At 71.9% G+C, this 54,810-nt stretch carries 59 protein-coding genes and 1 pseudogene (2 of these 60 only partly in view); 24 read left to right on the top strand and 36 right to left on the bottom strand.

Annotated elements, in window-relative coordinates; translation table 11 throughout:
* From F603_RS35470 to F603_RS0128935, 3 genes are all read left to right on the top strand, one after another.
* Positions 1-86, top strand: partial view of an MFS transporter small subunit gene (locus F603_RS35470; RefSeq protein WP_019549425.1) — the 3' portion only. Its footprint begins 58 nt before the window's first position; only the last 86 of its 144 coding nucleotides appear in the window; the start codon falls outside the window, past its left edge; it ends in the stop codon at positions 84-86.
* A 268-nt stretch (positions 87-354) separates the two neighbouring features.
* Positions 355-1,506, top strand: a complete 1,152-nt coding sequence (locus tag F603_RS0128940; RefSeq protein WP_019549424.1) for a Cmx/CmrA family chloramphenicol efflux MFS transporter — start codon at positions 355-357, stop codon at positions 1,504-1,506.
* An 85-nt stretch (positions 1,507-1,591) separates the two neighbouring features.
* Positions 1,592-2,386: an SDR family NAD(P)-dependent oxidoreductase gene (locus F603_RS0128935; protein WP_019549423.1), complete on the top strand. Its 795-nt coding sequence runs from the start codon at positions 1,592-1,594 to the stop codon at positions 2,384-2,386.
* Between the two features lie 268 nt (positions 2,387-2,654).
* Here F603_RS0128935 and F603_RS0128930 read toward each other — a convergent pair whose 3' ends face one another.
* The 6 genes from F603_RS0128930 to F603_RS0128905 all read right to left on the bottom strand — a co-directional run bounded on the left by F603_RS0128930 (position 2,655) and on the right by F603_RS0128905 (position 7,853).
* Complete coding sequence (locus F603_RS0128930) at positions 2,655-3,035, bottom strand: AQJ64_40280 family protein (RefSeq protein ID WP_019549422.1); 381 nt, start codon at positions 3,033-3,035, stop codon at positions 2,655-2,657.
* Between the two features lie 347 nt (positions 3,036-3,382).
* The gene (locus F603_RS0128925) at positions 3,383-4,678 is read right to left on the bottom strand and encodes a cytochrome P450 family protein (RefSeq protein WP_019549421.1); all 1,296 of its coding nucleotides are present in this window, start codon (positions 4,676-4,678) and stop codon (positions 3,383-3,385) included.
* The gene (locus tag F603_RS0128920) at positions 4,675-5,220 is read right to left on the bottom strand and encodes a GTP-binding protein (RefSeq protein WP_019549420.1); all 546 of its coding nucleotides are present in this window, start codon (positions 5,218-5,220) and stop codon (positions 4,675-4,677) included. Before F603_RS0128920 ends, F603_RS0128925 begins: the two co-directional genes overlap by 4 nt.
* 70 nt (positions 5,221-5,290) lie before the next feature.
* Positions 5,291-5,674 carry a DUF742 domain-containing protein gene (locus F603_RS0128915; protein ID WP_019549419.1) on the bottom strand — a complete coding sequence of 128 codons (384 nt, stop codon included), beginning with the start codon at positions 5,672-5,674 and terminating at the stop codon, positions 5,291-5,293.
* Positions 5,671-6,069 carry a roadblock/LC7 domain-containing protein gene (locus F603_RS0128910; protein ID WP_026328808.1) on the bottom strand — a complete coding sequence of 133 codons (399 nt, stop codon included), beginning with the start codon at positions 6,067-6,069 and terminating at the stop codon, positions 5,671-5,673. Before F603_RS0128910 ends, F603_RS0128915 begins: the two co-directional genes overlap by 4 nt.
* An 8-nt stretch (positions 6,070-6,077) precedes the next feature.
* Positions 6,078-7,853 carry a sensor histidine kinase gene (locus F603_RS0128905; RefSeq protein ID WP_019549417.1) on the bottom strand — a complete coding sequence of 592 codons (1,776 nt, stop codon included), beginning with the start codon at positions 7,851-7,853 and terminating at the stop codon, positions 6,078-6,080.
* A 315-nt stretch (positions 7,854-8,168) separates the two neighbouring features.
* Here F603_RS0128905 and F603_RS33170 point away from each other — a divergent pair, with 315 nt between their 5' ends.
* Positions 8,169-8,618, top strand: coding sequence for a GNAT family N-acetyltransferase (locus F603_RS33170; protein ID WP_019549416.1), 450 nt, complete (start codon positions 8,169-8,171; stop codon positions 8,616-8,618).
* Positions 8,619-8,661: 43 nt separating this feature from the next.
* On the opposite strand, the gene F603_RS0128895 is transcribed toward F603_RS33170, so the two are convergent.
* Positions 8,662-9,000, bottom strand: coding sequence for a hypothetical protein (locus F603_RS0128895; RefSeq protein WP_019549415.1), 339 nt, complete (start codon positions 8,998-9,000; stop codon positions 8,662-8,664).
* A 353-nt stretch (positions 9,001-9,353) separates the two neighbouring features.
* On the opposite strand from F603_RS0128895, the pseudogene F603_RS33165 reads away from it, so the two are divergent.
* Positions 9,354-9,575, top strand: a pseudogene (locus F603_RS33165) (PaaI family thioesterase); the annotation flags it as partial.
* A gap of 137 nt (positions 9,576-9,712) precedes the next feature.
* On the opposite strand, the gene fahA reads toward F603_RS33165, so the two are convergent.
* From fahA to F603_RS0128875, 3 genes are read right to left on the bottom strand one after another with little or no spacing between them, the layout of a single operon-like run.
* The gene (gene fahA / locus F603_RS0128885) at positions 9,713-10,894 is read right to left on the bottom strand and encodes a fumarylacetoacetase (RefSeq protein WP_019549413.1); all 1,182 of its coding nucleotides are present in this window, start codon (positions 10,892-10,894) and stop codon (positions 9,713-9,715) included.
* Positions 10,891-11,787 (bottom strand): hypothetical protein, encoded by an 897-nt coding sequence (locus F603_RS0128880; protein WP_019549412.1) that lies wholly within the window; start codon positions 11,785-11,787, stop codon positions 10,891-10,893. Before F603_RS0128880 ends, fahA begins: the two co-directional genes overlap by 4 nt.
* Entirely contained in the window at positions 11,784-12,995 is a 1,212-nt protein-coding gene (locus tag F603_RS0128875) for a homogentisate 1,2-dioxygenase (RefSeq protein WP_019549411.1), read from the bottom strand. The genes F603_RS0128880 and F603_RS0128875 overlap by 4 nt, the downstream gene beginning before the upstream one ends.
* Before the next feature lie 370 nt (positions 12,996-13,365).
* Here F603_RS0128875 and F603_RS0128865 point away from each other — a divergent pair, with 370 nt between their 5' ends.
* The 6 genes from F603_RS0128865 to F603_RS0128840 all read left to right on the top strand — a co-directional run bounded on the left by F603_RS0128865 (position 13,366) and on the right by F603_RS0128840 (position 21,097).
* Positions 13,366-14,118 (top strand): IclR family transcriptional regulator, encoded by a 753-nt coding sequence (locus tag F603_RS0128865; RefSeq protein WP_019549409.1) that lies wholly within the window; start codon positions 13,366-13,368, stop codon positions 14,116-14,118.
* Between the two features lie 105 nt (positions 14,119-14,223).
* Positions 14,224-15,273, top strand: a complete 1,050-nt coding sequence (locus tag F603_RS0128860; RefSeq protein ID WP_019549408.1) for a phosphatidylinositol-specific phospholipase C domain-containing protein — start codon at positions 14,224-14,226, stop codon at positions 15,271-15,273.
* 238 nt (positions 15,274-15,511) lie between these two features.
* Entirely contained in the window at positions 15,512-15,946 is a 435-nt protein-coding gene (locus tag F603_RS0128855; RefSeq protein ID WP_019549407.1) for a DUF5980 family protein, read from the top strand.
* 622 nt (positions 15,947-16,568) lie between these two features.
* The gene (locus F603_RS0128850) at positions 16,569-18,242 is read left to right on the top strand and encodes a class I adenylate-forming enzyme family protein (protein ID WP_211231134.1); all 1,674 of its coding nucleotides are present in this window, start codon (positions 16,569-16,571) and stop codon (positions 18,240-18,242) included.
* A gap of 1,015 nt (positions 18,243-19,257) precedes the next feature.
* Positions 19,258-20,181, top strand: a complete 924-nt coding sequence (locus F603_RS0128845; RefSeq protein ID WP_016909036.1) for a D-alanyl-D-alanine carboxypeptidase family protein — start codon at positions 19,258-19,260, stop codon at positions 20,179-20,181.
* A gap of 190 nt (positions 20,182-20,371) precedes the next feature.
* Positions 20,372-21,097, top strand: a complete 726-nt coding sequence (locus F603_RS0128840; RefSeq protein ID WP_019549405.1) for a dienelactone hydrolase family protein — start codon at positions 20,372-20,374, stop codon at positions 21,095-21,097.
* 127 nt (positions 21,098-21,224) lie between these two features.
* Here the strand turns inward: F603_RS0128840 and F603_RS0128835 are convergent, their stop codons facing one another.
* A complete protein-coding gene (locus tag F603_RS0128835) occupies positions 21,225-21,446 on the bottom strand; it encodes a hypothetical protein (protein WP_019549404.1) in 222 nt (73 codons plus the stop codon).
* Between the two features lie 136 nt (positions 21,447-21,582).
* Positions 21,583-21,711 carry a hypothetical protein gene (locus F603_RS36340; protein ID WP_019549403.1) on the bottom strand — a complete coding sequence of 43 codons (129 nt, stop codon included), beginning with the start codon at positions 21,709-21,711 and terminating at the stop codon, positions 21,583-21,585.
* A 450-nt stretch (positions 21,712-22,161) separates the two neighbouring features.
* Here F603_RS36340 and F603_RS0128825 point away from each other — a divergent pair, with 450 nt between their 5' ends.
* Entirely contained in the window at positions 22,162-22,902 is a 741-nt protein-coding gene (locus tag F603_RS0128825) for a helix-turn-helix domain-containing protein (protein WP_026328805.1), read from the top strand.
* Positions 22,860-23,396: an NUDIX domain-containing protein gene (locus F603_RS0128820; RefSeq protein WP_019549401.1), complete on the top strand. Its 537-nt coding sequence runs from the start codon at positions 22,860-22,862 to the stop codon at positions 23,394-23,396. The genes F603_RS0128825 and F603_RS0128820 overlap by 43 nt, the downstream gene beginning before the upstream one ends.
* Before the next feature lie 60 nt (positions 23,397-23,456).
* Here F603_RS0128820 and F603_RS0128815 read toward each other — a convergent pair whose 3' ends face one another.
* The 3 genes from F603_RS0128815 to F603_RS0128805 are packed head-to-tail and all read right to left on the bottom strand — an operon-like array spanning position 23,457 to position 25,186.
* Positions 23,457-23,834: a hypothetical protein gene (locus tag F603_RS0128815; protein WP_019549400.1), complete on the bottom strand. Its 378-nt coding sequence runs from the start codon at positions 23,832-23,834 to the stop codon at positions 23,457-23,459.
* A gap of 18 nt (positions 23,835-23,852) precedes the next feature.
* A complete protein-coding gene (locus tag F603_RS0128810) occupies positions 23,853-24,605 on the bottom strand; it encodes an anti-sigma factor (protein WP_019549399.1) in 753 nt (250 codons plus the stop codon).
* On the bottom strand, positions 24,602-25,186 hold the full coding sequence (locus F603_RS0128805; protein WP_019549398.1) for a sigma-70 family RNA polymerase sigma factor: 585 nt from the start codon (positions 25,184-25,186) through the stop codon (positions 24,602-24,604). The genes F603_RS0128810 and F603_RS0128805 overlap by 4 nt, the downstream gene beginning before the upstream one ends.
* Before the next feature lie 211 nt (positions 25,187-25,397).
* On the opposite strand from F603_RS0128805, the gene F603_RS0128800 reads away from it, so the two are divergent.
* Positions 25,398-25,766: a DUF2255 family protein gene (locus F603_RS0128800; RefSeq protein ID WP_019549397.1), complete on the top strand. Its 369-nt coding sequence runs from the start codon at positions 25,398-25,400 to the stop codon at positions 25,764-25,766.
* 66 nt (positions 25,767-25,832) lie between these two features.
* Here the strand turns inward: F603_RS0128800 and F603_RS0128795 are convergent, their stop codons facing one another.
* The 4 genes from F603_RS0128795 to F603_RS0128780 all read right to left on the bottom strand — a co-directional run bounded on the left by F603_RS0128795 (position 25,833) and on the right by F603_RS0128780 (position 29,823).
* Positions 25,833-27,392: a SulP family inorganic anion transporter gene (locus F603_RS0128795; RefSeq protein WP_019549396.1), complete on the bottom strand. Its 1,560-nt coding sequence runs from the start codon at positions 27,390-27,392 to the stop codon at positions 25,833-25,835.
* 54 nt (positions 27,393-27,446) lie between these two features.
* On the bottom strand, positions 27,447-28,067 hold the full coding sequence (locus F603_RS0128790; RefSeq protein ID WP_019549395.1) for a carbonic anhydrase: 621 nt from the start codon (positions 28,065-28,067) through the stop codon (positions 27,447-27,449).
* 245 nt (positions 28,068-28,312) lie between these two features.
* Positions 28,313-28,672 carry a hypothetical protein gene (locus F603_RS0128785; protein WP_019549394.1) on the bottom strand — a complete coding sequence of 120 codons (360 nt, stop codon included), beginning with the start codon at positions 28,670-28,672 and terminating at the stop codon, positions 28,313-28,315.
* Between the two features lie 410 nt (positions 28,673-29,082).
* Positions 29,083-29,823, bottom strand: coding sequence for a class I SAM-dependent DNA methyltransferase (locus F603_RS0128780; RefSeq protein WP_026328803.1), 741 nt, complete (start codon positions 29,821-29,823; stop codon positions 29,083-29,085).
* 143 nt (positions 29,824-29,966) lie between these two features.
* On the opposite strand from F603_RS0128780, the gene F603_RS0128775 reads away from it, so the two are divergent.
* From F603_RS0128775 to F603_RS0128765, 3 genes are all read left to right on the top strand, one after another.
* Entirely contained in the window at positions 29,967-31,187 is a 1,221-nt protein-coding gene (locus F603_RS0128775; RefSeq protein ID WP_019549392.1) for an FUSC family protein, read from the top strand.
* A gap of 325 nt (positions 31,188-31,512) precedes the next feature.
* Complete coding sequence (locus F603_RS0128770) at positions 31,513-33,534, top strand: oxidoreductase (RefSeq protein ID WP_019549391.1); 2,022 nt, start codon at positions 31,513-31,515, stop codon at positions 33,532-33,534.
* Positions 33,535-33,599: 65 nt separating this feature from the next.
* A complete protein-coding gene (locus F603_RS0128765; protein ID WP_019549390.1) occupies positions 33,600-34,142 on the top strand; it encodes a PadR family transcriptional regulator in 543 nt (180 codons plus the stop codon).
* Positions 34,143-34,155: 13 nt separating this feature from the next.
* Here the strand turns inward: F603_RS0128765 and F603_RS0128760 are convergent, their stop codons facing one another.
* Genes F603_RS0128760 through F603_RS0128750 form a run of 3 tightly spaced genes read right to left on the bottom strand, consistent with a single transcriptional unit; the run spans position 34,156 to position 36,799 of the window.
* A complete protein-coding gene (locus F603_RS0128760) occupies positions 34,156-34,815 on the bottom strand; it encodes a response regulator (protein ID WP_019549389.1) in 660 nt (219 codons plus the stop codon).
* Positions 34,812-35,966, bottom strand: coding sequence for a sensor histidine kinase (locus tag F603_RS0128755; protein WP_019549388.1), 1,155 nt, complete (start codon positions 35,964-35,966; stop codon positions 34,812-34,814). The genes F603_RS0128760 and F603_RS0128755 overlap by 4 nt, the downstream gene beginning before the upstream one ends.
* Positions 35,963-36,799, bottom strand: coding sequence for a CPBP family intramembrane glutamic endopeptidase (locus F603_RS0128750; RefSeq protein WP_026328802.1), 837 nt, complete (start codon positions 36,797-36,799; stop codon positions 35,963-35,965). The genes F603_RS0128755 and F603_RS0128750 overlap by 4 nt, the downstream gene beginning before the upstream one ends.
* Positions 36,800-37,029: 230 nt before the next feature.
* Between F603_RS0128750 and F603_RS0128745 the strand changes: the two genes are divergently transcribed.
* Both F603_RS0128745 and thiI read left to right on the top strand, forming a co-directional pair.
* Positions 37,030-38,436 carry an FAD-dependent oxidoreductase gene (locus tag F603_RS0128745; protein WP_026328801.1) on the top strand — a complete coding sequence of 469 codons (1,407 nt, stop codon included), beginning with the start codon at positions 37,030-37,032 and terminating at the stop codon, positions 38,434-38,436.
* 84 nt (positions 38,437-38,520) lie between these two features.
* The gene (gene thiI / locus F603_RS0128740) at positions 38,521-39,861 is read left to right on the top strand and encodes a tRNA uracil 4-sulfurtransferase ThiI (protein ID WP_019549385.1); all 1,341 of its coding nucleotides are present in this window, start codon (positions 38,521-38,523) and stop codon (positions 39,859-39,861) included.
* A 116-nt stretch (positions 39,862-39,977) separates the two neighbouring features.
* On the opposite strand, the gene F603_RS0128735 is transcribed toward thiI, so the two are convergent.
* Both F603_RS0128735 and F603_RS0128730 read right to left on the bottom strand, forming a co-directional pair.
* Positions 39,978-40,451: a DUF6233 domain-containing protein gene (locus tag F603_RS0128735; protein WP_019549384.1), complete on the bottom strand. Its 474-nt coding sequence runs from the start codon at positions 40,449-40,451 to the stop codon at positions 39,978-39,980.
* Positions 40,452-40,719: 268 nt separating this feature from the next.
* Positions 40,720-41,970: an MFS transporter gene (locus tag F603_RS0128730; protein ID WP_019549383.1), complete on the bottom strand. Its 1,251-nt coding sequence runs from the start codon at positions 41,968-41,970 to the stop codon at positions 40,720-40,722.
* Between the two features lie 140 nt (positions 41,971-42,110).
* On the opposite strand from F603_RS0128730, the gene F603_RS0128725 reads away from it, so the two are divergent.
* Positions 42,111-42,644 carry a sugar O-acetyltransferase gene (locus F603_RS0128725; protein ID WP_019549382.1) on the top strand — a complete coding sequence of 178 codons (534 nt, stop codon included), beginning with the start codon at positions 42,111-42,113 and terminating at the stop codon, positions 42,642-42,644.
* 8 nt (positions 42,645-42,652) lie between these two features.
* On the top strand, positions 42,653-43,192 hold the full coding sequence (locus F603_RS0128720) for a TetR/AcrR family transcriptional regulator (protein WP_019549381.1): 540 nt from the start codon (positions 42,653-42,655) through the stop codon (positions 43,190-43,192).
* A 148-nt stretch (positions 43,193-43,340) separates the two neighbouring features.
* Here the strand turns inward: F603_RS0128720 and F603_RS0128715 are convergent, their stop codons facing one another.
* From F603_RS0128715 to F603_RS0128685, 6 genes are all read right to left on the bottom strand, one after another.
* Positions 43,341-44,474 carry an NAD-dependent formate dehydrogenase gene (locus F603_RS0128715; RefSeq protein WP_019549380.1) on the bottom strand — a complete coding sequence of 378 codons (1,134 nt, stop codon included), beginning with the start codon at positions 44,472-44,474 and terminating at the stop codon, positions 43,341-43,343.
* Between the two features lie 197 nt (positions 44,475-44,671).
* Entirely contained in the window at positions 44,672-45,790 is a 1,119-nt protein-coding gene (locus F603_RS0128710; RefSeq protein ID WP_019549379.1) for a methyltransferase domain-containing protein, read from the bottom strand.
* Positions 45,787-46,752 carry an ATP-grasp ribosomal peptide maturase gene (tgmB, locus tag F603_RS0128705; RefSeq protein WP_019549378.1) on the bottom strand — a complete coding sequence of 322 codons (966 nt, stop codon included), beginning with the start codon at positions 46,750-46,752 and terminating at the stop codon, positions 45,787-45,789. Before tgmB ends, F603_RS0128710 begins: the two co-directional genes overlap by 4 nt.
* A 30-nt stretch (positions 46,753-46,782) precedes the next feature.
* On the bottom strand, positions 46,783-47,046 hold the full coding sequence (gene tgmA / locus F603_RS0128700; RefSeq protein ID WP_019549377.1) for a putative ATP-grasp-modified RiPP: 264 nt from the start codon (positions 47,044-47,046) through the stop codon (positions 46,783-46,785).
* Positions 47,047-47,153: 107 nt separating this feature from the next.
* Positions 47,154-47,375, bottom strand: a complete 222-nt coding sequence (locus tag F603_RS0128695; protein ID WP_019549376.1) for a hypothetical protein — start codon at positions 47,373-47,375, stop codon at positions 47,154-47,156.
* 253 nt (positions 47,376-47,628) lie between these two features.
* Complete coding sequence (locus F603_RS0128685; protein ID WP_019549374.1) at positions 47,629-47,868, bottom strand: DUF7848 domain-containing protein; 240 nt, start codon at positions 47,866-47,868, stop codon at positions 47,629-47,631.
* 244 nt (positions 47,869-48,112) lie between these two features.
* Between F603_RS0128685 and F603_RS0128680 the strand changes: the two genes are divergently transcribed.
* Both F603_RS0128680 and F603_RS0128675 read left to right on the top strand, forming a co-directional pair.
* On the top strand, positions 48,113-48,976 hold the full coding sequence (locus F603_RS0128680; protein WP_245600928.1) for a helix-turn-helix domain-containing protein: 864 nt from the start codon (positions 48,113-48,115) through the stop codon (positions 48,974-48,976).
* Positions 48,977-49,198, top strand: coding sequence for a DUF397 domain-containing protein (locus tag F603_RS0128675; protein ID WP_019549372.1), 222 nt, complete (start codon positions 48,977-48,979; stop codon positions 49,196-49,198).
* Between the two features lie 336 nt (positions 49,199-49,534).
* On the opposite strand, the gene F603_RS0128670 is transcribed toward F603_RS0128675, so the two are convergent.
* Both F603_RS0128670 and F603_RS0128665 read right to left on the bottom strand, forming a co-directional pair.
* Positions 49,535-49,735, bottom strand: coding sequence for a ferredoxin (locus F603_RS0128670; protein ID WP_019549371.1), 201 nt, complete (start codon positions 49,733-49,735; stop codon positions 49,535-49,537).
* 31 nt (positions 49,736-49,766) lie between these two features.
* Positions 49,767-50,981 carry a cytochrome P450 gene (locus F603_RS0128665; protein WP_019549370.1) on the bottom strand — a complete coding sequence of 405 codons (1,215 nt, stop codon included), beginning with the start codon at positions 50,979-50,981 and terminating at the stop codon, positions 49,767-49,769.
* A 320-nt stretch (positions 50,982-51,301) separates the two neighbouring features.
* Here F603_RS0128665 and F603_RS0128655 point away from each other — a divergent pair, with 320 nt between their 5' ends.
* Positions 51,302-51,760, top strand: a complete 459-nt coding sequence (locus F603_RS0128655; protein WP_019549369.1) for a MarR family winged helix-turn-helix transcriptional regulator — start codon at positions 51,302-51,304, stop codon at positions 51,758-51,760.
* Between the two features lie 46 nt (positions 51,761-51,806).
* Here the strand turns inward: F603_RS0128655 and F603_RS0128650 are convergent, their stop codons facing one another.
* The 4 genes in view from F603_RS0128650 to F603_RS33160 are tightly spaced (at most 50 nt apart) and all read right to left on the bottom strand, a layout consistent with a single transcriptional unit that may run on beyond the window.
* Positions 51,807-53,033, bottom strand: coding sequence for a cytochrome P450 (locus F603_RS0128650; protein WP_019549368.1), 1,227 nt, complete (start codon positions 53,031-53,033; stop codon positions 51,807-51,809).
* Positions 53,034-53,083: 50 nt separating this feature from the next.
* Positions 53,084-54,259 (bottom strand): NAD(P)/FAD-dependent oxidoreductase, encoded by a 1,176-nt coding sequence (locus tag F603_RS0128645; RefSeq protein ID WP_019549367.1) that lies wholly within the window; start codon positions 54,257-54,259, stop codon positions 53,084-53,086.
* Positions 54,256-54,456, bottom strand: a complete 201-nt coding sequence (locus F603_RS0128640; protein ID WP_019549366.1) for a ferredoxin — start codon at positions 54,454-54,456, stop codon at positions 54,256-54,258. The genes F603_RS0128645 and F603_RS0128640 overlap by 4 nt, the downstream gene beginning before the upstream one ends.
* Positions 54,440-54,810, bottom strand: the 3' portion of a protein-coding gene (locus tag F603_RS33160) for a TetR/AcrR family transcriptional regulator (RefSeq protein ID WP_019549365.1). The gene runs 319 nt beyond the window's last position; only the last 371 of its 690 coding nucleotides appear in the window; its start codon lies beyond the right edge, outside the window; it ends in the stop codon at positions 54,440-54,442. Before F603_RS33160 ends, F603_RS0128640 begins: the two co-directional genes overlap by 17 nt.

Genomic DNA, 54,810 nt, shown 5'->3' with positions numbered 1-54,810 from the left:
TCCTCGTCTGGCTGTGGGTGGGCCTCCCGTTTGCATACGGCATCTACGAACTGGCGCTGAAGGTCGCCCAGTTGTTCACCGACTGACAGCTCCCGGGCGGCGGCGGTGTGGGGGTCGCCGCCCGGGTCCGGGGGGGGGCACGGCGCCGGATTGCCCCTCTTTTGCAGGCGGCCGACGACCGGATAGCGTGCGGAGCATGTCGAGTCCCAAGGCGTCCAAGCCGGGGCTGCCGGTCACGCCGTCAGCCCCCTGAACCATCGAGCCGACCGCACCCCTGCGGCCCGGCGAGCGCGCCCTCAGGGCTGACCGCGGTGACGACGCGTAACCGTTCCTGCGTCACCCGGAGCCGACTCGATGCCTCTCCCGCTCTATCTGCTCGCCCTGGCGGTCTTCGCCATGGGCACCTCCGAATTCATGCTCGCCGGCCTCCTGCCGGACCTCGCCTCGCAACTCGACGTGACAGTCGGGGCCGCGGGGACGCTCACCTCGGCCTTCGCGGTCGGAATGATCGTCGGCGCCCCGCTGATGGCGGCACTCGCCCGCAACTGGCCCCGCAGGGCCAGTCTTCCGACGTTCGTCCTCGTCTTCGCAGCCGCCCACGTCGCTGGGGCCTGCACGGAGAGTTTCCCGGTCCTTTTCGTCACGCGGGTCGTCGCTGCGCTCGCCAACGCCGGGTTCCTCGCCGTGGCGTTGACGACCGCCGCCGCACTGGTCCCCTCCGACAGGAAGGGACGCGCGCTGGCCGTCCTCCTCTCGGGCACGACGGTGGCCACGGTCGCCGGGGTGCCGGGAGGAGCGGTGCTCGGCACCCTCCTCGGGTGGCGGGCGACCTTCTGGGCCATCGCCGTGCTCTGCCTGCCCGCTGCTCTCGGCATCCTCCGGGGCATTCCCCGCGAGGGCGCAGAGGGGTCCGCGACACCGGATCTGCGCGCAGAGCTCGCTCAGTTGAGGAGGCCGCGGCTGCTGCTCGTCGTGACGCTCGGTGCGCTGGTGAACGGGGCGACCTTCGCAAGCTTCACCTTCCTTGCGCCCGTCGTGACCGACGTCGCGGGGCTGGGCGAGCTGTGGGTCTCCGTCGCGCTCGTGCTCTTCGGCGCCGGTTCGTTCGCCGGGGTCACCGTCGCCGGGCGCTTCTCCGACCGGCGGCCCGGCCTGGTGGCGGCGGTCTGCTGGCCGTTGCTGCTCGTCGGGTGGCCCCTGCTCGCCGTGCTCGCCGACGAGCCGGTCGCGCTGTTGGTCCTCGCGTGCGTCCAGGGCGCACTGTCATTCGCGCTGGGCAGCACACTGATCACGCGAGTGCTCTACGAGGCGGCGGGAGCCCCGACGCTGGCGGGCTCGTACGCGACCGCGGCGCTCAACGTCGGTGCCGCCGCCGGGCCGTTGGCCGCGGCGGCCACCCTCGGCACGACCGCCGGGCGGCTCGGACCTGTGTGGGCCAGCGGCGCCCTCGTCCTGATCGCGCTGCTCGTCGCGCTCCCCTTCCGGCGCGTACTGACGACCGGCTGATCATCCTGCGGCGCGAGCCGGCTGCCCGGTGCTTCCCGTACGGGCCGGGCCACCTGCCGAGGGGCCAACGCCTAGACTCAGTCCGGTGATCGACACCGGACTGAGCACGAGCACAGTTCTGGTGACGGGCGCGGACGCAGGGATCGGCCGTGCGATCGCCGAGGCTTTCGCCGCCGAGGGCGCGGCGGTCGGCGTCCACCACCATGCCACCGCGCGCCCTCTCCCGGACGGCGTGAAGCGGGAGCACCACATGGCAACCGAAGGTGCACCGACGTCAGTTGTACGCAGCCTGCGTGCGCTGGGGGCGCGGGACGCCGCCGCTCTGGAGGCGGACCTCGCCGAGGACGGCGCCCCCGCGCACCTGCTGGCACGGACGGCCGAGCGGCTCGGCCCCGTCGACGTGCTCGTCAACAACGCCGCACACTGCGAATCCCCCGACGATCCGCTGACCGCAGGCGCGGGAGGGCTTCGACGCCACCACGAGGTCAACGTGTTCGCGCCCGCGTCCCTCACTGCGGAACTGGTACGCACCCGTACCGACGACCGCCCCCTCAGCGTCGTCAACATCTCGACGGACGCCGCCCGCGCCTTCCCGGGCCAGACGGCCTACGGCACCTCGAAGGCCGCGCTGGAGGCGTACACCAGGAGCGCGGCGCTCGACCTGGGCCCCCTCGGCGTCTGCCTCAACGCCGTGGCACCCGGCCCTGTGCAGACGGGGTGGATGCCCGCCGCGCTGGTGGCCGAGGTGGAGCTAGCCATCCCGCTCCGCCGCGTGGGCACCCCGTCCGACATCGCGGACGCCACCGTCTTCCTCGCCTCCCAGCAGGCGCGGTGGATCACGGGCCAGGTGCTCCAGGTTGCGGGCGGGCATGCGTTGTGACGAGCCGACTCCTCCGACAGCGCGGTCTGCCGGGCCGATGCCTGGTGCGGCACGGGCCCCGAGGCGGACGGTGGGTCGGAGAGCCGTTGCCGAGTCGCAGGGCGCCGCACGGCGCTTCCGTCACGCGTCCAGCGCCGCCGAACGAGCGGGGTGGGGTCGCCGAACGCGGGGCACGCGCCAACACCACGTCGTCCGAACTTTCGCAGCCTGCGCGCAAGTTGGCCCGTCCGGCTCCGTACGCACCCGCATAGCCCGTAGCCGGCTGCGGTCATGCCGTGGGACGGGTGCCCCACGCGTTCCGGAGAGCTGCCTGCACGTCCTCCCCGAGCACCAAGTGCGTCGTCGAGCCCGGCAGGGTGGGCAGCTCCGCCCAGTGCGTCACGGTCTCCTCGCTGCCGAGGCCGTAGGGCAGACGGACGATGCCGTCGGAGTCGACGAAGCAGTCCCTGTGCTCCGTCCCGTCCCCGCTCCGGTGCTCAGCCGTGAAGACCATCGGCCTCACGAGCCAGAACTCCTCCTCCACCGCGTCGGGGTCGGTGAGCGTGTCAGCCGGATACCACCCCGTGATCGCCGCTGCCACCGGCGCACCGCTCCAGGGCAATGCGTCGCGTGCGTCGACCCACGTCACCACGGCGTCCCGCTCCCTCATCCGCACCCCTCGCTCACGCACTCGCCAAGCCGACCTCGGCACCGGGCAAGACGGCTCGGCGTTCGCGAAGGTTGCTCGGGACGGTATGACGGGCCGCGTCACCGTGTCGGCAGTCGAGGGGCGAACGGCGTCGGCAGGGCGGTAGCGACGGCGGCGGCGAACCCGCCCGCCGGGGCGGTGCGTTCGGCCGACGGCGCAGGCCGTCGCCTGGCTGAGCCGATCGCCACGGACAGCGCGGCGAACGGGACGCCAGGGCGGCGCCCCGTGGCCGGTGCTCGGGCAGAGGGCCGCACGGAAGCTGCACATCCGCCCTGCAAGGGAGTCGGCCCCCTGGCGCGGCCAACCGCTCATCCCGTCTTCGCGTCCGCCATCGGCTCCTCGTCTCCTTCCTCGTCCTCCGACTTCGGGGTGCGCACCATCGGCACCGTGAAGGTGACGGGCAGGTTGCTGGGACGGCGCGTCCACGGGGAGGGGTTGAAGGTGACCTCGTCGCGGCTGATGGAGAGGCGTACGGCGGCGAGGCGGTGGAGCGCCGTGGTGACCGCGGTGTGCGTGATGGTCCAGGCGGGGTCCTGTGCCGGGCACATGTGCGCGCCCGCGGAGTAGGCGAAGTGGCCCCGGTTTCCCGCCGGTCGGGGGTCCGGCGGCAGCGTCGGGTCCGTCGCGTGCGTGGCGTGGAAGCCGAGGATCAGCGCGTCACCCCGGCGGATGCGGTGGCCGCCGAGGTCGGTGTCGCGGAGTGCGTACCTGGCCGGCATGTTGGTCATCGGCGGCTCGGCCCAGAGCACCTGGTCGAGCGCCTCGTTGACGCCGAGGTCGCCCCCGCGCAGCCGCGCGCCGAACGACGGGTCGGTGATGACGCGGAGCAGCGTGTGCGCGATCCAGCAGGTGACCGGCTCGTTGCCGCCGGCGATCATCATCACCATCGCCTGGAGCTGCTCGTCCTCGCTGTGCAGTCCGGGGTGGGCGAGGAAGGCGGATGTCAGGTCGTCCGGGCGGTCCGTCCTCGGCACCTTCTCGCGGTCCCTGAGGTGTTCGCGGAGGATCTGCTCGAAGTCCCGGTTTCCCGCCTGCGAGTCGGGCTGGCTGCCGAAGAGGGCGAGAAGGGCGCTGTTGAGCTCGTGCCCCTGCGCGACGTCGAGGCCGAAGAGGACGGAGAACGCCTGCATCGGCGCGTGCACGGCGTACTCCGTCACGAGGTCGGCGCTGCCGCGCCCCGAGAAGGCGTCGATGAGGAGATCGCACCGCTCGCGGACCTGCCGCCGGAGCAGTCGGGGCGCGATCCCGCGGACCGCGTCGTCCAACGGCCGCCGCAGCCGCTGGTGTTCGGCGAGGTCCTTGCCGACGACGGTGTCCCGGTACCCCATCATCGGCAGCAGCCCCGAATCCGGGGGGACGGTGCCGGCGGTGAGGTCGCGCCAGTTGCGGGCGTCCCGCGAGAAGAGCTTCTGCCGCTCGGTGACGGAGCGCAGCTCCTGGACGCCCATGACGAGCCAGGCGTTGATGCCGGGCTCCAGCACCACGGGGGCGACCGAGCCGTACTCGCTGCGGAGGCTGCGGTAGAGGGGCTCCGGATCGGGTGTCTGGGTGAGCTCGGTGAGCGACACCGTGGCGTCCGCTGTGCGGACGAACGAGCGGGTCATTTCAGCGCCTCCTCTTCCCTGCACGCCAACGCGTGCGCGGCGAGGGTGCGCAGCGCCTCCCCCGACTGCAACGGGTCGGTCGCGTCGCACTGCACCACGGGGGTGCTGAACGGGATGTCGAGCGCCTCCCTGATCTCGTCGTCGTCGAATTCCTCGCTGCCGGGGAAGCGGTTGACCGCGACGATGAACGGCAGACGGTGCGCCTCCCACTGGTCGAGCACGTCGAAGCAGTCCTCCAGACGGCGCGTGTCGACGAGCACCAACAAGCCGACCGCGCCGACGACCAGTCCTTGCCACAGGTCCCAGAAGCGCCGCTGCCCCGGGGCTCCGAAGAGGTAGAGGACGAGCGCGGGGTTGAGCGTGATCCGGCCGAAGTCCATCGCGACCGTCGTCTCCGTCTTCGACTCCAGCCCGCGGAGGTCGTCGACGCCCACGCTCGCCTCGGTCATCCGCTCCTCGGTCCGCAGCGGTTCGATCTCGCTGACGGACGCGGTGAGCGTCGTCTTGCCGACGCCGAACGGGCCGACTACGAGGATCTTCACCGACTGAGTCACCGTCTCCGGCAGATACCGCCCTGCCCGTCCCTTGCGAACGGGCAGCGGTGGCCGCCCTTCAGGCGAACTCGTGGTTTCTGAGGCCATCCAACACTTCCTGGAGCAACTCGCGGCTTGGGGCGCTGTCGTGCGCACGGGTCGGGTGGTGCGGAGTCGGGACCGCCAAGTGCCCGGAGGCGACGAGCTCCTCTGCGAGGACGCGCACGACGCTCACGGGCTGCCTCAGGTGTGCAGCCGCCTCGACGACGGATGTGAGCCCTGCGCAGTCGCTGAGGAGGCGGCGGTGGCTACGGCTGCTGAGCGGCCCGTTGAGCGGCAGGGCGCTGCTGGTCACTCGGAGCAGCGTCTCCAGGCTCCAGCCGATCTCCGCCTCGATGTCGGTGCGCCCCGTGGTGTGGACGTACCCGGGGACCTGGGGGCGCCCTGGCTCCCCGGCGGTCATGGCACCCGCTGCCGACTCGGCGTCCCTTGGTGGTCACCGAACCGGTCGATCTGAAGCTTCATCTGGGTGCCGATCTGACCCGCGTCGATCTTCTGCCTGGTGACGACGGCGAGGCAGGAGCCGTCGCCGGCGATCCGCACGAAGAGGAAGCCGCCCTCGAACTCCTGCATGGACTGCCGGAAGACGTGCCGTCCCGTGCCGAACTTGCGGGCACTGCCCTTGCCGAGCGAAGCGAGTCCGGATGCGGCGGCCGCGATCCACTCCGCGGTCTCACGGTCGGTGTCGGCGCCCTTGGCGGTCGGCAGTCCGTCGGCGCTGAGCACCACCACGTGGCGCACGCCGGAGACGTCCACCACCTCCTGCACCATCCAGGAGTTGTCGATCTCTTGTGCCATGGGCTTGGTCATCCTCGTGAGGTGCGTCGGTCGGTCTCCGTGCACGCGGGTGCGTCCGCGGATTCGGGTGCAGGTGCGTCCGCTGCTGCCGGCGGCCCGGTGGGCCCCCGGCCCGGCGGTGACTGGTCGGGGAGCGCCGACTCCCGCTGTCGGCGCGGGTGTTCGGCGGGTGCCTCGCCTTCGACCGCCGGCTCCTCGTAGGGCGCGCGGCCCGCCTCGACGAAGGCGCCGAGCCAGGCGCCCGTCTCCTGCGCCGACGGCTCGGGCTCCGACTCCGCAGGCGCCGCGTGCTGGTCGTCGGCGGGCGACAGGATCGGGAGCCCGATGTGGTCCCTGACGACACCGCTGCGGCGCTTCGGCAGGCGCCCCGAGGCCGTGCGCTCGCCCGTCCACTCGGGGCCTCCTTCGCCCGGTGGTCGCGGCACCCCGCTGTCCGGTTTCCTCGTCCGGGCCGGGGGAAGCTGCGCCTTCTGCTGCGAACTCGGTACGGCTGCCGGCTCGTTGATGCGCTTGGGCGGTCCGCTCTTCGCCGTCCCGGTCTGGGTGCGCGCAGCACCGGGGTGCGCCGCGGCGACGGCGATCGGGGCGTCGAGCGCGGGCACGCCGTCCTCGGGCCAGTTGCCGGGCCCGTAGAGGTGCTCGTGGAACGGCTCGACGAAGTCGCCCGGTACGTAGACCATCGCGCGCAGCCCCTTGAAGCGCGAGCGGTCGAGGTGGACGTCTAGGTCGAAGCGGCGGGCGATGTTGCCGACGACGGCGAGGCCGATCTGCGGCCCGTGGAGCGTGCGCACCGTCATGGGGCGCTCGCCCGAGGCGATGGGGCGCATGTCCTCCAGGCGGCCCTCCGTCATGCCGAGCCCCTGGTCGTCGACCTGGATCACGAGGCCGTCCTGGTCCTCCTCGACCCACGCGTGGACGGTGCATCCCGGCGGCGAGTAGATGGTGGCGTTCTGGAGCAGCTCGGCGACGCAGTGGATGATGTACTCGGCAGCGTGCGGCACGACGGCGATGTCCGGGTCGCCGTGCACACGCACCCGCTTGTAGTCGACGATGCGGCCCGAGGCCGCCTGCACGATCTCGGAGGCCACGATCGGGTCGGGCCACTGCTGCCCGGCCCACTCCCCCGACAACACCCTGACGCCCGCGGTGATGTGGACGAGCTGGTTGGCCTCGTGGGTGATCTCCATGCCGATCTGGCGCACGGCGTTGTCCCGGTGGTCGCAGAGGCCGAGGCGGGCCTTCGCCTCCATGCGCAGGGCGACCGACTGCATGCGGGTGCCGAGCGTCACGAGGATGTGCTCGTACGCGTCCTGGTGGTCGTCCTCGATCTCGCCTGCGAGGTCGAGGAGGGAGCGGAGCTCCTCGCGCAGCCACCCGGGGGCCTCCGCGGGGACCTCGCCCTGGGCGCCCTCGGCCATCACGGCGCGGAGTTCGGGTGCGAACGCGCGGAGGCAGGAGCGGAGGGAGTCGTCGTAGCTGCGCGCCCACTCGCGCCACCTGCGGTCCTGCTCGGCGCTGTTGGCGGTGTGCTCCTCCTGGAGGCGCACCGACTCGGCCCGTTGGGCCGCGAGTTGGGCGTTCAGCCTGCGGTGGCAGCTCCAAAGGAGGAGCACGCAGGCGAGGAGCGCGGAGCTGACGACGAGGCCGGCGGCGGTCGCCTCGGGCGGCCAACTCGTCCACGCCGCCCCCTGCAATGCCCCGCCGCACGCCACCAGCAGCAGCGTCAGCGGCCACAGCCACTGGCGTACGGCCTGTGCGCTCTCGGTGGAAGACGGCGTACTCATCTGCCGGCCCGCTTTCACGCTCGGAAGGTGGGTTCTCGATCCGACGGCACCGGTGCCCCTGGGGCGCAACCGGCCGCACGTCAGGCGTTGTTGACGTTGCACACCGCGGCGGACACGCTGGGCGTGCGGCACGCGCCGCGGTACGTGCACACCCTGCCCCTCCGTACGCGCTCAGCGCCTCCTCACCGCGGAAGTTCGCACGATCGCGGGACGATCCGCACACATCTACGCGCCGTTGCCCCCGTATCCGAACGGGGTGCCGTGTGACGAGGGCGACCGGCGGGCGCCGTCCGCGCAGGGATACCGTGTGCTGCCATGGTTGCCGTCCACGTGGAGCCCCTGACCGCGGCGACGTTCGACGCCGCCGTCGGGCTCGAAGTCACCACCGAGCAGCGGAGGTTCGTCGCCTCCAACACGCTCTCGATAGCGCAGGCGTGGGCCCGGCCCAGCGCCCGTCCGCTCCTGCTGCGGGCGGCGGGCGAGCCGGTCGGTTTCGCGCTCGTCGACAGCGACCCGAAGACGCCGCGGACGGCGCACCTCGTCCGCTTCATGGTCGACCGCAGGCACCAGGGCCGCGGCCACGGCGCCGGCGGCCTCGCCGCCCTCCTCACCCACCTCAGGTCCCAGGGGCACACGGAGGTCAGACTCAGCTACGTACCGGGCAACACCGCGGCCCAACGCCTCTACGCCCGGCACGGCTTCGTCGAGACGGGAGAGGTGGACGACGGGGAGAAGGTGATGGTGCTGGAGTACGGGGCCGGGTGAACGGGGACGGAGAGCGCCCTCTCCAACCGCTGCACGTGGCCGGCTATTTGCGCTCAGGTACGTCGCAATCCCGCTGCGGGCGCCCTTGAGGCCACGCGGCCCCGACGAGCCGGACGTCGCCGTCGGTCGGGTCGAGGGTGACGACGGAGACGGCCTTGTTGTGCGGGTTGCCGTGGTTGTCGAGACAGAGCCATCCGGTCGTGCCGGGCACGCCGTCCCCGGGGAAGACGCGCTTCCAGCGGTCCGCTACGGCCCCCATCGCCGGCACGGGCGACGCGGAGCGTCCACGCGGCTTGCGCCGCGCCAACCCGCTTCCGGCACCTATGAGTTCGGCGAACGCTTCGGCGATCGCCTTCGCACCGCCCGACCATTCCGTGCCCATGCCGCCCCCTCTCCTCGCGGAGAACGTGCGCAGCACACCGTGCGAGCAGAATAGTGCGAGCCCTGGAGGCGCGGGAGGCATCAACAAAAGTATTGTTGAGACCTGCGAGGTCAACGCACCCCGAATGCCGAGGAGTTGAGCTTCCGGGTGCGGTGGCTCGTCGTCCGGAGCCCGGGCGCGTGCCTCGATGAGACCGGCTGACGCCCCGAAACCGCCACGGAACCGGACTGGGCGTCCACGGAGGAGCGTGCCCGGCTTTCCTCCTTTCGGGGCCGAGCCGCGTAGATCATGCTGAGAGACGGATCGACGAGTCGGCCGGCCGCCGCCTCTGGCGCACCCACGAAGGAGGGCCCGTGGAAGACCAGGCACAGCAACCTCCGGAGCAGGCAAGCCCCCAGGTGCGCAAGCGGATCGAGGACAGCTTCGGTCGCCAGGGACTGATGAGGCACCTCGGCGCGCACCTCACCCGTATCAGCCCCGGCCGTGTCCACCTCACGCTCCCCTCCCGTCCCGAGGTGAGCCAGCAGCACGGCTACGTACACGCCGGAGCCACCAGCGCCGTCGCCGACAGCGCATAGCGGTTCTGCGAGAAGCAGCACCCGGCCCGCACCTGCTCCGGACCGAGCGAGCGGCAGGCGCTGCCGGCACGCTCCGGGCGCCCGCGGCACACGGCCCCGCACGCCGACCGTGCGGGGCCGTACCGCCGGCACCGTCAGGCCGTCGGTCGCGCGGGCAGTACCCTGCCGCGCACCTCGCCGAAGCCGATGCGGGCACCGTCCGTTCCGGGGGCGGTGGCCGTGAGGACCACCTCGTCGCCGTCCTCGAGGAACGTGCGCTGTGCGCCGCCGACTTCGAGCGGCTCCTGTCCGTTCCAGCTCATCTCGATGAAGGCGCCCCTGCGGTCCCGCTCGGGCCCGGAGACGGTCCCCGAGGCGTAGAGGTCACCGGTCCGCGAGGAGGCGCCGCCGACGGTCATGTGGGCGAGCATCTGCGCGGGTGACCAGTACATCTCGCGGTAGGGCGGCCGGGAGACGGTGTGCCCGTTCCACTCGACGGCGAACTCGATGTCGAGGCCCCAGTCCTCCGTCTCGCGGAGGTACGGCAGCACCTCGGGGTCCTGCTTCGGCATCGGGACCCGCGCCGCCTCGAGCGCGAGGAGCGGGACCACCCAGGCGGAGACGGAGGTGGCGAAGGACTTCCCCAGGTAAGGCCCGAGCGGCTGCGCCTCCCATCCCTGGATGTCCCTCGCCGACCAGTCGTTGACGAGGACGGCGCCGAAGACCCGTTCGGGGAAGTCGGAGGTGCGCACCGGCTCACCGAGCGGGGAGCCCGTGCCGACGACGAAGCCGAGTTCGGCCTCGATGTCGAGGCGCCGGCTGGGCCCGAAGGTCGGGGCCGCGTCGGCGGGGGCCTTGCGCTGGCCGTTGGGGCGCACGATGTCGCTGCCGGAGACGAGGACCGTGCCGGCGCGGCCGTGGTAACCGACGGGCAGGTGCTTCCAGTTGGGCATCAGCGCCGCAGCGTCGGGTCGGAAGATCCGGCCCAGGTTGGTGGCGTGGTGCTCGGAGGCGTAGTAGTCGACGTAGTCGGCGACCTCGATCGGGAGATGCATCCGCACGCCGTCCACCGGGTGGAGCACCTCGGCGGGCACGTCGCCCATGACGAGCTCCGTGACCCGCTCCCGCACCACGACCCAGCGCGAACGGCCCTGCCGCATGAAGGCGTTGAGCGACGGCTCGGCGAACACCTCGTCCCCCAGCGCCGCGGCGAGATCGACGACCGTGTCGCCGACGCGGACCCCGACCCGGGGGTCGCCGTCGGGCGGCGAGAAGACGCCGTACGGAAGGTTGGCGAGGCCGAAGAGCGAGTCGTCGGGGATCTCGATGAACGTCATGGGGTGGCCCCCCTTTCTGTGCTGCCGCCTGCCGGGCGGGCGAACTCGGTCGGTACCAGGCCGAGTTCGACCAGCTCGGCGAGGGGTTCGGTGATGCTGCAAGTGCCGAAGGAGAGGAACCACGCCCGGGCGGCCCGGGTGCGCTCCGGATCGGCTGCGAGGACTGCCACCTGCGCGGCGACGGCTTCCGCCGCGCGCTCGGCGAGCACCCCCGCCAGCTCCTCTCGGTCGGCCCCGGCGGCTGCGCGCTCGGCGGCGAGGAGCAGGTTGAGGAAGCCGTGCTGCGCGAACCCCGTCACCGGGTCGGTGTTGCGCACGGCGTGGTGGAGTCCTGCCGTCGCCTTGAAGGGGACGCCCGCTGCCGTGGCCGCTGCGACGGAGGAGGCGAGTTCGTCCACGTCCGGGTAGAGCGCGGCCTCCACGCCGCCGGTGCGGAACTTCGCCCGGTGTCCGGCCGCCGCGCACCCGGCGAGGACCTCGTCCCTGCGCCAATCGCGCGGCACCTCGACGTAGACGGACGAGGCCGGGAGCCCGGACGTCACCCGCGCCAGATCCGCGAAGTACGCGGGCACGTCGGCGTCCCCGCCCACCGCCACCTCGACGCCCGCGACGGTGACGGGCAGTCCGTCGGCGACGCGCAGCGCCCCGGCCAACTGCCCGGGCCCCTGCGGCGCGGTGATGACGAGCGCGAGCGGCTCCCCTCCGTCGAGGAGCGGCCGGAGCTTCTCCAGCGAGGGCGCCGCGAGGACGAGCGGGCCCACCAACCCGGCGTAAACGGCGTCGCAATGGCGCCGATGCGCGGGGACGGCCGCCTCCAGCGGAAGCGAGCCGGGCGGGAAGACCGCGGCGTCGTCGCAGAGCCGGTCGGCGAACCGGGGCAGTCGGGGCGTCACGCGCTCTCACCCCGCAAGCCGCGCGCCCAGCTCCACGCGTACTCGGGGTCCTCGGCGTCCCGGCCGCCCTCGCCGATCTCCAGGGGCCTGAACGTGTCGACCATGACGGCGAGTTCGTCGAAGAACTCGGCTCCGATCGACCGCTCGTACGCGCCCGGCTGCGGCCCGTGGGCGTGCCCGCCGGGGTGGAGCGAGACGGAGCCCTGCCCGATGCCGGAGCCCTTCCGTGCGGCGTAGTCGCCGCCGCAGTAGAACATCACCTCGTCGCTGTCGACGTTGGAGTGGTAGTAGGGCACGGGGATCGACAGCGGGTGGTAGTCCACCTTGCGGGGGACGAAGTTGCAGATGACGAAGTTGTCGCCCTCGAACACCTGGTGCGCGGGCGGCGGTTGGTGGATGCGGCCGGTGAGCGGCTCGAAGTCCTCGACGTTGAAGGTGTACGGGTAGAGGCACCCGTCCCAGCCGACGACGTCGAAGGGGTGGGTGGGGTGCACGAACCGCGTGCCGACGACCTCGCCCCCGGAGCCGCGGTGCTTCACCAGTACCTCGACGTCCGTCCCCTCGACGAGGAGCGGCCCGCTCGGACCCGTCAAGTCACGTTCGCAGTAGGGCGCGTGCTCCAGGAGCTGCCCGAACTTCGAGAGGTAGCGGCGTGCCGGGGTGATGTGGCTGTTGCCTTCGATCGCGTAGGCGCGCAGCGGCTCCGGGCCCTTGGGCACCCAGCGGTGCGTGGTGGCGCGGGGCAGCAGGACGTAGTCGCCGCTGCGTGCGTTCAGGACGCCGAAGACCGTCTCGACGTCCGCCTCACCCGACTCGACGTAGACGCACTCGTCCCCGAGCCCGTTCCGGTAGAGCGGCGAGGGCGCGCCTGCGGCGACGTAGGAGATGCGCACGTCACCGTTGCCGAGGACGAGGCGACGCCCGGTGACGGCGTCGACGGAACGCCAGCCGTCGTCGGCGGCGGTGAGGTCGTGGAGCGTGAAGTGGCGCGGAGCGAGCGGGTGGTTGGGCACCGTCCGCTGGTCGGGCAGCTCCCAGACCTCGGACGCGGTGATCGCCGAGGGGATCGCCCGGTGGTAGAGGAGCGAGGAGTCGGAGGAGAAGCCCTCTTCGCCCATCAACTCCTCGTAGTACAGGCCGCCTTCGGGTCGGCGGTGCTGGGTGTGCCGCTTCGGCGGCACCTCCCCGATGCTCCGATAGTGGGCCATGGGGCCTCTCCTTTCTCACAGGGGTGGCAGGGCTTCGTGCTCCGCGTCCGGAGCGCACCGTGCCTGGATTCTCCGGCCTCTCCGCGCCGATCCCGCGTAAGCCGCAGGGGCCCCGTCGCTGCGGGGCGGCCGCGTCGACGGGAGGTGCCGTGTCGGCGGACGGCGAGGCCGACCGGTCCTGCGCCGACAACGACGACGGTCTCCGTGCCTCCGCCGGGACGAGAGCGGAAGCCGTGACGACGCGGTGAGAAGTACACCTGGCCTCCCGGCGCATGTTGCAATAATCGAAACACCGTGTTACAAAGATTGCATCACTATCGAGTCGCCCGCGCCGGCTGTCAACACCTCGCCGGTCGGACGGAGGTGCCCCATGGCCGCTCGCACCCCGGGAACGGGCTCCGCAGCGAAAGCGGAGTCGGCGGAGTCCGGCCGCAAGGCCGACGGCTCCCAGACGCTCCAACGCGGCCTGCGCGTCCTCCAGATGCTCGCCGAAACCCCGCAGGGCCTCACCGCCTCCGAGATCGCCGCCCGCCTCGACGTCCACAGGTCGATCGCCTACCGGCTGCTGACGACGCTCAGCCGGAGCCACTTCGCCTCCCGCGACGGCAACCGATACCGCATCGGCGTCTCCTTCTTCACCCTCGCCGAGCACTCCCGCCCACCCCTGCTCGACGTCGCCCAGCCGGTGTTGCGCGCCCTCACCCACCAACTCGGCGCCACGGCCTGCCTCGTCGTCCCCGAGGACGACTGCGCCGTGGCCGTCGCCGTCGTGGAGCCCCCCGGACCAGGGCCGCGGTTCTCCTACGGTGTCGGGAGCCGCGACCCGCTCCAACGCGGCGCCGCGGGGCTCGCGTTGATGATGGGCGGGGCGCGGCCCGAGTCGATTCCGCGGGCCGTCGCGGCGCGTGTCGCTCGGGCCGTCGAGGCGGGGTACGTCTCCAGTCACGACGAGGTCGTCGCCGGTACGTACGCCGTCGCCGCGCCCATCCCCGTGCCGGCAGGGGAGCGGCCGACGGCCGTCAACGTCATCACCCACCGCCAGGAGCTCGCCGACGGTGCGGTGCCCCACCTCGTCGAGGCCGTCCGGCGCATCGGCGAACTCCTGCGCCTGCCGGGGAGCTGAACCCCGGCGGGGACGTTCACCCCTCGCACGTCGGCAGCCGTACCGCTGCGGTGGCAACTCCTCTAGTCTGCCGGGGAGTTGCCCCCCACCTGCGAGGTCAGACCCGTGACGTCCGAATCCCACAGACCAAGGCACCTCACCCTGGGGCGCGGCCTTCTCGCGCTGGCCCTGGCGGTGCTCACCGGCTTCCTCGCCGCGCCCGCGGGCGCGGCCCCGCCTGAGGCGGCGGAGTCGCTCGCCGATACGACGGCGGTGGGCGTGCACAACGCCTACGAACAGGACAAGTACCCCTACTTCACCGACGCGTTGGAGTCCGGGGCCTCCGTGCTGGAGCTCGACGTGTGGACCAACGCGCTCGGGAAGGGCTGGCGCGTCTCGCACAGCAATCCGCTCGGCAACGCCAACAACTGCGCGGGCGGGGAGAGTTCGGGGACGCGCAACCGCGACCTCGCCGGCTGCGTCGCGGACATGGCCGCCTGGCACGCGGCCCACCCCGACCACCCGCCCGTCCTCGTCAAGGTCGAGATGAAGGACGGCTTCTACGCCAAGGCCGGCCGCGGCCCCGCCGAACTCGACGCCCTGCTCGAGGACGGCCTCGGCGACGCCGTCCTCTCACCGGGCGACGTCGCCGACGGGCACGAGGACCTCGACACCGCCGTCCGCGCCGGTGCCTGGCCCCAACGCGCCGACTCGGCAGGGAAGTTCCTCTTCGAGTTGATCCCCGGAACCGTCGAGGAGAGCAACCCCGCCGACGACCTGTGGACCGACGAGGAGTACGCCGCACACCTCCGCGACCTCGCAGCAGCCGGCGACCTCGACTCGGCTGCCGCCTTCCCCGCCGTGCACGGCGCCGAGGCCGGCGACCCGAGGGCGGCACGCTACGCGGCCGACCTGCGCGGCTGGTTCGTCGTCTTCGACGGCGACGCCTCCGCCTACGCGGACGGGACGATCGACACCGCCTGGTACCGCGAGAACGGATACCTCCTCGTTATGACCGACGCACACCTCGTCGCACCGGAGATCGACGCCGTCTCCCCCGAGCCTCGGGAAGCGCTCGACCGCGTCGCCGAACTCGCCTCGCACCACGCCAGTTTCGTCACCTCGGACTGGTATCCGCTCCCCGACGTGCTCTCCACGGTGGTGCCTCGCGGCTAGCGTCCGGGGCGGGCGGGTGAGGGGGCTCGGTCGGCTCCGCGTCCAAGTCCGGCTCAGGGACAGGGCAGGCGGCGCACGGCACCGGCCCCGAGGCCGCACGGCCAAGTCATTGAAAACGCAACTACCCTCTTGTGCCGGGCGAGTTGACTGCGTGAGACTCAGGACGGCTCCCGGTCCGCGAGCACGCCCGGGAGGCCCTTTCTCTCTGCTCTGTGCGCGCTCACATCAGGAGGTACGCATGGCAAGAAGGCGCCGTGTAACCGGATTACTCTTCGGCCTGCTCTCGACTCTCACTCTGACACTGCTCGGTACCGCCCCGGCCTCCGCCTCGACGGCGACATGGACACTGGAGGCCGAGAACCAGCGGATATGCGTCAGGGCGACGCACGGGTGGCCCAACACCTACGCCTACGCCCCGGTGAGCGGCCGCTGGTCGACCGAGATCAAGACCGGCGTACGGAACCTGCCTCCCGGCTCGTCCAGCACGGGCGGCATGACCCTCCAGCCCGGTGAGAACCACCGCCGTCCCGACGGCGGCCTCGTCCTCAACGCCACCGTCTCGCTGTCGCTCGCGCCTGCTCCGGTCGGCGAGTACACCGCCGAGATCTGGGCCACCGACGGAACCGAGACGCAGACCGACGAGTTGCTGCTCTCGTACCGCGACAAGTGCTGAGCCCTCCGCAACGCACCTGAGCCACGGCGCCGGACGAGGGCGCCCGCCCTCGTCCGGCGCCGCCGCTCGACGATCCCGAGCCCCTCGACGAACCCGGGTCGAGCAGCACGACAGCGGCCGCGCCTGATCCACGGATCAGGTGCCCGTCCGAGAGCCTGTGCACGTCGCGCGCGTGCGGCAATGTGCCGAAGTCGACGTAGCACGCCGCCCGTCGCCGACCCCGACGCCTGCGGACCCGCGGTCTTCGAAGGCGGCTCGGGGCTCGAAGCCCCTCATGGCGCACGCCGGCCCGCACTGCCGTCCGCCCCGCCCGGTTCCGCCGGAGACCACCCCGCCTGTCCCTGGACGGCAGTCCAACGTGTAACGTACACGCGTACTATTCGTCCGCTAGATCCCGTGCACCCCGTGCACCACAGCCAGATCCCCAGTCACATTCCCAGTCAGATCCCCAGGCCGCGTCCCCGGACGACGCCGAGGGAGAGAGCCACCACGCCCGCTCGCGACACCGCTGCGGAACGCAGCGCACACCTCAGCCGCAGAGCCCGCGCGCGTGACCGCCGTCGCGCCCCGGCCGACGGAGAACCCCCGCGCTCCGCCGACGCGCTCCCCCGAGGTGAGAACCGTGAGCCAGCGCACCGACGCCTACGACCCGACAGCCTTCCGCGAGGTGTTCGAGCGGAACTTCACCTACCTCGCCGGCTTCACCCGCAACACCCACCGCTACGCCACCAGTCCCGCCCTGAGCGATCCGGCGACCGGGAGGAGTTGGACCTACGCCGAACTCGGCGCCGACGTCGACCGGCTCGCCGCCGGGCTCGCCGCACACGGCGTGCGCCCCGGCGACCTCGTCGTGCATCAGCTCCTCAACGGCCCCGAGTTCGCACTCCTCTACCTCGCCACCCAGCGGCTCGGCGCGATCGGCTCCCCGGTCAACTTCCGCCTGGCGCCCGGCGAGACGGCCCACGTGCTGAGCACGGGCCGGCCCGCCGCGTACGTCTACGACGCCACCCTCGCAGGCGAGGCGGCGCAGGCGCTCCACCTCTCCGGGCACGCCCCGCCGCTCGTCGTCCAGGTCGACGCGCCGGGGGCACCGGGCCCCGAACCGGCCCCGGGCGCCGTCCCGTTCGCCGAGGTGCACGCGGCAGGCGCCGGGCGTCAGGCGCCGCCGCGGCCGGAGACCGGCCTCTACGGCGAGACGACCCGTCTCTACACGTCGGGCACCACGGGACTCCCCAAGGGAGTTCCGCTCAACAACGCCACCGAGGTGCTCTCTGCGCACGACGTGATCATGCACTTCCCGCTCACCCCCGAGGACCGCACGCTCAACATGAGCCCGTGGTTCCACCGCGGCGGCCTCTACTCCGGCGGCCCCAACCCCGTCTTCTACGTCGGCGCCGAGGCCGTCCCGCTCCGCCACTTCGACGCGGAGCGCGTCCTCGACCTCGTCGAGGAGCGCGGCCTCACCTTCCTCATCGGGGCGCCGACCAACCTGGAGCGCCTTGCCGACGCGCAGGAGGCGCGCCCGCGCGACCTCTCCACGCTGCGCGGCATCGTCACCATGGGCGCCCCGCTGGAGCGGCAGGCGTGCCTCCGCTACCAACGCGTCCTCACCGAACGGATCTTCAACGGGTACGGCACGACAGAGGCGTTCTGGAACACCTTCCTCCGCCCCTCGGACCTCCCCGACCACGCCGGCACCGCCGGACGCGCCTGCACCGACGACGACGTCGCCGTGGTCCGGGTCTACGAGGACAGGCGCGCCGCGCCCGACGACCTCGCGGCGAAGGACGGCACCGAGATCGGCGAAGTGATCGTCCGCTCCCCCAAGTCGGCCTACTCCTACGCGGGACTCCCCGAGGAGGCGGCCGAGAACTTCCGCGACGGCTGGCTCTACATCGGGGACCTCGCCACCTGGGACGAACACGAGTACGTCACTCTCGTCGGCCGCCGGGACGACATGATCCTCAGCGGTGGCGAGAACGTCCACCCGGTGCAGGTCGAGGAAGTGCTCAACGAGCACCCCGGCATCACCGACTCCGTCGTGGTCGGTGTCCCCGACCCGGAGTGGGGGCAGTTGGTGACGGCGTACGTGGTCCGCTCCGACGCCTCTCTCACCGCCTCGGAGTGCGACAAGCACTGCCGCAGCCACCCGATGCTCGCCCCCTACAAGCGGCCGCGCGCCTACCGCTTCGTCGAGGAGCTGCCCGTCACGGCGACGGGCAAGAAGATCCACTACCGGATGCGGGAGCTCGCCGCACGGGAGGCGACCGAGGGCACTACCGAACGAGTGCGGTGAACCCACCCGGGGTCGGCGGCCGTGCACGCCGTGCGGTGTACACGGCCGCCAAGTACGGATGCCAGTCGCCGAAACCTCGTGGGAGGCCGCACTCTGGGCAGTCGCGGGGCGGCGTCGAACGAACCAGCTTTCGGAAACGACCGGTTGGTGCGCGGCGAGTCGCTCCACCCGGACGAGCGCTGTCCGACTCGCCCTGACCGGCTGCCGGTCGGGCCGCCGAGAGGTCTCGTCTGCAAGTGACCGACTGCACGAAAGAAGCCTCGGGCTCCGGCGTCTGCCTACCGGGCCGTGTCCGCTTGTCATTGGCCGCCGCGATCCGGATTCCCCGAAGAGGCGTCGAAGTCTGCGGTGAAGACTCTCGTGGTTTGCGAAAGTCGCAGCCGACATGGTTGATTGGCAGTGCTCGAACAACTTTCGCATGTGTACCACTATTTGAGACCGCCGAGGGCCTTCGGCCGCTCAGCAGCGGCGGCGGCTACGCACACGCATCAGCGCGTTGTCCGTGTAACCGCAAGACAGGAAAAGGATGTGCCAACTTGAGACGCGGCGCATACAGGGTGAGAGCCGGCGCCTCAGCCATACGGCACCAAGTGCACGCTTTCATGCCTGAATTGCAGGACTCGAACCGGTACCCGGCCATCTGTCCGTCACCTGTGGATCGACAGGACTTCGTGCACCCGGCCTCCCTGGAATTTTGGCACCTCCGAGTGTTCACCGAATCTCCACAGAACACATACCGGCGTCACTGGAATCGCACATCTCCGTACGTGCTGATTCAGCGTCTCGAAGCGTGGACTGATCTCCCTTCTCCCCTACGGCAGTTCAAGGGTGGGCGGCGGTGGAACATGCACACCGATGCACCACGTACGAAGGCGGCAACCCTGCCGCGCACGTACTCACCGCTGCGGCAAAGAAGTTGAGAACGAGCATCACCCATCGGGGCACGGCCTTCGACACGCCGTCGGAAATCGCCACCCCGAATGCACCCCTCACTCAGTAGATGCGGAGTGGCTCCATGGCTACCAGAACCCTGTCCAAGCGCAAGATCATCGTCGCCGCCTCCGCCGGTGTCGTACTCGCCACCAGCGTCCCCGTCATCGCCATCGCCGGGTCCGAGACGCCTCCGCCGGAGATCGCCGCCAAGGGCGCCTCGCTGTTCGACGAGAACGGCGAGCAGGTCTTCGGCAAGAAGGTGAACGACGACCGGGCGATGGCCAGCACGGTGAAGATCATGCTCGCCTCCACGGTCCTCGACGACGAGAACGCCGACCTCGACCGGAAGGTGACCGTCAAGAAGGCGTACCGCGACTACACCCTCGAAAACGGGACAAGCACCGCGGACCTGCAGACCGGCGACGAGCTGACGGTCGACCAGTTGCTGTACGCCGCCCTGCTGCCCTCCGGCGCCGACGCGGCCTACGCTCTCGCCGACACCTTCGGTGAAGGGGCCACCCTGGAGCAGCGCACCCAGTCGTTCGTCGTGAAGATGAACGCCAGGGGCAAGGAAATCGGCCTGACGAAGACCAAGTTCGATTCCTTCGACGGCACCAGCAGCGATTCCACCACGCCCGCGGACCTGGCGAAGCTGGCCCAGCATGCCATGCAGAACGACACGTTCCGCAAGGTCGTCAAAACCAAGAACTACGAGACAGAGGCCCCGGCTGCCAACGGCCGCACTCGCTACTACGAGTGGGACAACACCAACCAGCTCCTCGGCTCGTACAAGGGCATCACCGGTATCAAGACCGGTACGACCACGGCGGCAGGCCCCTGCCTCGTCTTCGCGGCCACGCGTGACGGCAAGACCCTCACCGGCACGGTACTCAACAGCAAGGATCGCTACGAGGACGCGGCGAAGCTGCTCGACTACGGCTTCGACTCGGACGACGCGGACGACATGAAGATCCGCAAGCTCCCCTCCGACGCGCAGCGCGACTGACGCACACGACACACACAGCGGGCCCGGTCACCGAGTGACCGGGCCCGCCGTGCGATTGCCTCAACCCGTGAGCCGCCACCTCCAGGGTCAGCTCGCGCGGGTGCGGTTTCTCTTCACCGGGCACCCGCGCTGTTCTGCCGGCGGTGAACCTCAGCCCGGCCGTGTCCGACGAGCACTACCGTCCGGTCTCATGACGACGAGTACCACGCGCACGGTCGAGTACCCGGCCGACGGCCTGACGATGATCGGGCACCTTGCGCTTCCGGCAGGTACCGACCGCAGGCCCGCAGTGCTGCTCGGACCGGAGGGCACGGGGCTCAGCGATGTCGAGCGCCGCCGGGCCGACGCCCTGGCCGAACTGGGGTACGTCGCGCTGGCCTTCGACCTCCACGGCGGGCGCTATTTCGGCGACCCCGAGGAGATGCTGGCCCGTTGCCTGCCGCTGCTCGACGACCCCGACCGGATGCGGGACATCGGCCACGCGGCGCTCGAGGTGCTGCGCGCCGAACCGCGGACCGACCCCGACAGGATCGCCGCCGTCGGCTACGGCACCGGCGGCGCGATCGGGCTGGAACTCGGGCGCGACGGCGTCGACCTGCGCGCGATCGCGACCGTCAACGGACTGACCACGGGCCGGCCGGGCGAGGCGGCGCGCATCCCCTGCCCGGTGTGGGCCGGGGTCGGTTCGGAAGACCCGATCATGGCGCCGGCGCAACGCGACGCGTTCACGGCCGAGATGCAGGCCGCGGGCGTCGACTGGCGCTTCGTGGTCTACGGCGGCGCCTTGCACGCCTTCCACCACCCGCCGGTCGACCACCCCGCACCCCCCGGCGTCGGATACCACCCACGGCATGCGCGGCGAGCCTGGCACGACGTCGTCGAACTGCTCGCCGAGTGCGTGCCCGTGACGGAGTGATCCGGTGACTCCACACCCGGGCACCCACTGACCAGCGCTTGCCGGTCAGCGCGGCAGGTTTCCGGCGATGCGGTCGGCGGTGTCCGCTCGGGCCCGGGACGAGGAAACACCGGGCCCGAGCGGGGTCTCAATCGCGGGGTGTGCGGCGGTAGGTGGGGACGCGTTCGAGGGGCCTGAGGAGCTGGAGGCGGCCGTTGTCGAGGTGGAGGACGCGGCCTCGGCCTGAGCTGCCGGGGGAGTAGAGGTCGACGACGGTGGTCCAGCGTCCGCCGTGCAGGACGCGGTCGCCGCGGCGGAGGTCGAACGGGCCGGAGCCGCCGGGGAGTTCGTACCAGCCGGTGCGGATCATGGTGGGTTCCTAGAGGTAGATCTTGGCGTGGCAGTCGGCGCAGCGTTTGCCGTCGGGGGTGAGGGCGCGGTGTCGGCAGGGCTGCTCTTGGGGTTTCGGTGCGGGCTGCGGTGGCGATTGGCGTTCGTCGAGCACGTCATGCTCCCGAGTGAGTGAGCCAGGCGGCGTAGAGGACGAAGCCGATACCGGCGGTGAGCGAGAAGAGGGGGAGCTGATTTGCCCAGGCTCCGAGTTGGCGCCGGGCGACGTACGCGGGGCGGGTCACAGCCAGCCTCGGAGGATCGCACGGTATGGCCGGGTGACGTGCTCGCGGTGCCGCATCAGCGTCGTCGCTGGGAGAGCCGTCTCGGAACAGGTGGCGCACGGCACGGCGAACGAGCGCGGCTCGGCATCGGGTTCCTCGCCTCGGGCGATATCGCATTCGGCAAAGCGGCAGGTGACACTGGGTTGATTGATGAGACAGCCCCCGACGGGCTCGTGCTCGGACCCTTGCGAACTCGGTTTGCCTCGTGTCCAACCGCCGTAAGGTGGAGGGAAATTCATGGATTCGACGCTCCTACGAAGCGTTGGGGGCGGCCTCCTCGGTTCCGTCGCTGCCGGCCCGGGAGTTTGATTACTCCATGTTCTTCCGCTACCACAGACAGCACACCGACATGGTGAGACGTCTTCAGACATCCACCTGCCGCCAGATGTCGTCAGGTGCCATGCTTGCCGGATGGTGAATGAACGCCTGCGCCGAGCCATGCATCGTGCCGGACTTGATCTCAGCACCCTCGCCGCTGCCGCTGAGGTGTCGACGAAGAGCGTCGAGCGATGGATCGGCGGCGGATCAATTCCCTACCCGCGCACCCGTTACCGCGTCGCAGCCGTCCTCCAGGAAGAGGAGTCGTATCTGTGGCCGGAGAGCACCAACACGGCATCGCTCGTCGGAGCCGAACTTGTCGCCACCTACCCCCGGCGCAGCGACGTGCCCCGCCACCTGTGGACTGAGCTGTTGCGCAACTCAAGCCGCGACATCGACCTGCTCGCCTTCGCCGGACTGTTCCTCACCGAGGAACACCCCGACTGGCTGCCCACGTTGGCGCAGAAGGCGAGGAACGGCGCCCGTGTCAGGCTTCTCCTCGGTGACCAGGAAGGCACACAACTCGCCGCTCGAGACGGCGAATACCGCTTCGGAGGCGGCGTGGCGGGCCGTGTCTCGGCAGTACTCTCCTACTATCGGGAGCGGATGCCCCGTCAAGTCGATGTCCGGCTGCACGACACCCCGCTGTACAACAGCATCTACCGGTTCGACGACGAGATGCTCGTGAATGTACATGCCTACGGCGTGCTGGCCGCCTACACACCTACATTGCATCTGCGTCGCATCAACGGCGCCTACTTCAACACCTACGTCGAGTCCTACGAGCGGGTATGGGCCGCGGCCCGATCCGCCACCACAGCACCGGAGGCGTAGTGAGCAAAAGCACCCGCAGGGTCGACCACTGGCAAGATCCCGACGCCCCGCGTCCCACGAGCCGCAAGACCTCAGCGAGTGTCTTCGTGCGCGACGAGGCCGGGCGGCTGCTTCTGCTCAAACGTGTGGACAACGACCTGTGGACCATCCCGACCGGAGGGGTGAAGAAGGGGGAGACGGTCGGAGAGGCCGGGGCTCGGGAGTGCAAGGAAGAGACCGGGCTGGAGGTCGAGATCACCGGCCTCGTGGGCGTGTTCTCCAGTCCGGACCACGTGATCGTCTACTTGCACGGTGACCGCGTCGACGAAGTCCGGCAGCCGATCAACATCTGCCTGCGCGCCCGGGTGACCGGCGGGAACATCGAACCGCAACCCGACGAGGCCGCAGAAGTGCGCTGGGTGGAACCGTCTCGACTCGGCGAACACCCCATGCATCCCGCGCTGATGGAACGCGTCCGTCACGGGCTGACCTCCCAGGAGCCGTTTGTCAGCTAGCGACACCCTCGCCTCTCGCCACCCTGCCCACCGCGCAGGGCCGCCGACCGACGCACCCCCTCAACACCCCCTGCACAACGTCCAGTTGCTCACCCCCACCAAAGAAAGCACCCCCCACACCACCGACACCCCGACCGCCTTCCCCCGCGCCCCCCGCGGCAGGGTGCACCCGAGGAGCGCCGCGTCGCCGAAGTCGGCGGCGAGGCGCAGGAAGGCGGCGGTGCGCAGGGCGGGGCCCTCGGGGGCGCAGAGCAGCGCTGCGCCGCTCGCCGCGTCCCGCAGGCCGACGGGGCGCAGTGCGGTGCGGGTGTGGGCCTGCGTCCGGCCTGCGGCGTCGACGAGCCGTGAGGGGGTTGCGAGCAGCCCGGGCCACAGGGTGACGGCGGTGCCGTAGGCGGCTGTGGCCGCGCCGACCGTGCGTAGCAGGCGTACGTGCATGCGGGCCTCCGTGTCTCGTCAGGCGGGGAACTCCAGCAGCAGCACCGGGTCGCTCGTCGGCTGCGGGGAGCCTCCGTCCGGCTCGACGGTGATCCCCATGCCCGAAGCCCCGTCGGCGCGGCCGTCGAGCAGGACGGCGCCGGTGCCCGGTTCTGCGAATCCGGCCGGCCGCATCGTGTCGCCGTCGGCGAACCAGAGTTGGTAGACCTTGCCGTCCGGTGGTTCGGCCATCCCGGAGGCGAGGAGGGCCGCCCGGTCGCGGTCCTGCGACACCACAGCGGTGGCGGAACCGCCTCCCGGGAGTGCACCTCCGCTGACCGTCCGCGCGTCCGGCGAGGCGAGCAACTCCGCGAGCTGCGTGGCCTGTTGGCGGGCCTGCTGCGCGTGCCGGCGGGCCTCGTCCGCCTGCTGGTGCTGCCAGACGGCCGTACCGCCGAGCGCCGCGGCGACGGCGAGGCATGCGGCGAGCGCGTACGTGCGCCACTTCGCGGCGCGGCCCGGGCGCCGCTCGTCGGCCCGGTGGCTGCTCCCCGACGGCGGGGGCTCCTGGCGGACCTCTCCGATCCGGCGCAGTACACGGTCGCGCAACGCGGGCGGAGGGGTCTCGGCGACGCCGAGCCCGAGGCGCGCGGCGGTCGCGCGGAGCTCGGCGGACTCGGCGGTGCAGGCCGTGCACTCGGTGAGGTGCGCCTCGAAGCGGTGCCGCTCGTCTTCGGGGAGCGCGTCGACGGCGAACGCGCCCGTCAGCGTGTGGAGTTCGGCGGTGTTCACGCGCTCACCCCCAGGCAGTCGCGGAGCCGGATGAGGCCGTCGCGCAGTCGGGTCTTGACGGTGCCGAGCGGCTGCGTCAGGAGCTCGGCCACTTCACGGTAGGTGAGTCCGCGGTAGTACGCGAGCGTCACCGACTGGCGCTGGAGCTCGGTGAGCGACCCGAGGCAGCGCCGCACCTGCTCGCGTTCGAGCCGCGCCTCGACCTGCTCCACCACCTCGTCGTAAGCGGGCGTCCGGTCGAGCTGCGCGGCGCGCGCGTCCCGGTCGCTCGCGGCCTGCGAAGAGCGCACCCGGTCGACGGCGCGGCGGTGCGCGAGCGTCATCACCCAGCTCGTCGCGCCGCCCCGCGCCGGGTCGAAGTGCGCGGCGAGGCGCCAGACTTCGACGAGCACCTCCTGCGCGACCTCCTCCGACTGGGCGGGGTCGCGCAGCACCGAGCGGACGAGGCCGAGGACGGGCCCCGCGACCGTGTCGTACACGGAGGCGAAGGCGTCCTGGTCGCCCTGGGCCACCCGCGCGAGCATCTCCTCCAGCGAGGGCGCGCCGGTCGCGCCTCCCTCGATGCGGACGGGTTCCCTCACGCGGCGGCCCTCCTTCGGCGGTGGTCGCCCCGCTCGGGGGTTTCCGGGTCTCCGGCGTCGTCCATCGGCCCTCCTGTGGCGGCATCCCATACTCCTTCGTCGCCGTGCGGTCAGCGGATTGGTGGCGATGCGCCGTACGTGTGCGCGCGGTCGCGGACCCCCGGGCCGGGGCGGAGGATGTCCGTCGTGGGGTCGCGAGCGGGAGGCAGTGATGGTGTGGAGCGAGGAGCAGGTGCGCGAGTTCGCCGAGCGCAGCGAATTCGAGGTGGTAGCGCCGGGGGACGACGGCGCGGAGCGGGCGCCGGTGACCGTGTGGGCCGTGGTCGCCGACGGCGTCCCCTACCTCCGGTCGTTCCGCGGCGCCCAGGGCCGCTGGTACCGGCGGATGCGGCGCAACCCCGACGGCGCGGTGCAGGTGGGCGGCGCGCGGCTGCCCGTGCACTGCGAGCCGGTAGCGGACGAGGACGTGCGGCGTGCGGTCGACGACGCCTACCGGCGCAAGTACGGGAGCTCCCCTTACGTCGACGACATGCTCTCCGCGGACTCGGCGCGGACGACCCTCCGCCTCGAACCCCGCTGACCCGCGGGCCGTCGGGCGGGGTGCCCGCCGCGGCACCGGGGGCGCGGTGCCGCGGCGGGCCGGGTGTCAGCCGCGCGGGGCTCCTGCACCCGCCCTTCTGGCCGGCTCCTCTGCTTCGTCCTCCTCGGCGGCGTGCCGTGCGGCCGCGGTGTTGTGCTGCTCCTCCCAGGTGGAGAGGGCGAGGCCGCACGCGTGGTCGACGTGGCGGAGTCCGCCGAGGTCCAGCGCTACGCGGCGGTCGGCGGGCAGCGACTCCAGGGAGTCCTGGAGCTTCGGCAGGCGCAGGAAGGTCGCGTTGCCGGAAACCCGTACGTGGAGGGGGTGTTGGGGGCCCTGGTCGTCGACGTCGACGTGGACGTGGGAGGTCTCCCAGGCGGTCTTCACGACGGCGAGGAGCAGGCCGATCAGGACGCCCTGGAACATGTCGATGAGCACGATCGAGACGGCCGTCACCGTCAGTACCACGGCCTCGGCCCGGTGCTCCCGCCAGAGCGGGCCGAACTGCCTCACCGGGATCAGCTTGCACCCCGCATGGACGAGCACCCCGGCGAGGGCGGCGAGCGGGATGACGCCGAGCGCGGCCGGCAGGGCTGCGGCGAAGACGAGCAGCCACACGCCGTGGAGGACGCGGGACGCCTTGGTCCTGGCGCCGGCCGCGACGTTGGCCGAGCTGCGGACGATCACCGCCGTCATCGGCAGCGCGCCGAGCACACCGCAGACGGTGTTCCCCGCTCCCTGGGCCATCAGCTCCTTGTCGTACTCGGTCTTCGGCCCGTCGTGGAGCCGGTCGACCGCCGCCGCGCTGAAGAGGGACTCGGCCGAGGCGATCAGCGTGAAGGCGAGCACCGTCCCGATCATGCCGACGCCCGCGAGCTGCCCGAACTCACCGAGTCCCGGGGGCTGTACGGCTTCGATGAGGCCGTGTACCTCGACCCGCTCGATCGGAAGCCCGGCGAGGGCGGTGACGAGCGTCGCCAGCGCCACGGCGGCGAGCGGCGCGGGCACCGCGCGGGCCCCCGCCTTCCACTTCGGCCAGAGCACCAGCACCGCGATGGTCGAGGCACCGACGGCGAGCGCGGTGAGCGCCTTCGGCGAACCGGCGGCGTCGGCGACGAGCCCGGGCAGCCCGGCGAGCTTCGCCACTCCCTCGCCGGGCGCCGGCTGGTCCGCGAGCGCGTAGACCTGCCCCGCCACCAGCACGAGGCCGATGCCCGCGAGCATGCCCTGCACGACGGAGACGGAGATGGCACGGAACCAGCGCCCGAACCCGAGGGCGCCGAGGGCGAGTTGAATGAGCCCGGCGGCGAGGACGAGCACACCGAGCGCGGGGAGCCCGTACGTCTGCACGGCCTCGTAGACGAGCACGGTCAGCCCGGCGGCGGGGCCGCTGACCTGAAGGGAGCTGCCCGGGAGAAGCCCGGTGACGAGCCCGCCCACGATGCCGGTGACGAGGCCGAGTTCGGCGGGGACGCCGGAGGCGACCGCCACGCCGACGCAGAGCGGCAGCGCGACGAGGAAGACCACGAGGGAGGCGGTGAAGTCCGCGCGGAGGGTGCCGGACGTGGGCAGGGAGCGCGCGGACCGCCGTGCGCGGTGGGGGAGGAGTTTCTTCGCTGGATGGGGCATAGGGGTTCCTCTGTGAAAGTGGAGGGTGCCGTACGCGGTACGGCACGGGAGGGCTCAGAGCGGGAGGAACGCCCCGTGCTCGGGCCGGTGTTCGAGGACGAGGCCGGTGTCGACGGCGTAGAACCAGCCGTGCAGCCGCAGTGCGCCCGCGTCGATGCGGCTGCGGATGCACGGGTAGGACGCGAGGCGGTCGAGCTGGGTGCGGATGTGGCGCTGGACGGCGCCGCTCACCTCGGGCTCGTCCTTCTCGGCCGCGCCGGGCGCGAGTTCGGCCGACGGCGCGAGCTGGCTGCGCAGCCAGCCGTCGACGGCCGGGACGGCGGCGAGGTCCTCGCCGCGGACGCGGGCGCCCACGGCGCCGCAGTGCGAGTGCCCGCAGACGACGATGTCGGGGACGCGGAGCACGCTCACGGCGTACTCGATCGTCGCCGCCTCGCCGCTGACCTCGGACGAAGTCCCGTACGGAGGAACGGCGTTGCCCGCCGTCCGCAGTTCGAAGAGCTGGCCGGGCTCGGCGCCTGTGATGAGGGAGGGGACGACGCGCGAGTCCGAGCAGGTGATGAAGAGCGCCTCGGGCGCCTGGCCGCCGGCGAGGCGGCCGAAGCGCTCGCGTTCGTCGTCGTGTGCGGTGATGCGGGTGTGGAGATCGCGGGCGTGGTGGATGAAGGACTGCATGGTTGCCTCCAGTCGCGCCACAGCGCGGTCCGGCGCGCCGGTGCCTGCGCAGGGGCGGTCAGATCGCTGGCTCTTGGGGTTCCGTGGGCACGCCGGGCACGCAGCCGTCCGGGCCGGGGTCCGCAAGCGCGATGGGGTCGCGGACCGTGGGCCGGTTGGTGCCGGGTGCGGGCGGTTCCGGAGGCGGCTGCGTACGCCGGTCGCGGGCCGGCTTCAGCGCGCCGCGCCTCCGGTGTGCCGCAGGCTCAGCAGCGGAACACCTGGTGGCGGATGGGGAGTTCGTCCGATCTCTCGGTGACGGGCACCACCGTGCGGCCTGTCTCGGCGACGGCGGGCCGGCCGCGCAGCTCGGCGCGGACCGCGCACGCGCACACCTGGAGCGACTGGAGCGACGCCGCCTGCACACCCGCGGAGTGACGCGTCCTGCGCTCCCCGGGCGGGGCCTTGGCGCTCTCGGCGAGCGTGCTCTCCACGCGCTCGGAGGTGATCTCCCCGCGTTCGGGGACCTGCTGTCCGGCCTGCGCGACGTCGGCCGCCGTGAGCACGGAGAGGACGAGGACGACAGCGGCGACCAGCGCCCTGACCGGGGTGCTGGTGCGCCGCAAGGGACCGCCTCCTCGTCCTCTCGTGGGGTTGGCGTTGCGTCGTCGGTGGGGCGAACGGCCGCCGTCGCTCGCGGGGTTGCGGCACGGGGCCGCGCGGCCGGTGAGACAGGGCAGCCCGGCGGAATCCGGCGCAGGGCACAAGTGCCCACGGACGGAGCCGCGTTGGACAGCGGTCTCCATTCTGACCGTTCGCCCACCGCCGTGTGCAAATTTCTCTGTGAACTCTGGGTGAACGCGGGCGCATGGGCGCACGAAGGCGGCGCCCTGCTCCCGCATGCGCATGACGTGCGCCCCTGCGCCCCGGCGGCGGTCCGCCGAGGCTTCCGCGCGCTGCGGAAGAGCCGGCACGTAACCCTTTGCTCGGGCGACCCCGGGGGCCGCCCGTGAACTCCCCTACGGCAGCCGCGGATTCACTCGGGCGGCTTCTCCCAGACCGACACATGCCCTTCGCTCTCGGAGGTGAACGGCGCCCGCGACCAGTCCGCCCACCGGTGCCGCAGCCGCATCCCCGCGAGCCGCGCCATCAGGTCGAGCTCCGCCGGCCAGACGTACCGGAAGGGGATCGCCCTGTGCCTCCCGCCGCCGTCCGCGCCCACCATGACGTGGTGCGAGGTCATCGCCTGCGTCGCCGTGTCGTAGACGTCGTAGGACCAGCCCTCCTCCGAGACGTGGAAGGGGACGACGCGCTGCCCCGGCGGCAGCAGCCGCAGCGCGGGGACGCCGACCTCGACGAGGAAGCAACCGCCGGGCGCGAGGTGCGCCGCCGCGTTCCGGAAGCAGGCGACTTGCGCGTCCTGCGTCGTGAGGTTGTTGACGGTGTTGAAGACGAGGTAGGCGAGGCCGAACCGCCCCGCTGCCCGCACCGTGGCGAAGTCCCCGATCGTGACGCCGACGTCCGCACCGCCCGGCTTGGCGCGCAGCCGTTCGGCCATCGCGCGGGAGAGGTCGATCCCGTGCACCGGTACTCCCCGCGCGGCGAGGGGCAGCGCAAGGCGTCCCGTGCCGACGCCGAACTCCACGGCCCGGCTCTCGCCCGCGAGCTCCGCGAGCACCTCGACCGCGGGCTCGACCGCGGCGGGCGCCGACATCACCGCCGTCTCCTCGTCGTACCTCGCCGCCACGTCCGCGGGAAAGAAACCGTCGTCGTCCATCGCCGGAACGTACTGCTCGCCGGGCGCGCCGCGCGCGGCGTTTTTCGGCGGGTTCGACTCCACGCAGGTGGCAGCGCGGCGTGCACCGCGGGTGGTGGAGCGCTGCGGGGAAGGGGCACTGCGTGGGTGACGCGAGGGAAGCGGTGCGGCGCGGGTGGCGCCAGATCTCCGCGAAGAGTCGGAACCAGGTCGTCGTGCAGACGGCGCGGGCGACCGCGGCGGCGACGCTCGCCTACGCCGTCGCGGCCAAGTTGAGCCCGGAGACGGCGCCGATCACGGCACCGCTCACCGCGCTGCTCGTGGTGCAGGTGACGCTCTTCGCCACCCTGAAGCTCGGGTTCCGGCGCGTCAACGCGGTCGTCATCGGGGTGATGATCGCGATCGGCTTCAGCTCCCTCGTCGGGCTCCACTGGTGGAGTCTGGGCCTGGTGGTCTTCGCGGCGCTCGTCGCGGGGCGGCTGCTGCGCGTCAACGAGTTCGTCAACGAAGTGGCGATCAGCGCGATGCTCATCCTCGGTGTCGCAGGATCGACGAGCGGCGCCTGGGTGCGGGTGCTCGACACCCTCATCGGTGCGGCGGTCGGCATCCTCTTCAACCTCTTCCTCGCGCCACCGGTCTGGGTGAAGAGCGCCAGCGACTCGATGGAGGAGCTCGCCCGGCGCATGCGGCGGCTGATGATGGAGACGGCGGAGGCGCTCGGCACCCCGACGCCCGTGGCACGCACGTCGGCCCGGTTGGACGAGGCGCGCCGGATCGACCAGGAGATCGGCCAGGTCGACTCCTCGCTGCGGCAGGCCGAGGACAGCCTCCGGTTCAACCCGCGCGTGCGGGAGGCCCAGCTCTCCCGTGCGGTGCTGCGCACCGGGCTCGACACGTTGGAGATCTGCGCGGTGATCGTCCGGGTCCTCGCGCGCTCGCTCACCGATCTGGCGCAGGAGCGCGAGGAGGAGGAGCCGCTGATCCCCGAGGGGATCGCGCCGGACCTGGAGGGGATGCTGTCGCACGTCGGCGGCGCGATGGTGAGCTTCTCCGTGCTGGTCACCGCGCAGACGAGCGCCAACGCGGAGGAGGCGGAGGACCGGCTGTCCTCCGAGCTCGGCGCCGCCCGCGACACCCGCGAGAAGGTGGCCCAGCTTCTGCTGACGAAGGTGCGCGAGGACCCGGAGCAGTGGCAGCACTTCGGCGTGCTGCTCGCGCAGATCGACCGCGTCCTCGACGAGCTCCAGCCGGAGAACCGCAGCCAGCGCCTCCTCGACGAGCTCGACCGCAGCTCGCGCGAGCAGCGCAGCAGGAGCGAACGCCTCGCCGCCCTGCGCGAGCGGCTCGGCCGCCTGCGCCCGCGGCGCGGCCCCCGCGCGGCGTGAGCGCCCCGGCGGGTGGCTGTCGCTCCGCGCCGGGGAGTCCCGGCGCGAGGGTGCGTTTTCGTCGGCGCCTCGACGCCCAGCCCCTGCCGGGCCGCGGCACCGAGTGCGCCGCCGTCCCCCGCGGTCGTCGAGCTACCGCCGCCTCCGGCACGGTGTGCCGCGTGCTCCCCGCACGATGCCGAGCCGTTGCGGAAGGGGAGCAGGAGCGCGCGGAGGCGTGGGAGCGCGTCTCGGCGAGGGGCTGCCCCAGACGTGTTTTGCGCACAGTTGCATAATCGTCGGGTGCGGCCGCAGGGAGCGGGCCGCGCCCGGCGAGGAGGCCCGAATGACCGCGTACCCGCACCTGTTGAACCCGCTCGACCTCGGGCACCTCACCCTGCCCAACCGCGTCGTCATGGGCTCGATGCACGTCGGCCTGGAGGAGGCACCCGACGGCTTCGCGCGGATGGCCGCCTTCTACGCGGAGCGGGCGCGCGGCGGTGTCGGGCTCATCGTGACGGGGGGCATCGCACCGAACGAGGCCGGACGCACCTACGACGGCGGCGCGATGCTCACGACGCCCGAGGCGGCGGTCGAGCACCGCACGGTCACCGAGGCCGTCCACGCGGCCGGGGGCCGCATCGCGCTCCAGATCCTCCACACCGGGCGCTACGCCTTCCACGAGGACCTCGTGGCGCCGAGCCCCCTCAAGGCGCCGATCAGCCCCTTCACCCCGCGCGAGCTCAGCGGCGACGAAGTCGAGCGCACCGTCGAGGAGTTCGCGCGCTGCGCCGAGCTGGCGCAGCTCGCCGGGTACGACGGCGTCGAGATCATGGGCTCCGAGGGATACCTGATCAACCAGTTCGTCGCCGCACCGACCAACCGGCGCACCGACCGCTGGGGCGGCTCCTACGAGAACCGGATGCGCTTCCCCGTGGAGATCGTGCGGCGCGTACGGGAGCGCGTCGGCGAGGAGTTCGTACTCGTCTACCGGCTCTCCATGCTCGACCTGGTGCCGGGCGGCTCGACGATCGAGGAGGTCGTCGAGCTGGCGCAGGCCGTCGAGGAGGCGGGCGCGACGCTCATCAACACCGGCATCGGGTGGCACGAGGCACGCGTGCCGACGATCGTCACCTCGGTGCCGCGCGGCGCCTACGCCTGGGTGACCGAGCGCGTCATGGGCGCCGTCTCCGTGCCGCTCGTGACGAGCAACCGCATCAACACTCCGGAGACGGCAGAGGAGTTGCTCGCCTCGGGCAAGGCCGACCTCGTCTCGATGGCCCGGCCGATGCTCGCCGACCCGGAGTTCGTCGCCAAGGCCGAGGCCGGACGCCCCGAGGCGATCAACACCTGCATCGGCTGCAACCAGGCGTGCCTCGACCACACCTTCGCGCTGCGGACGAGCACCTGCCTCGTCAACCCGCGCGCCTGCCACGAGACGGAGCTGGTCCTCGCACCCACCAGGCTGCGCAAGCGGATAGGCGTCGTCGGCGCCGGGCCCGCCGGGCTCGCCTGCGCCGTCTCCGCGGCCGAGCGCGGGCACCAGGTCACGCTCTACGAGGCGGGCGAGGCGATCGGCGGCCAGCTCGACATCGCCCGACGCGTCCCCGGCAAGGAGGAGTTCGCCGAGACCCTCCGCTACTACCGCCACCGGCTCGACGAGTTGGACGTGCAGGTACGCCTCGGCACCCGCGCCACCGCCGAACTGCTCGCGGTCGAAGGGCACGACGAGATCGTCCTCGCCACCGGTGTGGCCCCCCGCCGCCCGGAGATCCCCGGCCTCGACCACCCGAGCGTCCTCGGCTACCTCGACGTCCTCAGGGACGCGGCGCCCGTCGGCGACCGGGTGGCGATCCTCGGCGCGGGCGGCATCGGCTTCGACGTCGCCGAGTACCTCACGGACCCCGGCGACAGCGCCGCCCTCGACCCTGCGGCCTTCTTCGCGCGCTGGGGCGTCGACGCCCGCCACCGCACACGCGGCGGCGTCGTCGCACCCGTACACCCCGTGTCGCCGCGGCGAGTGCACCTGATCCAGCGCAAGACGAGCAAGGTCGGCGCCGGGCTCGGGAAGACGACGGGCTGGGTCCACCGCAACGAGCTGCGCCACCGCGGCGTCACCATGGTCGCGGGCGCCGCCTACCACCGGATCGACGACGAGGGGCTGCACCTGAGCGTCGACGGCGAGAAGCGGGTGCTCCCCGTCGACACGGTCGTGCTCTGCACGGGCCAGGAACCGCGGCGCGCGCTCTACGAGGAACTGCTCGCCGACGGAGGCGAGCCGCACCTCATCGGGGGCGCCGACGTCGCCGCCGAACTCGACGCCAAGCGTGCCGTGGACCAGGGGACCCGGCTCGCGGCCGCCCTTTAGGCGGTGCCGTCCCCTCCCCGTCTGCTGTGCGACGGGGAGGGAACGACACCCCCTAGGATCGCCGCATGTCACTGCCGCACGCCATCCTCACCGCACTCCTGGAGAAGCCGTCCTCGGGGCTGGAGTTGACGCGGCGGTTCGACAAGTCGATCGGCTTCTTCTGGTCCGCCACCCATCAGCAGATCTACCGTGAGCTGGCCCGCCTGGAGGACGCGGAACTGATCAGGGCCGTCCCGCAGCCGCCCAGCCGCGGGCAGCGCAAGGAGTACGAGGTGCTGCCGGACGGCCGCGCGGAGCTGCGCCGCTGGGTGGCCGCCGCCCAGGACCCCAGGCCCGTGCGCGACCCGCTGATGGTGCGCGTACGGGCGGCCTCCGTGGTGGGAACCGAGGGGCTCGCCGCCGAACTCCGCCGCCATCTCCGTATGCACAGCGCGCAGTTGGAGGAGTACCGGGCGATCGAGGAGCGCGACTTTCCCGCGGAAGGCGCTGCCGACGAGGACCCGCTCCTCCACGGTGTGCTGCGCGCGGGGATAGCGCAGGAGTCGTTCTGGGTGGGCTGGCTGGAGCAGATGCTCGACGAGCTGCCCGCCCCCGAGAAGGGCGGGTAGGAGCCGGGCGGCGTCAGACGACGAGGCCCCTGCGGTACGCGTAGACGACGGCCTGGACGCGGTCGCGGAGCTCCAGCTTGGTGAGGATGCGGGAGACGAACGTCTTCACCGTCTCCTGGCTGATCAGGAGGGACCCGGCGATCTCCCCGTTGGAGAGGCCGTCCGCGATGAGGCGGAGGACCTCCAACTCGCGTGGCGTGAGCGGGATGTCGCGCGATCCTTGCTCCGACGGGCGGATGCGCGCGGCGTACCTGCCGACGAGCTGGCGCGTCACCTCGGGGTCGAGCAGCGCCGCGCCCGTGGCCACCGTCCGGATGCCGTGGAGGAGTTGGGCCGGCGGCGCGTCCTTGAGGAGGAAGCCGCTGGCCCCCGCGCGCAGCGCCTCGTAGACGTACTCGTCGAGGTTGAACGTCGTCACCACGAGCACCTTGACGGGGTGCTGCACCCCGGCGCCCGCGAGCAGCCGGGTCGCCTGGATGCCGTCGAGCTCCGGCATCCGCACGTCCATCACGACGACGTCGGGGCCGAGCCGCCCGGCGAGATCGACCGCCGCCCGCCCGTCCCCGCACTCCCCCGCCACCTCCAGGTCGGGCTGGGCGTCGATGATCGTCACGAGGCCGGTTCGGACGAGGACCTGGTCGTCGCAGACGAGCACCCGCGTCGGCGCGGTCACGACGGGCCCCGCGCGGGTATCCGCGCCCGCACGACGAAGCGGTCGTCCTCCCCTTGTTCCGCGCTGAAGTCGCCGCCCAGGACGTCGACCCGCTCGCGGAGCCCGGCGAGGCCGCGCCCGCTCCCACCGGGCGAGGCGGCGGGCGACCCCGCGCCCTCCGTGCCGACCTCCACCGCGACCTCCCTTCCGCCGTGCCGCACCTGCACCCAAGTACGGCTGCCTCGGGCGTACTTGAGCGCGTTGGTGAGCGCCTCCTGCACAACCCGGTAGGCGACGACGTCGGCGCCGCCCGTCGACTCGGCGGGCGCCCCCTCCTCCGTGAACTCCACCGGCTGCCCGGCCTTGCGCGTCTGCTCCACGAGCGTACTCAGTCCGCCGGCCGCCGGTGTCCTCGCCTCAGCTTCGTGGCCGGGGTCGAGCAGGTCGAGCAGATGCCGCAGGTCGGTGACGGCCCGCCGGCCGGTGTCGGTGACGGCGGTGAGGGCCTGGTCGAGGCGGTCCGGTGCGGCGGTGAGGTATCGGGCCGCCTCGGCCTGCACGACCATCGCCGTCACGTGGTGGGTCACGACGTCGTGCAACTCCCGGGCGAGGCGGGCGCGTTCGGCGGCGCGGGTCTCCTCGGCGACGCGGAGACGACGTTCGGCCTCCGTCGCGCGGTAGGAGCGCAGCCACGCGCCCGCGGCCCAGACGAGGACGAGCAGCAGGTAGAACGTGACGAACTCGTGCGGCGGTTCGCCCGAACCGAGCTCCCACAGCGCAAAGACGAGCGGCACGTACGCCGCCGACAGGGCGAGCACGACGGCGCGGCGGTGCCACTCCAGGTAGGCCCCGGCGCCCAGCAGCGCGAACGGAAGCGCGGTGGCCGCGACGGTGTGGTAGCCGCGGAGTTGGTCGCACACGAAGCCCAACGACACCAGCGCGAGACACACGGCCGGCCACCGTCGGCAGAAGACGAGCGGGGCGCATTGCAGGACGACGACCACGAGCGTGAACACGTCGAAGTCACGCGTCGGTACGCCTCCCAGCTCCGTTCCGTGACTCTCGAAGCCCGGCAGGAACGACACGGCGAAGAGCGCGAGGCCGAGCAGGAGGCACACGGCCGGGACGCCGAAGCGGCGACAGGTCTGCCGGACGCGCCGAGTATCGATCACCGGGGGAGCGTAATGGAGGTCTCGGCGTCCGCGGCACGGCGGCGTCGCGGCACCAGGTGGCCGCGACGGTGGGCGAGCCAGAGGAACGCGAGGGTGACCAGGACGCCGAAGAGCACCGAGTACACGCTGCCCTCGGGGCCGAAGTCGCCTCCCGTAAGCAGTGCGGGGCCCGAGGTCGACGAGTCCAGCAGTCCCTGCGGGGTGTCGTTCCCCGAGACCTCGGTGCTGAACAGGGCGCCCGCGGCGAAGTTCCAGCCGAAGTGGACGCCGATCGGCACCCACAGGTTGCGGGTGGCCGCGTACGCGGCGGCGAGCATGCCGCCGGCCTCGACGGCGATGCAAAGGGCGCCCCACAGGCTGGCGTTGGGGTTGAGCAGGTGCGAGAGGCCGAAGAGGACGGCGGTGAGCAGCAGCGCGATCCACGTGCCCGCGCGCTCCTCGACGATCCGGAACAGGACGCCGCGGAACAGCACTTCCTCCGTCGCGGCGGCGGCCGCCATGAAGCCGACCAGACCCACAGCGCCCGTCACCGAGCCGATCCCCGCGACCTCGTAGTACCCGGCGGCCGCAAGGTTGGTCATGACGGCCCCGAACATCACGGTGCCGATCAGCGTCCCCCGGCCGAGCGCGGGCCAAGCCCCTGCCCGGTCCACCTCCGTGACGGTGCGGCGCTCGGTCTTCTGCACCACCCACCCGTAGACGAGCACCGAGACCACGGCCGTCAGGAGGCCCAGGGCGAGCGTGAGCCACCAGTTCCCCTCCACCGCCGCGACGCCCTGCCCACCGACGAAGGCGACCGCCACCACGGCCGCCAACTGCCACACCAGTCTCACCTGTACTCCTCCATCCGAGCCGCGGCAGGGGCGCCGCGTGCCACGGACGCTACGGATCAGCCGGTCGGGAATCGTCACCGTCCGGTGGACACTTGCGCGTAGCTCGCCCGGGGGACGGTGCCGGGCGTCCTCCAACAGTCCGACATCCAGGGACACTTCGCACGTTGCCGTACCCATCGCCTCCCGAAGGGGAATAGTGGGGACAGTCGAAAAGCGGCAAAGGGGAGCGTATGGAGACGTCGGCGAGAGTGTCCGAGCGGCATGCGGTGGTGATCGGCGGCAGCATCGCGGGGCTGCTCGCGGCCCGCGTGCTCGCGGACCACGCGGAGCGGGTGACGCTCGTGGAGCGGGACCGCCCGCTCGCGGCGGGCGAGCCGCGCGCCGGTGTCCCGCAGGACCGGCACCTCCATGTGCTGCTGGAGGGCGGCCAGTCGGCGCTCGAATCGCTTCTGCCCGGTGTGGCACGGGAGTTGGAGGAGCAGGGCTCGCCCCGGGTGGGCATCCCGCGCGACGTGCTGCAATGGCAGGGAGGCGGCTGGCTCCGGCGGAGCGCCAACACCTCCTCCTACTTCACCGGGCACCGTCCGCGCCTCGAACGGCTGGTGCGTACAAGGGTGTTGGCCGATCCCCGCATCGAACTCCTGGAGAGCACCGAGGCGGTGGGCCTGGAAGGGGACACCGCGCGGGTCCGCGGCGTCCTGCTGCGTCGGCGCGGCTCCTCCGCGCGGCGGGAGACGAGGGCGCTCGCTGCCGACCTCGTCGTCGACGCCTCGGGGCGCGGCTCGAAGGCCGCCGCGTGGATGGCCACGCTCGGCGCCGAGCCGCCGCACGAGGACGTGATCGACACCGGCCTCGCCTACGCGACGCGCATCTACCGCCACCGCTCGGCGGACGACGTCGCCGACTGCCTCGGCTACTACCTCGTCCCCGACGGCACCCAGCCGTACGGCGGTGTGATCATGCCGATCGAGGACGGGCGCCACCTGGTGACCTTCTCCGGGCTGCGGGACGACCAACCGCCCGTCGACGAGGACGAGTTCGAGAAGTACGCGCGCCGGCTGCCGCACCCGGTGCTCGCCGAGTGGCTCGCCGGGGCCGAGCCGCTCTCGCCGGTCTACGGCTTCCGCAACACCGCCAACGTCCGCCGCAGGTACGACCTTCCGGGACGGCGTCCGGCCGGGTTCCTCGCCGTCGGGGACGCGCTGTGCACCTTCAACCCGATCTACGGGCAGGGGATGTCCGTCGCCGCGTTCTGCGCCGTCGCCCTGCGCGACGCGCTCGCGCACCCGCGGCGCACGCCGTCGACGCGCCGCGTACAGCGGGCGCTCCTCGCCGCCTCCACGCAGGCGTGGACGATCTGCGCAGGTGCCGACAAGGCGATGCCGGGCGCGACGGGCAACGCGCTCGGCTCCACGGCGGCCGACCGCCTCGCCGGCTGGTACCTCCAGCGCGTCCAGGACCGCTCGAAGGCCGACCCCGTCGTCGGCGCTGCCTTCCGCGGCGTGCTCGCCCTCGACAAGCCCCTCACCGCGCTCTTCGCCCCCGCCGTCCTGCGGGCCGCACTCTTCGACCGGGTACGCGAGGGCCCTTCGGAGCCGCCGCTCGCGCCCGAGGACGCGGCACCGGTCGCCCCGTAGCGGGCCGAGCGGGGCAGCGGGGTACCGTCGCCGACGGCGGGCGGGCGTCCCGGTCGCCCGCGACGAGAGGTGAAGGAGGGTCCCGTGCCCGCACGACGGAGCGTCCAGGACCCGCGCGCGGCGAACGCGGGGTCGCCCGGCGGCGCGCCGGGGACGGCCTCGCTGCCCTGGGTCTGGGAGCGCCCCTGCGTGCTGCTCAAGCACGGCGAGGTCTTCCTCAGGGGCCGCAACCGCGCCCTCTTCGAGGAGCGGCTGCTCGCCAACCTCCGCACCGCGCTCGACCGGCTCGACGGTCGGACGTGGATCAGGAAGGGCCGCAGTGTCACCTTCGTCGGCGGAGAGGTGCCGGGTGACGTACTCCTCGCCGCGGTGCGGCGGGTCGTCGGCTTCGGCGTGGTGCAGCCCGCGCTGCGGATCGCCGGAGGGCAGGAGGAGATCGAGGCGGCCGCCGCCGAAGTGCTCGGTGTCCTGCGGGCCGAGCGCGGCCGGTTCAGCTTCGCGGTCCGCGCCAAGCGCAGGGACCGCGCCTTCCCGCTCACCTCGACGCAGCTCGCCGCCGCCGTCGGCGCGCGGGTGCAGGGGGAGTTGGGCCTCCCCGTCGACCTCTCCTCTCCCGACGTCGAGCTGCGCGTGGAGGTCGAGCGCGGGGAGAGCTACCTGAGCTGGCGCCGGTTGCGCGGGCTCGAGGGGCTGCCGGTCGGCACGAGCGGCCGCGCGCTCGCGCTCCTCTCCGGCGGGTACGACTCGCCCGTCGCCGCACACCGCGCCATGCGCCGCGGCCTCCGCTGCGACTTCGTCCACTTCACGGGCGCTCCCTACACCGACCCTTCCTCCGCGTACAAGGCGTACGCGCTCGCCCGCGAACTCAACGCCTACCAGCCGGCCGCCCGCCTCCACGCCGTCCCGATGGGCCGCGCGCAGAAGCAGTTGGCGATCGCCGGCGCGGGGCGCGTCCAAGTCGTCGCACAGCGCAGACTGATGGTGCGCGCCGCCTCCGCCCTCGCGCGCGACCTCGGCGCCGACGCACTGGTCACGGGAGACAGCCTCGGCCAGGTGGCGAGCCAGACGGTCGCCAACCTCGCCGCCGTCGACGAGGCCGCCACGCTCCCCGTGCTCCGCCCCCTGCTGGGCTGGGAGAAGCAGGAGATCATCAACGAGGCGACCGCGATCGGCACCGCACAGATCTCCGTCCTCCCCGACGAGGACTGCTGCAGCCTCCTCGCTCCGCCCCGGGTGACCACCAAGGCCCACGCCGGCGAGCTCCAACGGGTGGAGCGGCGGTTGGAGTTGGACGAGGTGGTCGAGGAGCTGCTCGCGGGGGCGCAGTGCCTCAGTCCGGGGGCGCCGGGTGCGCCGACGGTCGAGGGGGCTCGCTCGGGGCAGAGCACGGGGGTCACTTCCACGTCTCCGGCCGCTACGTCGTGATCAAGTGCTTCCCGCGCGGGAAGCACGGACCGACCCCAACTCCGCGCTCCACCGGCTCCGGAACACCCCCGCCCCTGCGGGAAGCACCCTCTTTTTCCTACTGCTTGCCCGCCTCCTCACGGTAGTTGCCCGAGCAGCGGCCGGTCCGGGCGGCAGACCTCGCACGGTTCGGTGTGCGGGTCGCGTGCCAGGCGGTGGGCTGTCGCCGTGGTGACGGGGGTGGCGGCCGGGTCGGCCTGCCAGCAGTCGCGGCGGTGCAGCCGGTGCGAGGGGAGGTGGTCGTGGTGCTGCCTGAGCCGTTGGAGGAGCCACTGTCGTCCGGCGACCGCGCCTTCGGTGGGGAGCGCGGTGTAGTCCTCGCCGGGGATCGGGGTGAGCGTCTCCGCGGGTGCCGTGAAGGCGGTCGGCTGCGCCGCCGCCCGGCTGCCCTCGCAGGTGTCGTGGCGCGCGGGCAGGATCGCCTCGCACTCGTACCACCAGCGGCCGTCGGGCGCACGGGTGCGGGCCGTCACCACGACGTCGAGCTCCTGGCTGTCGGGCAGTACGCACCGGGCCCACGGCCCCGCCCGCTCGTACCACTCGCTCTCCATGCCGCCATCGTAATTAGAACGCCTGAACGATAGACGAGGGGCTCCCGCGGCACCGCGCATCCGCGCCCCGGGGCCACTCCCCCACCGGTCAACCCCGCTGTCTGCGCGACCGATACGCCACGCCGCCATCCGACCTCCCGACGTCCGCCGTGGACGGGAACGTCCAGAACCTCGGCGACGGGCGACCACTCCGCGCGCGCGGAACGCGACGCCACGAACACCAGCGCAACGTCGGCCTGAAGGCGCGGACGGTCACCCCGGAGCAGGGTCAGCGCGCGCACTCCTCGTCGACGCGCCCACCGGTCGCCGCGGCCCCGGCCCGGGCCGCCGGACGGAGCGCGCGGGAGAGGAAGGAGGCGGCGAGGAGCATCGCGAGGATGACGAGCATCGTCAGCCGGAGCCCGACGTGGTCGGCGAGGAAGCCGAGCGAGGGCGGCCCGACGAGGAAGGCGAAGTACCCGGTGGTGGCGACGGCGCCGACGCGCGCCGCCTCCTCGCCGCCGCCGTCGCCCGCCGCCGAGATCGCGACGGGGAACCCGAGCGAGGTGCCGAGCCCCCAGAGCACCACGGCGGCCCCGGCGACGAGCGGGACCGGAGAGAAGACGACGAGCGCGAGCCCCACCGACGCCGTCAGCGCGCTGGCGCGGACCACGGCGACGCGTCCGAACCGCGCCAACAGCGGCCCGCCCGCGAACCGTCCGGCCGTCATGGCCGCGGCGAACGCCGTGAAGGTGAGGGACCCGGCCGTGGCGCTCACCCCGTGGCCGTCGACCATCAGCAGCGGGAGCCAGTCGTTGGCGCTGCCCTCGGCGAAGGCCATCGCGAGGACGACGAGCCCGATGAGGACGAGCCGGCCGTCCCGCCACACCTGGAGCTGCACCCGCAGGCCCTCGCCCTTGCGGCGCCCGGTGGCGGGCGCGCGTCCGGTACCGGCGGGGAGGTGGCGCACCGCCCAGAGGGAACCGCAGGCGACCACCAGGGCCACGGCGGTCAGGTGCAGACCGACGGGGAAGGCGATCGCGGTGAGCGCCATGCCGCCCAGCGCCCCGAGGACGGTGCCGAGGCTGAAGCAGCCGTGCAGGACAGGGAGCACGGGGCGCCCCATCTCCCCTTCGAGCGCGGCCCCTTCGATGTTGAAGGCGATCTCGGTGAGCCCCATCCCGGCTCCGAAGAGCGCGAGGCCGACGAAGACCGCGGGCGGCGAGGCCGCCGTCGAGCCGGCGGCGATGGTGGCGGGGCCCGCCGCGAGGAAGGCCGCGCCGGCGCATATGACGGGCTTCGCGCCGTAGCGGCGCACCAGTCCGCTGGAGACGAGGACGCCGGCCATCGAACCGCAGGAGAGCCCGAAGAGGACGAGGCCCATACCGCCCGTGGTGACGTCGAGCGCGTCCCGCACCGCGGGCGTGCGCGCGACCCACGAGGCCATCCCGATACCCGTGGCGAGCATCAGCACGTGGAGGGCCGTCCGCCGTCTGCGCAGCGCGGCGCCGTGGTCGAGCGACTCGCCTCTGCCGTTCATGCGCAACCTCCCTCTCGGGATCGGGTGTTGGAGCGACGGAGACGCGCCGCGCGTCGAGGCGTACGGTCGTACGCCTCGTGTGTACGATCGTACGCGTGACGAACGGTTCCCAGGCAGACCCCCGTACCCAGCACGAACGCATGCTCGCGGGCGACCTCTACATCGCGGACGACCCGGAGATCGAGAAGGCTCAGCGCCGCGCGGTCCGCCTCGCGGCCGAGTACGAGCGGGAGTTCGTGCGGGACCCCGCCGCTGCGCGGCCGATCCTCGCCGAACTCCTCGGCGAGCTGGGCGAGGACGCGCACATCAGGCCGCCGCTCTACGTGGACTACGGCACGCACCTCACCGTCGGCGCGGGCACCTTCGCCAACTGCAACCTGACGGCGCTCGACGTCGCGCCGATCACCGTCGGCCGGGACTGCCAGATCGGCCCGAACGTCCAACTCCTCACCCCCACGCACCCGTTGGAGCCGAAGCCGCGGCGTGAGAAGTGGGAGGCGGCGCAGCCGATCGTGATCGGGGACAACGTGTGGCTCGGCGGTGGCGCGATCGTGCTGCCAGGGGTGACGATCGGGGAGAACTCCGTCATCGGCGCCGGCTCCGTCGTCACCAAGGACGTGGCGGCCGACGTCCTCGCCGTCGGCAACCCCGCGCGGGTGGTTCGCTCCCTCTAGGAGGCGCCGTGGCCACCGGACGCAACGACCCGGAGCGCAGGGACCGCATCATCGGTGCGGCGCTCGACCTCATCGCCGAGTCCGGGGTCGCAGGCACCTCGCACCGCAAGGTGGCGGCGCGGGCAGGGGTGCCGCTCGGCTCGATGACCTACCACTTCGCCAGCAGGGAGGAGCTGCTCCGCGAGGCGTTCGGCCGCTTCGCGCAGGGGATTTCGGAGGTCTTCGAGGAGTACCTCGATGCGGCCGCGACGCCGGCCGAGGCGCGGGAGGCCGTGGCCGATCTCGTCCACCGCCTCTCCGACGCCAGCAGACGCGAACTCGTCCTCACCCACGAGCTCTACACCCTCGCCGCACGCGAACCCGTCTACCGCGAGCTGACCCGCGCCTGGATGCAGCGCAGCCGCACCTCGCTCGAGCGGCATTTCGACCCCGCAACGGCACGCCAACTCGACGCGCTCATCGAGGGCTTGTCGATCCACCGCGCCCTGGACACAGAACCGCACACGCGCGAGCTGACCCTGGAGGCGGTCCGGCGGCTCACTGGTTGAGGCCGGCGCCCCGTTCCCGGGACCCGGAGCCCGTTGGGCGCTTCCGGCCCGGGTCCGCCGTGACCCCTCGACGCCCGCTGGCGCTTGCCCCCGGCCTCCCGACGGGAGCGGCGCGGACCCGCGGCAAGGCGACGGACGGGCGGGCTCGTCACCCGCCGGAACCGTCCGTGAGCAGGTAGTCCTCCGGCAGCGGGTCGCCGGCGAGGTAGGCGCCGAGGATCTCCCGGACGCCGGCCGCGATCCGCTCCTGTGCCTCCAGGCTCATCCCGGAGGTGTGGATCGTCATCGCCTGCCGCGGCATCGTCCGCCAGGGATGGTCGACCGGCGCGGGCTGCGGATACCAGGTGTCGCCCGCGTAGCCGGCGAGGTGCCCGCTCTCCAGCGCCTCCACGAGCGCGTCGGTGTCGACGAGCGCACCCCGCGCGGTGTTGACGAGCCAACTGCCCGGCTTCATCGCCGCGATCCGCTCCCGGCCGAAGAGGCTCCGGCTCTCCGAACTGAGCGGCAGCGCAAGGCAGACGACGTCGGACTCGGCGACGAGGTCGTCGAGGCGCGCGTACTTCACGCCGAGCGTCTCCTCTTCGGCGGGGGAGCGCCGGTGGCGCGTGTGGTAGAGCATGCGGACGTCGAAACCCTTGAGCCGCAGGGCGGTTCGGCCTCCGATGGCGCCGAGCCCGACGAGGCCGACGGTCTTGCCCTCCAGGTCGTGCGAGGACCGCACCGCGTCGGCGACGTCCCAGCGCCCCTCCTCCACCTGCCGGTGTCCCGGGAGGAAGTCCCGCACCAGCAGAAGGATCTGCATGACGTTGTGCTCAGCGACGCTCACCACGTTGCTCCCCGTCACCTCCGCGACGGAGACCCCGTGACGCTTCGCCGCGTCGCGGTCGATGTGGTCCGAGCCGATCCCCGCGGTGATCACCAGCTTGAGCTGCGGCGCCTCGGCGAACCGTGCGTCGTCCATGTAAGCGGGCCAGAACGGCGTCGTGATCAGCACATCGGCGTCGGCCAGCTCCTCGTCGAGCCCCTCGCCCGTGTCGGTGGTCCCCACGACGGTGTGGCCTTCGCGCTCCAACCAGTCGCGCAGGTCCAGTACGCGCTCCGCGCTGGCGAGCACCCCCGAGTCGGTGCGGGCGTGCGGTTCTTCCGGGTACAGCAGAGCCACGATCTTCATGTCGCCCTCGACAGACTGCTCGACTACCGGCGTCAGGCGGCTGCGCGACAGCGCCGAGCCGTGCGTACGCAGCCGTCCACCGCCCCGGGTGCCCGAGGAGGGCGGTGCCACACGTGGGAACGGAAGTGTGGCGTGGCTCCGGTCGGATACTTACCGTGCTCGCTCGGCGGGGGCGAAATCGTCCCGGCGGCGCCTACGGCGGTGGGTTGGGACACGCCTGGCGAAGCCCCTGTGACCGCCAACGGGGAGCGGTCACATGAGCGTTCTGGGGCCGCCCGGTCTACGTTGAGTCTTGCGTGGGGTGGCGGTTACGACGGGAGCGGCCATGTCTGTTCGCCGAGGTGGAGTTCGTGGGTGCCGTCCGGGTGGACGGTGAGGCGGTAGGCGTCGGCGTTCGGCCCGCCTGCCGCGCGCCACGCTTCGAGTAGCGGGGCGCGTTCCGTCCATAGGTTGCGGGGGCCGCCGTGGTCGAGGCGTGCCGTGCCGTCTGTGTTGGGGGTGATGCGGGCCCATGAGCGGGTGTTGGGGTGGATGAGGCCGTACCTCGTCTGCCCCTCGATGAGCATGGACAGGTCGAGGACGTCGGGGTGTGCCAGGGAGCCGAGAAAGCTGGGCATCCTCTCGTCGGGTTTGGCGGGGAGTTCGATCTCGCGCGTGTGCCCCTCCGCGGTGGCGAGCGTTCCGGCGTAACCACGCGCGGGGGTCGGGGCGACGTCCGGGCCGGTACGGGCCTTCATGAAGGCCGCGAGGATGGGGAGGAAGTGGCCGGTGGCGCGGGCGTGTTCGCCGATCGTGAGGGAGATCAGGCCGTATCCGAGGGCGGCGACGATGTTGCCGCCGCGGGCGACTTGGGCGCGCCACGCGTCGGGGATGCGTCCGGTCCCGTAGGTGGCGATCAGCGCGCCGTAGGGGGCGTGGTCCGGGCACCCTTCGGCGCCGTCGCCCACGCTGAGAGTCGGCGCGTATCCGGCAGCGGCGAGGTGATCGTCTGCGGCGCTGACGAGCGCGGGATCGACATCGCGGGAGACGACGCGGGCGCTTCCGTAGCGGTGGCTGAGCAGGGCCGCGTTGTACCCGGGCCCGGTGCCGAGGTCGAGCACGGGAAGGGTGTCGCTGGCCGGTGCGAGGGCTTCCACCATGTGTGCCATCACTGTCGGTTGGCTTGATGAACTCGTGGCGGTGCCGTGCTCGTCGTACTGCGTGTTCAGCGAATCGTCCGCGTACACGGCTTCGAGGTAGCCGGGGTCGTCCTGATCGTAGGTGACGAGTCCGCGCTCGGTGCGGCGGGTGAAGCCGTGTACGAACCGCTCGCGAGGTACGGCGTCGAAGGCTGCGCGCCACTCGGAGGAGTGCAACGCGCCTTCGCGGGCGAGTTGTTCGACCATGCGGTGGCGCAACTCTTCGGCCGAGGTGGCGGTAGTGGTCATGGGCGGTGTCCTCCGAGGAGAGCGGCGAGTGCGTGCGTGATGGGGGCGCGGAGTTCGGGTATGAAAGCCCACTGGCCGTTCGGGTTGACGTCGACGAGGTACCAGCGCCCGTCATCCTGGCTAACGAGGAAGTCGCACGCGGCGTAGCGGAGTTGAAGGTCGTCGAGTAGAGCGTTCATTCCGGCGGCGATCGATCCGGGGACGTCGCACGGGCGGTAGGTGAGGCTGTCGTAGTCCGTGCGGAAGTCCACGCGGGCGGCGTCTGATCCTGCATGGATTTCCGCCGCGAAGAGCTGGCGGCCGACGGCGGTCAACCGTACTTCGTAGGCTTTGGGTATCCACTGTTGGAACTGGTGAGCTGTGAGGCTCACCGTGTCGTTGATCTCGTCGGCCCGTACCTGCGTAGTCCACAGTGCGTGCGCGTCGGCGTCGTCACCGAGGGGACCGCCGGGTCCGAGCCCCTTGTACGCGGCGACCCTGCCGGGAAGCGAATCGACGAACTCGCGTGCGTCGGCAGGATCGTTGGTGATGAGGGTGCGGGGTACGTCCAGGCCGCAGCGGCGGGCGGCGGCCAGAGCAACGGGCTTGATCTCGGCATGTGCGTTGCGGCTGGGGTGGTTCACCCACAGGCAGTCGAGCGCGGCGAGCAGGCCGCCGAACCCTGCGCGCGCTTCGGACGCGGCCCACCGGGCGTCTGCCTCGGTCAAGTCGGGATGCGTTCGGGGCGGGGAGGGGCGCCGGTAGTAGACGGCGCGGACCTCATCGAGTGACAGGTCCCGGTGCTGACCGCGCACGATGCCCGACCAGCCGCGCGCCTCGGGGTCGATGTGTGCGCCCACGGTGAGGCGGTCGGGGAAGTCGCTGTGATCGAGCCGGTGTACGGGCACCCCTCGGTCGGACAGCTCCGAGATGACGAGGTCGGACGTCGCGTCGGACGCGCGAGTCAGCACCAGGACCGTCATTGGGTGATCACTCCCTTACAGGTGTAGTGGTCAGTCCTTGTCGTTGTCGGTGCTCTCGTCGAGTTGGCTGTCTTCGCGGGTCTGCTGCTTGGTCATGAACTCGGACGCCATGGAGGGCTCGTGTATGAACGGGATGCCGTCCTCGGTGACGCTGATCTGCCGCTCAGGGCAGAGCGTGAGGACGGGCGCCGTCGTCGCGGTGTCGGGCGCGGTGACCGGTACGGCCTTGGTGAGGCCGAACGGCCGGAGCGGCTGTGCTTCCGGCGACGTCGCTTCGATGGTCTGTGCTGTCATGCGGTTTCCCTTCACCGTTGGACTCATTTCCCGTCCGCCCCTCTGACGGGCGGGGTGGTGTCCGCTCGGGCCCGGGGTGGGGTCGTCACCGGGCCCGAGCGGAGTCTTCAGCCGTGGCCGGCTCGGCGGCCGCAGGGCAGCCGCTCGCCGGGACGCAGCAGGTAGTAGCGGCCGTCGTCGAGGTGGAGGACGCGGCCTCGGCCCGAGCTGCCGGGGGAGTAGAGGTCGACGATGGTGGCCCAACGGCCGCCGTGCAGGACGCGGTCGCCGCGTTTGAGGTCGAACGGGCCGAGGCCGCCGGGGAGTTCGTACCAGCCGGTGCGGATCATGGCGGGGTTCCTAGAGGTAGAGACGGCACCCGCACTGCGCGCACCGCTTGCCGTCGGACGTGAGCGCACCGTTGTGCCGGCACGGCGGAGCCTTCGGCTCCGGCGGCGGCTTGGGGGTTTCGGGCACGTCAGGCTCCCGGGCGGATGAGCCAGGCGGCATACAGCACGAAGCCGATTCCACTGGCGATGGCGGAGAGGTAGAGGGGGCCTGCGCAGGCTCCGATGCGGCGGCTCGCGGCGCGCGCGGCCCGGTTCACAGCCAGTCCCCGGGGATCGCGCGGTAGGCGCGTGTGATGTGTTCGCGGTACGTCAAGTGCTCGGGGTGCGCGCGGAGATGGGCGGGGACCCAGTCGTGCGCCACGGCGGCATCGGGGCCCGGTGGGCCGGTCTCGGAACAGACGGCGCACTGCATCGCGTACGAGTGCCGTTCGGCGTCCGGTTCCTCGTCACGGACTATGGCGTATCGGCGCAGTCGGTACGTGGAGTTGGGCATGCTGCATCACCTTGCAGGCTGGGGATTCTCTCCTGCTGTCACCGTGACTCTGCACCTGAGGAGCCATCAGCGCAGGAGAGCAACTATCCATTGACCAACGGCAGTTGTTGCTCACAAAGACAACGATGGGCCATTAGAAACGTTTCGCACAAGACGAAGTGGCACCAGAAACGTTGCTATTGTCGAAACTGGCATATGCCGACGGGGGTCACGGTACGCTGCGCGACCGGGAGGTGAGCTTGTGGTGGAAGCCAGACCCAACGTGCATCGCAGGAGGCTCGGCTCGGCGCTGAGGTCGCTGCGTCTGCGCTCCGGACTGAACATGGAAGAGGCGGCCGAACGCCTCGGGCTGAGCGGGAAGCCACCGCTCAGCAAGATTGAGAACGGCAAGCAGCGAGTGTCAGGGCTCGGGCTAACTGCGTTCCTTCAGGTCTACGGCGTGGAGGACGAGCGGACCAGGGCCAGGATGAAGGCCATGGCCACGCTCGCGGCGTCGAGCCGGCGGACGACACTGATCGATGAGTACAAGGAAGCCATCCAGACTCACGGGTTCGAGGAGTACTTGGCCCTTGAGGGAATGGCCTCAAAGGCAGAGACCTACCTGGCCCAGATCGTGCCCGGTTTGCTCCAGACCAGGGAGTACGCGGCGTCGATCGTGGAGCGCAGCCAAGCTTGGTCCACGAAACGGGAAGTTGACCGGTTCGTGGACTTGCGGATGGCGCGACAGAGCGCCCTGTTCCGCGACAACCCGCTCGACTTCTGCGTCATCCTTGACGAGGCGGCTCTACGGAGAACAGTGGCAGGAGCAGACGTCATGAGGGCTCAACTCCAACACCTTCTGGACGTCTCGGAGGAGCGAAGCAGCATCGCCATACAGGTGTTGCCGTCGGCAGTGGGTGCTCATGCCGGTACTGATGGGTCCTTCCGTCTTCTACACTTCGACGCGGGGCCGCCGGTCGCCGTGGTAGAGGCGCTGACAACGTCCGTGTACCTGGAGGACGATGGCGATGTAGACCGGTACCGATCTGCGTTCGAGAGCCTCCAGGATGACGCACTCGATGTGCAGGCGACTCGTCGCTTCATCCACGAACTGATCAAGGAATGCTAGATGAACAAGAAGGTCGACCTCTCGAACGCTCACTGGAGCAAGTCCGCCCTCTCTGACGGCGGCAACAACTGCCTAGAGGTCGCGTTCGTTGATGGGGTCGTTGCCCTGCGTGACTCCAAGGATGTGGGGGACCCGGAGGCGCAGGTGCTGATCGTGTCCCGTACGGATTACGACCTGTTCACGCAGAGCGTTCGGGCGGGACAGAAGAACCTGCTGCCCTGACCGCAGGTGGTAGAGGTCTCGCCCCGGCATTGCGCCGGGGCGGGGGCGTTCGAGCGCGGCGAGCCGCTGCTCGTGAGCCTCCATCCTGCGATGCCGTGTAGACGCGACGTCGTGCCACCGACTCCCGTCTAACCGCCCCCGCGTCGCGGGGACGGCCCGTCGGGAGCTTGAAGCGCCCTGACCCGGTATGTGCCCCGCATGCACGGGGAAACGACGACAAGCCCCCGCCCCGGCATCGCGCCGGTGCGGGGGGCATTGTCATGTGGCCACCCGCCAGAGGGACGCGGCGAGACCGGCGACCGCGGCAGGGACGCGGAGGTGTCCGACTCCCCGCGCTCACCCGCCTTCTGCGAGGTGGATGGCTCCCGCGGGGCAGACCGCCGCCGCCTCGCGGACGTCGGTCTCCTGGCTCTCCCCCGGCTCCGCTTCCAGCAGGAGGACGATGCCGTCCTCCTCGCGCTGGTCGAAGACCTCGGGGGCGATCAGCACGCACTGGCCGGCCCCGCAGCACTTCTCCTCGTCGACAGTGATCTTCATCCGAGTCCCCTTTCCTCGCTCCCGTTCGTGCTCACCACCGCACCGGCACCTCGCGCAGGCCGCCGACGAGCATCTCCTCGACGCGCCGCAACTCCGAGACCGGGGCCGCCAGTTCGAGCGACGGCAGTCGGCGGACCAGGACCTCCAGCGTGACCTGGAGCTCGGTGCGGGCGAGGGCTTGTCCGAGGCAGGAGTGCGGCCCCGCGCCGAAGGTCAGGTGCGGATTGGGGCTCCGCCCGAGGTCCATGTCGTCGGCGGTGGCGAAGACCGTTTCGTCCCGGTTGGCCGCCTGCATGCTGCATATCGCGGTCGTCCCTGCGGGCAGCATCTCCCCGCCGACCTCGACGTCCTCGCTGACGTAACGGCGCATCCCGAAGCCGAGGTTGGCGTCGAAGCGCAGCGACTCCTCCACGGTCGTACGCACGAGCGTGGGGTCCGCGACGAGCCGTTCCCACCGCGCGCGCTCGGCGAGGAGCATGGCGACCATCTTGCCGATCATGTTCGCCGTCGTCTCGTGCCCCGCGACGAGGAGCCCCATCCCGGTGCCCAGCAGCGTTGAGTCTGTGAGCCCCCCGCCCTCCTCGGCGCTCTCCGTGATCAGCATGCTGAGGATGTCGTCGGCCGGCGCGGCCCGCTTCGCGGCGATGTGGTCCCCCATGTAGGAGACGAACTCGCGGTGCGCCGTGTCGATTTCGTCCTGCGAGAAGCGGGTGAGGCTGAGCATCGCGTCGGACCAGTGGGAGAAGCGCGCCCGGTCCTCGGCGGGCACCCCGAGCATGTCGCAGATGACGTAGACCGGCAGCGGGAAGCCGAGGGCCGCCTTGAGGTCGGCGGGCTCCCCCTGTTCGACCATGTCGTCGATGAGCGTCTCGGCGATCTCCGCTATCGAGGGGCGCAGCGCCGACATGCGCCGCGCGGTGAACCATTTGCCCACCATGCGCCGCCACTTCTGGTGCTCCTCGCCGCGGACGGGCACGGCGGTCGAGTCGCCGGTCGCCGCCGCTCCGCCCACGCCGCCGGGCGCGACCCGTGCGGCGCCGTCGGCGGACGTCGGGCGGACGAACCGGGGGTCCGAGAGCAGTTGCTTGACGTGCTCGTACCTGGTCAGCAGCGTGGCCCTGTCCCCGCTCGGCAGTTCGACGGCGGCCACGGGGCACTCGCTGCGCAGCCGCTCCCACTCGGCGGGCGCGGCGAGCGCGTCCTCCTGGGACAGCGGGTAGCGGAGGGTCTGCTCGTGCTGGCTCATACGACCTCTTCCTGTACGAACGTTCGGGGACACGGCGGACGTGACGACGGCTCCCCACCCCGGTGTCCGAGTGCCCGAGGGCCAACTCCGCCTTGTCACGGTCGGGTTGGCACCACACGGTGCGGACGGTCGGGTGGACGGCGGTAACTGCTGTGCGTACGTGCGGAGTTGCCCCGTCGGGCAGCCGCGTGAGGCTCCATGGACCGCACGGTACGGAACGATTGCATGATGCACAACGAGAGCATCATGCACAGCTCAGGCATGATGCACATTGGCGTATTCTGATCGCGTACCCACGCACGAGCCGGAGGCGGGCGGAGATGGATGCCGGACAGGCGGGCGAAGACCTGGAACGTGAGCTGCTGATCCTCACGCGTCACCAGGAGATGTCGTCGCCGCGACGCCTCCGCGGCGAAGAGGCGCTCGACCGGAGCGCCTACGTGCTGCTGAGCCGGCTGGAGGCCCAAGGCCCCATGTCCATAGCCGACTTGGTCCAGGCATTCGGCCTCGCCGCCTCCACCATCAACCGCCAGACCGGCGCCCTCCTCAGGGACCAGCTCGTCGAGCGCACCCTCGACCCGGCGGGCGGGATCGCGCGCAAGTTCCGCATCACGCCCAGGGGCGCCGAGCGCCTCGCCGCCGACCGCGACGCCATCGCCTCAGGGATCGCGCAGGTCGTCGCCGACTGGCCGGAGGAGAGGCTGCGCAGCTTCATCGCGCACCTGCGGCAGTTCAACACCGACATCGAGGAGCTCTCCGGCCGCCGCTGGCCGCGGTGAGGCGGGCCCGTACCGCAACGGACCGCTGCGGTACGGGAATCAGCCCCTACCAGGTCACCGGCAGCTTGTGGACCCCGTAGATGACGGCGTCGTACTTGAAGGGGATGTCCTCGACCGCCACCGCGGCGCGCAGCGTCGGCACGCGGCGGAAGAGGGTCGGGTAGACGACCTGGAGCTCCAGCCTGGCGAGCGGCTGACCGACACAGTGGTGGGTGCCGGCTCCGAACGCGAGATGCGGACGCGCGTTGCGGGTGATGTCGAGCGTGTCGGGCTCGGGGAAGACCGCCGGGTCACGGTTGGCGAGCTCGCTGAGGAGGATGACGCCCTCGCCCGCGCGGATCGTCTCGCCGCCGACCTCGATGTCCTCCAACGCCGTGCGCCGGCGCCCGAGATGGACGATGGAGAGGTAGCGGAGCAGCTCCTCGACGGCCGCCTCCACGACCTTCGGGTCCTCGGTGTCCCGCACGGCGGCGAGCTGCTCGGGGTGCTCCAGGAGCAGCAGCGTCCCCAGCGTGATCATGTTGGCGGTGGTCTCGTGGCCGCCGAGGAGCAGCAGCACGCCCATCGCCGCCGCCTCGCGGCGCGCCAACTCGCCCTTGCCGACACGCTCGGCGAGCTGCGAGAGGAGGTCGTCGCCCGGCTCGGTGAGCTTCCGGCCGACGAGGTCGTCGAGGTACCCGGAGAGGTTGCCGTGCGCCGTCTGCCGCGCCTCGGCCGAGGCGACCGAGGAGACGATCGTCTTGCTGTTGGCCTGGAAGAAGTCGTGGTCCTCGTAGGGGACACCGAGCAGGTGCGAGATGACCAACGACGGTATGGGCAGCGCGAGTTGCTGGACGAGGTCCGCCGGCTTCGGCCCGGCGAGCATGGCGTCGAGGAACTCGTCCGTCATCCGCTGCACGGCCGGACGCATCGCCTGGACGCGCTTCACCGTGAACGCCCCGCTCACCATGCGGCGCAGCCGCGCGTGTTCGGGATCGTCCATGCCGACGAAGCTCATGTCCGAGTGCCCGCCCCGCGCCTTCTCGGGGTCGACGGGGCTGGGGAAGCCCGGGTGGGAGAAGTCGGCGCTGAGCCGCGGATCGGCGAGGAGGGCCCGCTGCTCGGCATGCCGGGTCACCACCCACGGGGTACTCGCGCCCCAGGAGGCGACGCGCATCAGCGGGCCGCGGTCGAAGAGGCCGCGCATCGGGGGCGATACCCCGAACGGGCAGGAAGCGGCGCGGGGGTTGGGGAACTCGGGGAGGTCGTCGTACGCGTCGGGCGCGAGCGTCAAGATGCGTCCTTAGGGGGTCTGGTTGGCGTGCGTCTGTGCGTGCGGGGCCGTCAGGCCGCGGCGGCGCCCGTGGTGGAGAGTGCTCTGCTGTGCTGTCGCGCCTGCTTGGCCATGTTCCAGCCGAGTACGGCGTGCGGGCGCCCGCCGCCGTAGACGGCGACGAACCGGCCACCCTCCTCGTCGCCCTCGACGAGGGCGACCTCGGCGCCGGGCCGCGGGGTGCCGAAGACCTGGATCTTCACGTCGAACTGGTCGGTCCAGAAGTACGGGACGGGCGCGTAGGCGACGTCGCCGCCGAGGAGGTTCGCGGCGACGGCGCCCGCCTGCATCGTGGCGTTGGTGCGGTTCTCCAGCCGCACGTGCGCGCCGAGCCCCTCGTGGTACCAGCGGGCCGCGTCGCCGGCCGCGTAGACGCCGTCCGCCGCGCGGCAGCGGGCGTCGCAGACGACGCCGTCGTCGAGGCGGAGGCCGCTCGTCACGAGCCATTCGGTGGCCGGCGTGCAGCCGACGGCGACGACGACCACGTCGGCGGGGAGCACCTCGCCCGAAGGCAGCCGCACCCCGGTCGCACGCGCCTGCTCGTGCACGAGTTCCTCGACGCCCGTGCCGTGGTACTGGCGCACTCCGTTGCGGGCGTGGAGCCGTGCGACGAGTCCGCCCACGCGCTCCCCCAACTGCTCGGCGAGCGGCGCCGGTTGGAGGCCGACAAGACTGGTGTGCGCGCCGGAGGCGGCGGCGGTCGCGGCGACCTCGGCACCGAGCACGCCGTTGCCGACCACGACGACTCTCCGAGCCTGCCCGAGCGCACCGCGCAGCGCCACCGCGTCGTCGAGGGTGCGCAGGACGTGCACGCCGTCCAAGTCGCCCTGGCCCGGCAGCCGGCGCGGCCGGAGCCCGGTGGCGAGGACCACCGCCTCCGCCCCCAGCGTGCGCCCGGCGGCCGTGCGCACGGTGCGCGCCGCGGGGTCGAGCGAGACGGCCGCGTCCCCGAGGACGAACTCGGCGTCGAGCGCGTCCAGCGCGTCCCGGCTGCGCAGTCCGGCGCGCTCCGGCTCCCAGGCGCCCGAAAGGACCTGTTTCGACAACGGCGGCCGGTCGTACGGCAGTCGGTGCTCGGCGCCCAGCACGGTGAGCCGGCCGGCGTAGCCCTTGCGGCGCAGCGCCTCCGCGGTGCCGAGACCGGCCGCCGAGGCGCCCACCACGAGCACGCTCCGCGGCGCCGTCACACGTCCTCGCCGAGGCGGATCGCGGCGGCCGGGCAGACCTCGGCCGACTCCCGTACGGCCTCGTGGAGTTCGGCGGGCGGGTCGGGGTCGAGGAGGACGACGATGCCGTCCTCCTCGCGCTGGTCGAAGACGTCCGGGGCGATGAGGACGCACTGCCCCGCGCCGCAGCACTTCTCCTCGTCAACGCTGAGCTTCACGATCAGGTGTCTCCTTGCCTTGGGTGCGGATGGTGTGCGTCGGCTCGGTGACCTCTGCGGTCAGCAGGCCGACGAGGGCGTCGACGAGCCCCTGGGACGTCTCCTCCCAGGACTCGCGGGGATCGTTCTCGGCGAGGGCACGCTCCTGCTCAGCGCCGACGGCGGTGACGAGTTGGCGCGCCATCGTGCCGCGGCTCTCCCGGACGGGAGGCGGCAGGTGGTCGAGGCGGCGGCCGAGCCCGTCGAGGATGCGCCGCAGGTGCGGACGTGCGCACGCCTCCTCGCCCACGAGCTTTCCGAGCGCGGGGTCCGTCATCACCTGCGCGCCGAACCTGGCGCTCCAGGAGGGGACGC

The organism is Streptomyces sulphureus DSM 40104 (assembly GCF_000381025.1).
Taxonomy (GTDB): domain Bacteria; phylum Actinomycetota; class Actinomycetes; order Streptomycetales; family Streptomycetaceae; genus Streptomyces; species Streptomyces sulphureus.
The sequence above is the reverse complement of the archived record's forward strand: the minus strand, read 5'-3'. Positions and strand labels throughout refer to the sequence as shown.

Coding starts and splice junctions, on each gene's coding strand:
- F603_RS0128940 (WP_019549424.1), top strand. CDS start 355: ATGCCTCTCCCGCTCTATCTGCTCGCCCTGGCGGTCTTCGCCATGGGC.
- F603_RS0128930 (WP_019549422.1), bottom strand. CDS start 3,035: ATGAGGGAGCGGGACGCCGTGGTGACGTGGGTCGACGCACGCGACGCA.
- F603_RS0128925 (WP_019549421.1), bottom strand. CDS start 4,678: ATGACCCGCTCGTTCGTCCGCACAGCGGACGCCACGGTGTCGCTCACC.
- F603_RS0128915 (WP_019549419.1), bottom strand. CDS start 5,674: ATGACCGCCGGGGAGCCAGGGCGCCCCCAGGTCCCCGGGTACGTCCAC.
- F603_RS0128910 (WP_026328808.1), bottom strand. CDS start 6,069: ATGGCACAAGAGATCGACAACTCCTGGATGGTGCAGGAGGTGGTGGAC.
- F603_RS0128905 (WP_019549417.1), bottom strand. CDS start 7,853: ATGAGTACGCCGTCTTCCACCGAGAGCGCACAGGCCGTACGCCAGTGG.
- F603_RS33170 (WP_019549416.1), top strand. CDS start 8,169: ATGGTTGCCGTCCACGTGGAGCCCCTGACCGCGGCGACGTTCGACGCC.
- F603_RS0128895 (WP_019549415.1), bottom strand. CDS start 9,000: ATGGGCACGGAATGGTCGGGCGGTGCGAAGGCGATCGCCGAAGCGTTC.
- fahA (WP_019549413.1), bottom strand. CDS start 10,894: ATGACGTTCATCGAGATCCCCGACGACTCGCTCTTCGGCCTCGCCAAC.
- F603_RS0128875 (WP_019549411.1), bottom strand. CDS start 12,995: ATGGCCCACTATCGGAGCATCGGGGAGGTGCCGCCGAAGCGGCACACC.
- F603_RS0128865 (WP_019549409.1), top strand. CDS start 13,366: ATGGCCGCTCGCACCCCGGGAACGGGCTCCGCAGCGAAAGCGGAGTCG.
- F603_RS0128855 (WP_019549407.1), top strand. CDS start 15,512: ATGGCAAGAAGGCGCCGTGTAACCGGATTACTCTTCGGCCTGCTCTCG.
- F603_RS0128845 (WP_016909036.1), top strand. CDS start 19,258: ATGGCTACCAGAACCCTGTCCAAGCGCAAGATCATCGTCGCCGCCTCC.
- F603_RS0128840 (WP_019549405.1), top strand. CDS start 20,372: ATGACGACGAGTACCACGCGCACGGTCGAGTACCCGGCCGACGGCCTG.
- F603_RS0128835 (WP_019549404.1), bottom strand. CDS start 21,446: ATGATCCGCACCGGCTGGTACGAACTCCCCGGCGGCTCCGGCCCGTTC.
- F603_RS0128825 (WP_026328805.1), top strand. CDS start 22,162: ATGGTGAATGAACGCCTGCGCCGAGCCATGCATCGTGCCGGACTTGAT.
- F603_RS0128820 (WP_019549401.1), top strand. CDS start 22,860: ATGGGCCGCGGCCCGATCCGCCACCACAGCACCGGAGGCGTAGTGAGC.
- F603_RS0128815 (WP_019549400.1), bottom strand. CDS start 23,834: ATGCACGTACGCCTGCTACGCACGGTCGGCGCGGCCACAGCCGCCTAC.
- F603_RS0128800 (WP_019549397.1), top strand. CDS start 25,398: ATGGTGTGGAGCGAGGAGCAGGTGCGCGAGTTCGCCGAGCGCAGCGAA.
- F603_RS0128795 (WP_019549396.1), bottom strand. CDS start 27,392: ATGCCCCATCCAGCGAAGAAACTCCTCCCCCACCGCGCACGGCGGTCC.
- F603_RS0128790 (WP_019549395.1), bottom strand. CDS start 28,067: ATGCAGTCCTTCATCCACCACGCCCGCGATCTCCACACCCGCATCACC.
- F603_RS0128780 (WP_026328803.1), bottom strand. CDS start 29,823: ATGGACGACGACGGTTTCTTTCCCGCGGACGTGGCGGCGAGGTACGAC.
- F603_RS0128770 (WP_019549391.1), top strand. CDS start 31,513: ATGACCGCGTACCCGCACCTGTTGAACCCGCTCGACCTCGGGCACCTC.
- F603_RS0128765 (WP_019549390.1), top strand. CDS start 33,600: ATGTCACTGCCGCACGCCATCCTCACCGCACTCCTGGAGAAGCCGTCC.
- F603_RS0128745 (WP_026328801.1), top strand. CDS start 37,030: ATGGAGACGTCGGCGAGAGTGTCCGAGCGGCATGCGGTGGTGATCGGC.
- F603_RS0128735 (WP_019549384.1), bottom strand. CDS start 40,451: ATGGAGAGCGAGTGGTACGAGCGGGCGGGGCCGTGGGCCCGGTGCGTA.
- F603_RS0128730 (WP_019549383.1), bottom strand. CDS start 41,970: ATGAACGGCAGAGGCGAGTCGCTCGACCACGGCGCCGCGCTGCGCAGA.
- F603_RS0128725 (WP_019549382.1), top strand. CDS start 42,111: ATGCTCGCGGGCGACCTCTACATCGCGGACGACCCGGAGATCGAGAAG.
- F603_RS0128710 (WP_019549379.1), bottom strand. CDS start 45,790: ATGACCACTACCGCCACCTCGGCCGAAGAGTTGCGCCACCGCATGGTC.
- tgmB (WP_019549378.1), bottom strand. CDS start 46,752: ATGACGGTCCTGGTGCTGACTCGCGCGTCCGACGCGACGTCCGACCTC.
- tgmA (WP_019549377.1), bottom strand. CDS start 47,046: ATGACAGCACAGACCATCGAAGCGACGTCGCCGGAAGCACAGCCGCTC.
- F603_RS0128695 (WP_019549376.1), bottom strand. CDS start 47,375: ATGATCCGCACCGGCTGGTACGAACTCCCCGGCGGCCTCGGCCCGTTC.
- F603_RS0128685 (WP_019549374.1), bottom strand. CDS start 47,868: ATGCCCAACTCCACGTACCGACTGCGCCGATACGCCATAGTCCGTGAC.
- F603_RS0128675 (WP_019549372.1), top strand. CDS start 48,977: ATGAACAAGAAGGTCGACCTCTCGAACGCTCACTGGAGCAAGTCCGCC.
- F603_RS0128670 (WP_019549371.1), bottom strand. CDS start 49,735: ATGAAGATCACTGTCGACGAGGAGAAGTGCTGCGGGGCCGGCCAGTGC.
- F603_RS0128665 (WP_019549370.1), bottom strand. CDS start 50,981: ATGAGCCAGCACGAGCAGACCCTCCGCTACCCGCTGTCCCAGGAGGAC.
- F603_RS0128655 (WP_019549369.1), top strand. CDS start 51,302: ATGGATGCCGGACAGGCGGGCGAAGACCTGGAACGTGAGCTGCTGATC.